Source organism: Tullyiplasma multilocale ATCC 49900 (genome assembly GCF_000483165.1).
GTDB lineage: Bacteria > Bacillota_I > Bacilli_A > Mycoplasmatales > Mycoplasmataceae > Tullyiplasma > Tullyiplasma multilocale.
Map to the genome: position 1 here is coordinate 230686 of NZ_AXXW01000005.1, position 53578 is coordinate 284263.

Sequence of the window (53578 nt, forward strand, 5' to 3'; positions counted from 1 at the left end):
GTTTTGTAGCGACAACTATTGTTCTGAAACCATCCTTTGTTCACTTAGCTATAATTTTTTTGATGTCTTCTATGTCAGCATTTGTGATTTTAATAACTTCATCATTTTTTCTAATAAATGAAATATTAGATAACATTTCTTCAACTGATCCTTTTGTAATTTGAAACATATCCTCTTTGTATTTAAGTAAAACGGATGTGGTTCTTGTTTCATGATCAAAGGGAATGTCTTTTATTATTGTGTAATCTTTTACTGAAAAATCATTTTCAAATTTTTTGTAAATTGCGCGATCAATATTATTTGAAAGGTTTTGCTGGTAAGCAGCATTTAGAAATAGTAACTTTGACAACCCAGTGTCTTGAGTGCTATCTAAATTACACCAGTGATTAAGTTCAATTTCATCCAATGTTAATGTTCCAGTTTTATCAGTTGCTAAAATATTTACGCTTCCCATATTTTGAACAACCGCTAAGTTCTTAATTACAACTTTACCTTTTGCCAATTGCTTGCTCCCTAATTTCAAGTTAGAAGAAATAATAGCTGGTAAAGCTTCAGGTGTAAGAGCCACTGCAATTGAAAGAGCAAATATTAAAGGGTTTGCTCAATCAGTTCAACCATTACGTCCAAAGGCTGCTAAAAAGATGATTGGAACCATTATAAGAATTGAAGATACCAAAATTTTAGTAATTTTAGCCAAACCTTTTTCGTAATCACTTTCCTCATCTTCTTCAACCATTTTAATTATTGAAGAAGCATAATTTTGTTCTGCTGTATTTATGATGACAGCAACGCATGTTCCAGCAACAACTGTGGTTTGTGCGAATATTATATTTTGAAGATCAATAAGTCTTGCTTCTGCATTGTCCACTGATTTAGTAACACTTTGACTTTCTCCGGTAAGGGTTGATTGATCTATCAATAAGTTTTGTTGTCACAAGATTCTAGCATCAGCCGGAATGATATCACCTTGATGTAGAACAATTACATCACCAATTAATAATTCCGATTGTTCTTTGAAAATAAGATCTTTTTTAAGTTCAACAAAATTGATATTATCAAGATCTTTCAATTCCCCATTATAAATTAAGAAATTATTCTCAATCATTTTGTTAAGTTCTAGATTGGTTTTATAGGCCTTAAATTCCTGTCTGTAATCAACTGTACCCGCTAGGAAAACCATGAATATAACCATTATTGAAGAAATCAAGTTTATGTAATCATACCCACCGTTTATGTCTTTAACAGTGAAGAAAATTACCATTTCGATAATCCCAATTACTCACAATAAAAGATTAAAGGGTTCTGTAATAGCCTCTAGAAATTTCTTGATGTGTGAAAATTTCGGCGGAATGATTTCATTTTTACCAAATTTATCTTCTTGTGCTTCTCTCTCCGATTTATCAATCCCAATATTTGAATTCATAACTTCAGATAGGTTATTAATATTAGAATTGGCTATATTGATAACCTTAGCTTCCTCATTGTATTTAAGCTCTTTGATTTCTTTTTGTTTCATGCTAATTACCTCTTAGTTTGATTTTAGCACCACGGGTTTTGTAATTGGCAATAAAAAAAGAATTCCGAAGAATTCTTTATTATTTATTCATGTTTTCTTTTAAGTTTTTAGCAATTTTGAATTTAGCTGTTTTGTGAGCAGGCACAACTACAACTTCACCGTTCATAGGGTTTTTGCTTTCTCTTTCGGGTTTATCAACAACTGAAAGTTTACCAAAACCATTAATAACGATTTCTTCACCCTTGTCTAATTGAGCTTCCATTGTAGCAAATAATTCATTAACAATTAATGAAACTGACTTTTTAGTCATTTCAGGGTTTTCTTCTTGAATTTTTGCTAAAATTTGTCCTTTTGAAACTTGAGGGTATTTAATTTTTGCTTTTTTAACTTTAGTTGCTTCAGTTGCTTCAACTAAAACTGTTTGTTCAACTTTAACAACCTCAACTTTTTTAGCTTTAACTTCTTCTTTAACTTCTTCAACTACAGGTGTTTCAGTTTTAACTTCTTCACATTCAGTAATTGCTGGAGTTGTAGCACAACAAGCATCTTCTTCTACAATTTCTTGACCTTCAATTAATTCTTCAGTAAAGATTACATCTGTTCCTGAGAAGTAAATTGATGCAATAACGAATACTGCTCAAATAAAGAATGTTACTGGTGCAATGATTAGTAAGTAAATGTTAGCAATAAAATCTGCTCTGAACATGATGTGTTCAGAAAATTTAGCAGTTGAAAAACTAATTACTCCTGTTGGTCCATAGATAAAGTCTTTTGTTAAACCTTCATCCATGTTTACAGCTGGGTTGATAATTTTGATTAACATTCCGATTAAGAATGATGCTAAAAACATTACTAAGAAAAATGCTGATGCATAGTTAATAAAATTCTTCCCTTTGTTTTGATCTACGATCTTGATATCCATATGATATTCCTCCACTTTTTACATTATTTTTATTATCATATCATTTTAAGACAAAAAATTTCATTTTCGGCCTTAAAATTACTTTCTTTTATGTAAAGAAAAAATGTTGCTATTATTTAGCAAACACTTTTTTGAAAATCTTGTCAGTTTGTCTCAAGAAGAATTCATTGTTAAAAATTTCATTAATTTCAGATTCACTGATGAAATTTGTCAATTCACTCTCTAGTACCAACTCTTTAAAATCACTTTTTGTAGATAGACATAACAAGGTTGTTGATTGAATCAAGTCGTATACTTCTTCTCTTGTTACATCTTTATTATTCATAATAATATAAGTTAATAATCTTTGAGAGAAATGTATATTATTAGCTTCTTTAATATGTTTAGAAATCATTTCATAGTTAATTACTAAGTCTGTCAAAGTATTATTCATACGTCTAATTACATAGATTAATGTATTATATAAATCCGGAAGGATAATACGTTCGTTAGATGAATGTGAAATATCTCTTTCATGTCATAAATTATTATTTTCTAAAGCTACAAATACTTGCCCTTTTATATATCTAGATAATCCAGCAATGTTTTCAGACGAAATTGGATTTTTCTTATGTGGCATTGAAGAACTTCCTTTTTGTTTAGAAGAGAAGCCTTCTGCCATTTCATTGACATCTGATCTTTGAAATAATCTAATTTCGGTAGTAATTTTTTCAAGAGTTGAAGCAATATTTGCAAACACTTCAACCAAGAAGGCGTGGCGATCGCGTTGTGTAACTTGTGTTGAGATATTATCAATATCTAAACCAAGTTGTTCAGCTACATATTCTTCAATTTCCAATTCAAGATTTGCATAGTTCCCCATTGAACCAGAAACTTTAGCTACTTCAATTTGTTTTCTAGCTAAGTCCAGTCTTTGAATTTGTCTTTGAATTTCGTCAAATCATAAGGCGAATTTCAATCCTAATGAAGTTGGTTCACCATACATTCCGTGAGTTCTACCCATTATTAAAACATTCTTGTTTTCAAATGATAGCTTTTCTAATGTTTTACTAATATTTACAAGTTCACTTGATAATACTTCATTTGAAGCTTTGATCATTACATTTTGTGCAGTATCAACAATATCAGTTGAAGTAATTCCCAAGTGTACTCAACGAGATTCTCTTCCTAGTTGTTCAGATAACATTCTTGTGAATGCCACCACATCGTGTTTAGTCATTTCTTCAATTTCCAACATTCTTGGTAAATCTACTTTTGTTTTAGTGTTAATTAAATCAATTTCAGTTTGTGAAATTAAACCAGTTTTAGCTCATGCTTCACAAATTAGTTGTTCAACTTTTAATCAAGTATCATATTTATTTTGATCAGATCAAATTTCTTGAATTTCTTTTACGCTATATCTTTCGATCATATTAAAATGCTTCTTTCAACATAATTGTTTGAGTTCTATCAGGTCCTACTGAGAATCCTAAGAATTCACATCCAGTAACTTCAGAAATTTTATTCATATATGCCTTAGCATTTTCAGGTAATTGATCAAATGACGTAACTTTAGTGATGTCTTCTTGTCATCCCGGCATTTCAATATAAACAGGTTTACATCTTAATAAGTCATTATCATTTGCTGGCATTGTTGTAATTTGTTTTCCATCTAATTCATAAGCTACACAAATTTTAATTGTAGCTTCTTCATCAAGAACATCGAATAGAGTTAAGAACAATTCATCAACTCCTCCAACTCTTGCTGCATATTTCATAGCAACAGCATCAAATCAACCAATTCTTCTTGGACGTCCTGAGTTTGATCCATATTCATTTCCACGTTCACGTAATCTGTGAGCTGTTTCATCCAATAATTCAGTAGGCATTCCTCCAGCCCCAACACGTGTGTTGTACGCTTTAGCAACCCCAACTACTTTTTCAATGTGTTTAGCATGAACACCAGCTCCAGTTGAAGCATTGTTTGCTGAACAACTTGATGATGTTACAAATGGGTATGTTCCGTGATCAATATCTAAAAGAACTCCTTGTGCCCCTTCAAATAAAACAAATTTATTTGCCTCAATAGCATTAGCAACTAGTTCACCTGAATCAACGATGTTATTTTTAATAACTTCGAAGTTTTCCATTAATTTTGTATAAACTTCTTCAAAAGTATATGGTTGTCCACCATAAATTTTTGTAATGATTTCATTGTGGTAATCTACATTTTCTTGTAATACAGCTTTAAAGTTTGGTTGTGTTACATCACAAACTCTAATTCCATAACGTGATGCTTTATCAGCATAAGTTGGACCAATCCCTCTTTTTGTAGTTCCGATTTTTTGTTCTTTACGAGCTTCTTCTTGAAGTTCGTCAATTTTACAATGTCAGTCAAAAATTAAGTGTGCACGATCTGACACAAATAAATTAGATGTATCGACACCTGATTCTTGAAGTCTTTTCATTTCTGAAACTAATTTTTCTAAGTTAACAACTGTCCCGTTACCAATAACATTTAAAACATCTTTGTTGAAAATTCCTGAAGGTACGATTGTTACTTTGTGTCTTTTACCACCAAATTCAATCATGTGTCCAGCATTGTCTCCACCAGCAAAACGTACAACCATTTCAGCTTTTTGTGCGAAGTAGTCAGTAATTTTACCTTTCCCTTCATCTCCTCATTGTGTTCCAACAACAACTAATGATTTAAAATTTCTTTTCATATTTCCCCCGTATTGAAAACTCAAAATAAAAAACTAGCTAAAAAATGGCGTCGACGAAAACTCACGGCTTTTTTTTAGCTAGTTAATAACTCATAATCTTACATCGGTGTAAGGTAGAGACTCCTGCCCAATATGCAGGATTATATAAGTTTTCTATATTCAATTTATATCCTTATTATATATGGAATTAACTATCTATTATTTAAAAACCGATAATTAATTTAATTTGGCTAAATATCAAAACTACTTCACTTACCCTCGATTGAAAATATTAAATTTAAAATATCTTTGTTTCAGGGAATGAATTCTCCACTTTCCATCATCTTTAGGATTTCGATTTTACTTGCTCATCTAACTTCAGAAACTTCTTCTTGTTGCAAAACCACTTTTTTAATATCCCTCATCGGTTTTCTAATAATGTAAAAATCTTCGAAGCCTTCAAAAAAATTAATTGTGGAGGCTGGCCTAGTATTTGTGAAATCATGTTCAAGACCTAATTCTTCTTTTAATTCTCTTTCCACAGCTTGCTGGCTAGTTTCACCAGAACTAACAGAACCAGCAGCACTGAAATCTCAATAGTTGTCTCAAGATTTTCTTCCTTTTGTATCTTGACGTTTTTGAATCAAGATTTGATTATTTTCATTTAGAACAATTACTCTTGCAACTATACGATAAAAACCCTCAGGAACCTTTTCACCCCTAACATGAGTCTTATCAGTTTTGATTCTATTCGAATCATATAAATCTAGAATTTCCATTTAAAATATCCCCACTCTTTCCTAATAGTATAATTCATAAATAAAAAAAATAAGCGATCACAGTCGCTTATTTATTTTGGTTTGCATATTTTGATTTTAGATAGAATAATAACATTTGAATGTCAGCTGGGTTTACCCCGGTAATTCTTGATGCTTGACCAATATTTAAAGGTCTTACTTTAATCAATTTTTGTCTTGCTTCAGTTGCTAGGTTTTCAACATTGTTGTAGTCGATATCTGATGGGATTTGTTTTTTCTCCAATTTGATTTGTTTTTCAACTTGTTGACGTTCTTTTTTAACATATCCTTCAAATCTAATATTAATTGTAATTGATTGGATTTGGTTAACCCTCATGTTTTGCATTGAAGGAATGAAAGGGATCATTTCATTAACATCCACTGTTGGAATTTTAATTATTTCATAAGCACTATACCCATGACTTAAATCAGCTTGTCCTTTTTCTTTTAAGATTTGAGATAGCTCTGATTTAGGAGTGAATCTAATTTCTTTTAATTCTTCTACTGCAATATCAATTTCTTTTAGATATTGTTGGTAGTCATTTCACTCAGCATCATTAATTAGTCCTATTTCTCTTCCATATTCTTTTAGACGTTGTTCAGCATTATCATTTCTCAATAATAATCTGTGTTCTGCACGTGATGTTAATAAACGGTATGGTTCTCATACCCCCTTATTAATTAAATCATCAATAAGTACTCCAAGATAAGCTTCGTCACGACGTAGAATTAATGGATCTTTACCATCAATTTTTCTAACAGCATTGATTCCCGCTAATAAACCTTGTCCGGCGGCTTCTTCATATCCACTAGTTCCATTGATTTGACCAGCTGTGAATAAGTTTTTAACGTCTTTAAGTTCTAGGCTTGGTGTTAATTGCATTGGATCTAAACAATCATATTCAATTGCATATGATCAAGCTTTAACTCTCATATTTTCAAAACCGGGTAAAGATTTCAACATTAGTTCTTGAACATCTAATGGCATTGATGTTGAGAAACCTTGAATGTAGTATGCGTCATCTGTCATTGATTCTGGTTCAATGAAAATTTGGTGCACTTCTTTGTCGGGGAATCTAACGATTTTATCTTCAAAAGAAGGACAATAACGTGGTCCAATTGAATCAACTGTTCCAGAATACATAGCACTTCTTTCTAAGTTATCTTCAATAATTTTTTTAGTTTCTGGTGTTGTATGAATTAAATAACACAACTCTTGTTCTTCAATCGGAGTATATTCTCTCGTTGAAAAACTAAATGCAAGTTGAGCATTTGTTCCAGGTTCTGGTGTTGCTTTTGAAACGTCAACAGAATCTTTGTAAACTCTTGCAGGAGTTCCTGTTTTAAAACGTAATAATGATAATCCTAAATCTTTTAATGATCCAGAAATACCTGTCGTAGTTTTCTCCTCGTTTGGTCCTGAAGCATGTCTTTCAACTCCACGTAAAATTTCAGCTTTCAAATAAGTTCCTGTTGTTAATACAACTACTTTAGAATGGATTTCACTTCCATCAGACATTTTAACTCCATAAACCTCTTTTTGATCATTGTATAATAATCCTTCAACTGTATCAGCAATCAAATCTAAGTTTTCTTGAGTCTTAACTTTGTTTTGCATGTATTTTGAATATTCATGTTTATCAGATTGAACTCTTAAGGCTCAAACTCCGGGCCCTCTTGATGAGTTTAATAGTTTAGTTTGTAAAGCAGTGGCATCAGCCGCTTTGGCCATTTCTCCACCTAAGGCATCGATCTCACGAACAACAATCCCTTTGGCAGGTCCTCCAACACTTGGGTTACATGGCATTGCAGCAATTCTATCTTCATATAAATTTATTAAAGCGGTACTTTTACCTAAACGAGCAGCAGCTAATGCAGCTTCTACTCCAGCATGTCCTCCACCAACAACTAAAACATCATAGTTTTTATTTTTCATAGTATATAAATCTCTTTCTATAGACTGTTATATCTTTGACATATAAACAATAAGTTTAGTTATTAATCCTTTGACAATTATTAACTATGTTTAATTATAATAGATAAAGTAAAAATATGTAATATCTATCCTTGTTTTAAAGATAGATATTACATATTTATTTCAATATTATTTTAAGATAAATTTGGTAAAAGTCAAATTATTTAATTTCATAAAGAATTGTGTAAATTTGAGCTATTAGATAATCTCAAATTAATTTTCGATAAATTATATTTGCTGACACTTCGTTAGAATCTGTACTAATAACATACTTTTCTTCTGCAAACTTATCCATATGAGAAATGGTTGTAGCAATAAATATATTGTTAGTGATAGGTTTTACCAACTCGTAAGTTAAATACAATGTCTCATTACCATGACCAGCCACCAGCATGATGACAATATCATCTTCTTGGATTGTGTTGTATAAGGGATAGCTAAAGACATTATTATTGTTCATATATACTTCAGCTTTAGCCATTAAAAGTAAATCATATACAAATTGCGCTTGCTGAGACAAAACTTGGCTATGCACTATGTAAATTCTCCCCTTAGAATCCATTACGATTTGGGAAATTTCCAAAAGCATCTTACGATATTTTTTATCAAATTCCGCAATAATATCTCTTAAATTAATTGCTAGTTGATCAAGTCTTTCAATACTTTCGTTGGGTTGAAATTGATTAAAATCTGTACTTATTAACTTCAGTCTTTTAGATAATTCCTTGAAACCCGAAAATCCAAATCTTTGGGCAAACTTTGTAATGGCACTCGTACTGACATTAGTTTTTTTAGAAGTCTCTTCAATTGAAAGGAACTCATCATTTAATAACTGGTTATGAAATTCACGGGCAAGAATTGAAGCCACAGTACCATCGTTTAAATTTTTATAACTTTCTAACTTCTCTTTGAAACTCATATCAATTCCCTCTTTTTGATAGTATAACACTTTGTATTTGTGTTTTATTGAATTGACAACTTGCTAAAACCGAAATTATAACTTTAATATTTTATTATTGTTTTCTTTTGTTATGTGAAAGTTTTTATGTGTTTTTATTAGTGTTTTTTATTATAAAATAATTAAAGTGAGGTATATATGAAACATGCATTATTAATAGTCGACTACCAATACGATTTTGTTAGTCCAAAAGGAAACCTATATGTTCCTGGAGCTGAAAAATTAGAAAACTACATTAAAGATTTAATTACACTTTTCAAAAATGAAGGAAATCTTGTAATTGCATCTAAAGATTGACATCCATCAGATCATTATTCTTTTGAACAATGAGGAAATCATTGTGAACAAAATAAAATTGGATCAACACTTTTCTTTGATGAATCTTTAGCAGATCACATTATCTTAAAAGGACAAAATAAAGATATTGAAAGTTATAGCGCTTTCTTTGATGAAAAAGGTAATTCAAATGGATTACACGAATTATTATCTAAGCTTGAAGTTAAGGAATTAACAATTGTTGGAGTAGCTACCGATATCTGCGTTGCAAACACAGTTTCTAGTGCTGTTAAATTAGATTACAAAGTTAATTTAGACTTAAACGGTTGTGCTGGATTTGAAAATATAATTAAATTATAAAAACGACCTCATTCTTAGAATGGGGTTTTAATATAGAGGAATGAAAATGAAAAAAGTATTAGTATTAAAAACAACAATTGCAAATTCCGAAAATTCTCGTTCTGAATTACTTCTAAAAAAGTTCTTAGAAGAATATGGAATATTGAACCCTAACGATGTCATTGAAACATTGGATTTAAACTACGAACCGATGGCCCAAATGAACTTGAACACAACAAACATAGAGGAATTTTACAGTTATGAAAATTCTGGCAAATATATTGATAAATTAAAATCAATTGACAAACTTGTTATTGTTTCGCCAAGTTACAACTATAAAATTCCGACAACTCTCGCTAACTTCATGGATCACATTATGGTTGCAGGAAAGGTCTTTTCTTATAAAATGGGTATCGATGATAGAGCAATTGGATTATTAAACAACTTAAGAGTGCAAGTAATCGCAACTCAAGGAGCCCCTATTGAACATTATCCATGAGCTGACCACAGTGGTTGGTTATTTAACTTCTGAAGTTTTTTAACAACAAATAATGTTAATGGAACTTTATTACTGGACGGCACAGATTCAAACAAGTTCAAAGGCATGAATGAACAAGAAATTGTTGAAACTAAAATTGAAGAAATTAAAAACATTGCAGGGAGATTTTAATTTCTTCAATTAGATATAATGGAAACCGAACTAATATTTAGATGAAAATGCTCGTGATTTACAAAATCACGAGCATTTTCATTACTTTTTTACAACGAGAATATATTTATTATTCTTCTTTTTGGTCCGCTAATGTTTTTTTCTTGACTTTTCCCGCGGTTCATATAATGCTCTTTTCACCATATTGTTGAATAACATTAGTTAACTTAGCCGTTGGATAACCCACAGCAAACGCGAATGTCAAAGTTATAATTCATGTAATTAATGCAACTAGAACACTTAATTCGTAGTATACATCATGGGTTTTAAATATAGGTATTGTTGATCATATATATTTATTCAACAACATCTCAAAATAAAAATGAAATAGGTATACTGGCATGAAGGTGTATTTTAATTGTTCCAAAAATTTATTTTCAGGTATCTTAATATTTCAAACCAAAATAAACAGAGCTAATCCGTAAATGACGGTTATTAAGGATGTAGTCTTATCGAGTTCAGCATCATTTATAAGTGTGCTATTCATCGAATATGAAATTATTTTCAAAATAAGAGGGATAATAATTCCTAAAATTAATATTGCGGTCGATAGTCTCAAAGAAATTTTTGAAGTCATTATTCTTTTACCATAAACGGCCAATCATCCGCCAAACATATATAGACTTAATAACATTATTGTATCTCCAGCACCAAATGGCATTGATGACTCATTCATATAAAAAGTAGACAAACTAAATATTATAACAATAACTATTAGTGACCCTCATTTATTAACTTTTCTTAAGCCAATATTAATGATGGGTGAAAGTGCCTTCACAATGAAAAAAGCTCAAACATATCATCAATATCTACCACCATACGAAACAACTTTTCAGTAAGCTCAGTCAACTTTAGCTCCAAAAATAATTATAGCTCCTAAAGCCAAAGCTAAAATTCAATATATAAAAAGACTAATTCCATAGTTATAAAAACTCCTATATGATGGATTTTCTTTTAGATTGGATAAAAAACCCGATGATAGAATAAAAAAGGCTACCGGAACCACAAGCGGCAAAACAAACGTTGAGTAAATCCAACTTGAGAAGACATTTAGACCAGGAGCGAAAGATAATATTTGCCAGTAGTATTGATGATAAATTATAACGAAAATAGCAAGGATAACTTTTGTTAAATCTATCGCTGCATTTCTTGCTATGACTTGTTTTTTAACTTCCATATGACCTCCTCATGCAAAATTTATTAATAGTTTATTATTTTTGACTAAACTTTAATTCCTACCTTAATGCGTTTTTATTATTTTATCTCGATTAATTTCAATCTTAGATTTTAAGTCCATCCCTCTAAGAGCATCTATCGTTGTGAGAGGCACTAGATCAACTAACTTTTCGAAATCATCCTCTAATAATCTGCGACATAAACTGGCACTTATTTCCGTTCCATTAAACTTGATTCTTTCAATCTCTATGACTTGGATATCATTGCTACACAGGACCTCTTTCATTGCGTCGTTGTACATTTTAGTTGTGGGACTGAATGGTTCAGTGCCAACAAAACGCTTTTTAATGTTAAGCCCTTCTTTGAAAAGCTCACAAAAAACTTCAGAATCAAATCTAGTCTGTTGTTTAATAAGTTCCTCTGGACATTGAATAAAGTAACTAGGGAAAATTGATTTTGAAATAATGTAATTACTCCCATCTAAAACTTTGACATTTTTTAAGTGTCGAGTCCCGCTTTTGATCATGGCCAATCTTTCTTCATAGCTGAAAAAACTTGCATCTTCTTTTACTGGTATGACATATAAGTTTTCAACTTCACTTGCTGCCGTTTCAACCAAATATAGATGTCCCTTTGTAAAAGGATTGGCATTAACGACAATTGCTCCATTCTCACCCTTTTTTGAATTCTCTATGATATGGTCTTTGTAACTTTGTATAGAGCTTTTGTTATTAGTCATAAACATAGTTTTGCCATTTGAATATATCAAATTAAAATTATATTTTTCAAAAAAAGTTTTGTTTTCGCTCTTAGTTATTACGAATACTTCCTCGAATTTCTCTTGTTGAATTTGTTTTGTAATAACTTCAATCAATATCTTGGCTAAATTTTGTCCGTGGTAATCAGGACTAACAACAAGACATTTTAAAACATTTAATCTTTTAGAACAAGTGGCTATTATTTTATCTTTCTCATTAACAAGGTAAATTGAATAATCAAAATCTTCGAGTTTAAAATTTTCCTTGTTAACAAATTCAGTAATCATTTTCACTTCAGTTTCATTATGCAAATTAACTATTTTTAATTTATATTTTCCCATTAAATATTCCTATCATTTATTGCTTTTTTATTATACATTTTAATTAGACTTAATTCAACAATTATAACCTTCTGCACATAATCATTTTCTAATAAAATATTAGTTTTTCACAAATTAAGCATTCCAACTTTTTTTAAATAAACACCACCATTAAGTTCTGTAAATAAAATAAGCCACGTAACATTTTTATGTCCCGTGGCTTATTTTCAGTCTATTTTAATCTTTGGAAGATAACGGCTTTATCTCCTAGTTTATTAAACTTAATGTTTTTGAAAGTTTTTAGATCATTAAATGATAATTCTATTCCTTCTAAACCGCATTGTTCAATCATAATATTTGAATTCATAACTAAGATTGGTTTCATTAGATAAGAGATGATTGAAATGTTTCTTTGTAATGTAGTCATGACAACTTTTAATTCATCTAATTTACCTTCCTTTTCTAAGTTTCAAGGAGCTGACTCTTCAATGTATTTATTACATGCTTGTCCTAAGTCCAAAACAACTCTGATAGCTTCGCTAATTTTGTATTGATCCATTAATTCTTGATATCTATCGATTGTTTGAACACCAAGTTTAGTTAGTTCCTCATTAACTTGAGTTAAATCTTCACCTAAATGTCCGTCAAAGTATTTAGTAATCATGTTGTTAACACGAGAAATTAAGTTACCCATGTTATTAGCTAAGTGTGCATTAAATGATTCTTTAAATAAGTCCATTGTAAAGTTACCATCTTTGTCAGTTGGTAAATCATTTGCAATATAGAATCTCAATGCATCAGCTCCATATTCTTCAATTAAAGCAATAGGTTCAACTACATTTCCTAATGATTTAGACATTTTAGTATCTTTATTTAAAATTCATCCGTGTCCTAATAAATGAGTTGGTTGACGTAAAGCTAACCCCTCTAAAATTATCGGTCAATAAATTGCATGGAAACGAATAATTTCTTTACCAGCTAATTGTAAAATTTCAGTTTCTGGATCTTGTCAGAATTTTTCAAAAAGAGACGAATCTTCTTGTAGGTAACCTAAACCAGTAATGTAGTTTGTTAGAGCATCTAGTCAAACATAAACCACGTGGTTTGGATCTTCGTTAATTGGAATACCTCATTTGAATGATGTTCTAGTTACAGATAAATCTCTAATACCTGGTTCAACGAAGTTTTTTAACATTTCTGTTCTTCTATATTCAGGAATTAAGAAATCACTAGATAAAACCCCTTCAATGAATTCTTGGAATTCTGAAGTTTTTAAGAAGTAAGTATCTTCTTTTACTAATTCTGGTTTGTTTCCAGAGATTTTACAATTCCCTTCTTCATCCATTTGATCCGCATTTAAGAATTCTTCACAACTTACACAATATAAACCTTCATAATCACCTTTAAAAATTAAATCTTTTTCAATAAATAGTGAAAAGATCTTTTTAACAGTTTCTTCATGATAGTCATCTGTGGTTCTGATGAATTTATCATAATCAATATTTAATTTTGTTCATAGTGTTTTGAAGTTTTCAATTTTGTCTTCTAAATAATCCATTGGTTCCAAACCAGCTTCTTTGGCTTTAGATTCAATCTTTTGACCGTGTTCATCACTTCCAGTTAAAAAGTAAGTTTCATAACCTTGCATTTCTTTATATCTTTTTAGGATGTCCGCTAGTGTTGTAGTATAGGCATGTCCTAAATGTAAGTTACCACTTGGGTAGTAAATTGGTGTTGTTACGTAAAATTTCTTTGGCATATATGATACCTCTTTCTTTCATTATTATAATTTTATCTTATTTATTTAAATAGTAATAAAAAATAAGTAGATAACCACTTAATTTGATAAATGGTTATCAAGAGTATAATTAAGTTAGGAGGTCTATTATGAGAAAAATCACTGATAGATATGAAACATTAAGTAATGGAGTAAAAATGCCTGTATTCGGATTAGGAACTTATAAGATGGATGACACTCAAGATTCTGTCAAAGCTATTAAATATGCCATAAGTGTTGGTTATAAACATATCGACACTGCCATATATTATAAAAATCAAAAAATAATCGGAAAGGCTTTGAAAGAAGCTAATCTAAACAGAGGTGATTTATTCATAACCTCGAAAGTTTGAGTAAATGCCAAAACAAAACAAGATGCAATGGTTCAAGTTGAACAAATGTTGAAAGAATTAGACACAAATTATATTGATCTAGTACTCATACACTGACCAAGTATTTACTCAAGCGAAGTTTACAAAGGGCTTGAAGAAGTCTATAAAGCCGGAAAGGTTAAAGCGATTGGTGTGTCGAATTTTACAATTAAAAATTTAGAAGATTTTATTGAAAAAGTCAACATAAAACCAATGGTTAATCAAGTTGAACTAAACCCTCAGTATCAGCAAAAGGATTTAATTAAATATTGTAAGACTAAGGGTATTAAAATTGTCTCTTACCAAACAATCATGCGTGGAAAAGTTAACGAATTTCAGCAATTGATTGACGTTGCAAACAAATATCACGCAACCCCTTCTCAAGTTTCACTACAATGAGCTTTACAACAGGGAATACTAGTAATTCCGAAATCTGTGACTCCCTCAAGAATTTATGAAAATCACAATATCGGTAATTTCGAATTGGACGCAGACGATTTTAAAAAAATTGATGAACTAGATGATAAAACTAAGTTAGATTGAGATCCAATTAAAACTGCTGAATCTTGAATATAAAAACCACAACCACATTTGTGGTTTTTATTATTTCTTGGTGATAATAGAAAAATTATAAGAAAAAAGTTGCCAAAAATCGTAGTCTATAATGTAGGTAGGAGGACTACCTATGACAAAAATAACAGAGAAGTTCTTAACATTGCACAATGGCCTTAAGATGCCTATACTAGGAATCGGCACCTACCGTTCACAAGATGAAAGAACCGAGATTGAAGCTTTAAAATTTGCCCTTAAAATAGGGTATAGATTAATTGATACAGCCTTATACTATCACAATCAAAAAATAATCGGGCAAGCATTGAAAGAAACCAAAGTACCTCGTGAAGAAATTTTTATAACATCAAAGATTTGGGTTTCTGCCAGAAGTGCAAATGAGGCAAAACAACAAATCGATTTAATGCTAGATGATTTGGGAACCAAGTATTTAGATTTGATTTTGATACATTGACCGTCAAATGATTCTGTTGAGGTATATAAAGGATTGGAAGAATACTATTCCCTAGGGAAAGTCAGAGCAATTGGTTTGACAAACTTCTTTATCCCTCAATTAGAAAATCTACTACCAAAAGTCAAAATAAAGCCAATGGTAAATCAATTTGAAATAAACCCATTATTTCAACAAAAGGAATTAATCAAGTATTGTCACTCAAAAAATATCCAAGTGACTTCATATCTCACATTGATGAGAGGTCAAATTAATAGTCTAGAATTGCTAACTGAAATTGGTAACAAATATAAAGCATCACCAGCTCAAGTGGCTCTTAAATGAGCAATAAAGCAAGATATTGCAGTTATACCCAAATCCACAAATAAAATTGTTATTCATGAATATCAAAATTTAAATTTCTTTGATTTATCTAAAGAGGATATATTTTTAATTAGTGAACTTGATGATAAATCAAAGTTGAATTGAAACCCTGAAGAATATGCAAAAGGTTTCCACAAACTTTAAAAAAAATGCACAATCAACATCGAATAACAAAAAAAGAGCCTAAAGCTCTCTTTTTGTTATCCCATGATCTTTTCTAAGTTTGAAAAGTAATGAATAATAATTCCACAAAGGTTTTATTCTTCGGGACATCAATGTCCAAATAACTAGTGAGTGATTTCAAATATGTTTAACCTTTTTATCAGCCTCTCTTCACTTTTGTCTATTTTCCTTAACATGGTTTATCAAAATATTTATTCTTACGACTTCATCCACATATGATTTCCTTCTCTTGTTAGGAAGGATTTTTTCTTTTTTAGGGAAGATAAGTGCGTAGGGGTCAATCCCGCTGAATAAACCAAATAAATACTTGATACTGAAATTGAAAATAAAAAATAGTGCAGAAAACATAACTACTGTAAACATCATATCACTTCATCAATGTCCTGAAGTTATTAACATAGAAAAAATTAGACCCAATAGATAAAATACTATACATGATACAAATGTTCACTGAGCCGTATTTTTATATTTATTTTTCTCATCGTGATTTATCAATAATACTGATGTAAACACCATTAATAAGCCGGCGTTCGTGTGACCAGATGGAAAGGCATCGTACGGTTTATCGAACAATATACCCATATTAGGGGGTGCAATACCCCAAGAACCTCCAGATATCTTTCATCACTGCCATTTTGAACCCACAGGAGCATTACTGAAGGGTGTATTTCCAGTTGTAGTAGTTGCCATTCAATGTCTTATAGGCTCACCATTATCATTATAAATTGTGAAACCATAGTGATAGTAATTTTGATTTATGTAGTATTCATATCCCTCCGGACTCCAGTCTTTAACTTTTTCCAGAACATACCCAAAGTTAACATTCATTCATCGTGGTCTTCAGAAACCTGGTTTAAGTACAAAATTTACCAAATGATTTGATAAAACGAAAGTACAAATTATTATCAATGCTTTAGTAGCAATATTATCAGAGATAAAATTTTCACGCTTAGATACTTTAAATCTTATAAAAGCCGAAACAGATACTATTATAATTGAATTGGCTGTAATACTTCAAATTCTGATAGGATTCATAATATTTCTCCCGATGAAGTGTTCATAATGAACACCACCCAATTCCATATCCTGAAAACCAAAGTTCCCATTAACAGGCCAATTCCAAAAGTACATATTCAGTGAAATGACTACATAGAAAAGGAAAGCGTAAAGAAATAGTGCAAAAATATTTTCACCAATTTTAAACGCCCTGTGATAGTGGGAATCTATCATCTCCTTATTAGATGCAAAATACTTGACAATTCGTTGGTAAATTATCACAAGTAAAATACCTAAGTATGTCGAGAAATTGGTTTGACCCTCGATAATGAAAACGGCCGTTATTATTCTAAAAAATTTATAATCCATAGCTTTGTAAGCCGTCGCAGATATTCAGTTATCTACAGAATATCATGAAGTGGCGATCAATGTCGCAAGCGCAAATAACAAAAACCCTAGAAATGTATACTTTATAATATTTTTCGTGTTCAAACTCTTTTTATATTTTTTTGAAATTAAATCATTCATGTGCAAGATATTTTCCCCCTCCCTCTTAACAATCAACAAAAAATATTTGCTAGGAACTAAAACAACACGGGGTTGTTTTAGTTATTTAGAATCATATTTAAAACTTAAATATGTTAGTGGTGCAAAACCACCTATTATTATCAGCGAAAATAACATCGGTTGTCATATTTCGTTGAATAAAAACATACTGTCTATTGACGGAATTATTAGTTCCACATTATCTGGTGATATATGAACATTAGCCGCGAACATGAACGAAGACCATATTATATATTTATGGGGCATAAGATATCCAAATGCCATATAAACCATATTATCTTGAAATTGCAATGGGTCAAAGAACATGTCAGATAAGAATATAACCAATAATATATAAATGGCTATCAGCGCTTCCGAATGCGCCCTTTTGTTTACAGCACCCGATATTAATAAACTTATTAATATCGATAAAGTAACAAACATTGAGTAAGATAGCAATCAACCTAGCAAAGTATAAAAATTACCCTCTTCAACTATTGATTTCACAAAATTAATTGTAGAATCATTCGGATCAATCGCATCAGTTATGAACAATGTACTAAATACAAATGGAAAGAACAATAAACTCACAATAACTATTGTTGCTCATAATTGAATGATAAACGTTTTCTTACTGATTCCAGACATTTTAATTCTTTTTAGGAAAATAGAACTTTTTCATTCTCCCATTAAAAAGTTAACAAGCAACATTGCCCCAAGACCTGGCGTAAATGGGATAATTGACATTATTGCGGGCCTTATACCATCTCTCCCCATGTTAGAGGCAAAGAAGTATAATATTAAAGATAAAATCACAGGTATAACAAACATAAAAATATATGTTTCCGGTGTTTTCAATGTTGACTTTAGCAATGAAGTCAACACCCTTAATTTATTTTCTTTTTTAACAAATGTATTCTGATAAGTTTTTTTTATAAGTGAATACATTTTTCAAGAAAGAACTACGATAACTACAATCGAAAGCATTACAGGAATCATTCATGCAGTATTATCAGATACTTTAAATTCATATGAACTGTATCCTATTAAACCACCAAATAATAAGATTAAAATCCCTACAAAACCAATGTGTAAAAAATCTTTTTTTATATTAAGTTTCATATCTCCTCCTAATCTAACTTCACATTAAAGCTGTACATATTATTGTTATTCCCTGATTTAAACACAGGTTTTACAACAAGTTTTATATTCGGGTTGTATTGAACTTTTTTCACAAAGTATATATCTTGTGTAGTTTCACCAAGACGATACAATTTACCGTTTTTTTGTTCATAAATTTCATAATAATCTATATCTTTTTTGTATTTTTGGTCGATCTTTCAACCGAAACGAATATTTAATTCATCTTCTCTTTTGACAATATACTCAATATTTAAATCTGTTATAGTTTTATTATTATTATCTGTATCTGAATTAGAAATAAAAGTTTCTAATTCACCAACGTTAAATACTGCATTCTCTATATCTTCTTTAGGACTAATTTGAAGACCTAATTTAGAAATAATACCCTCACTGGCGTCAGGAAGCTGAACCTCCACATTCTTTCATTCATTATCAATAGCATCTTCGGTAATTTTTGCATCTAACAACATTGTTTTTGATACTGGATTTTCCAAAGTGCCTGTGTTCAAAATGACAGAAGCTTTTAAGTCCATTAACTCTTCCATTGTTTTTTCACTATCACTATTTAGTTTTACTTTATATCTTAATTTAAGATTTTTGTCATTCTTTAAATTGGCTCCCATTATGTTTCAAAGAACGGGTTTAGACTTTTTAAGTGTTGAACCAACTAGTGAACCATCAATGTCTATTGATTTAGCCAACGCTATAGAATTACCCTTTTGATACATATTGTAGTAATCAAAAAATCCACTCAACTCACTTTGTGAGAAGTTCAATAATTCTTCCTCAGATTTACCATTTTGGTATTCTCGTACATCTCATCTATATGTGGGTTGTACATCTTGCAACCTTTTGTTTGTTCATGGATATGCATCATCAAATTCATTACCACCAACTTGATTACCATTTTTATCTTTGAAGAATATTCCTGAACCAGTAGAAAAGTTCGTCTTAAACTCAGGATTTTTATCTATGATTACTGTTTTTTCTTGTTTAACAGTTCCTGAACCAAACGTTGTTATGAAGTTTCCTCTCTCATCTTTTGGCTCAAGTATGTTCTTTTGAGACTCACTCATTTCTGGTCATTCAGCACCATTTGCAGGTGTTAACTTTGGAAAGATGTCCAGTGATTGGAGAATACTTTCGTGTCTGATCCCCCTATTACCGTCGGTTCCATTACCCATTCATGTTCCTGATCAACCATTTTGTGTAACCCCTTTATCCACTCCTTGTCCAACGTCTTTTGTCCCACGTAAAAATCTGTTTCTTCCAGAATACATTAAGTCTTCATAAATGTTGGCAAATTGTTGAGAGAAAATAAATTTCTTGGCTTCAGTTGGGTCATTCTCTTTAAATTCTTTTGACATTGCTAATAATCATTTAGCTGTTGCCCCACCAAATGCTGAAGCATCATCAGAATAATTTGAAAATGACATAGTAGGTTCATCTTCATAAGTTCATGCATAAGCCGCTTTGTCAGCTGATTCTCTTTGTTTATCATTTGGCCCATATCTATTCCCATCTGGGTCCAAATGAAAGTTGGTCATAGCTCTAGTATCAAATAATCCAGTTAGTCCCGGTCTAGATATTTCTACCATATTATAAATGTTGTATTTTCCTTCTTTCGCTACATATTCCTGACCCCTTTGGCTCTTGAAGAAAGATTCCATATGATTTGGAGTATAGTTAAAGTTATTTTGGAAAATTCCAGATATTTCACCCATAGTCATAGACTCAATATCCTCGGGATTACCATTAACATCCAAAACCATTCTTCCGTTGTTTTTATAGTATTCCATCTCAAGTTTGTTGACCCTTGGATCTTTGGAAGCCTTCACTTTGTTTTTAAACTGAACTATCATTTCATAAACTTCTCTATAGTCTAGTATTGTCCCATTCGGTAATTCACCATTAGGTTCATTGTTTCAGAAGTATCCATCAAAACCAGATTCTGAGGCAAGTTCAATCAACTTATCCACGATTAGATAATTACCCTTAAGATCTTTTTTTGTAAAATCTTCAAGTAATGGTTTAGTCAAACCATGATAACCATCTAAGAATACGTTTCCATACATCTTAACACCATTTTTGTGTGCCGCTTCAATAGAGTCGGCAGATGGTAATTGAATCAACCCTTCAAAGAATGATCCACCTCAGTTTACAAATGTATCTAAATATTGTCATTGCGTGAAAGGTAAATCAAAGGGGTTCTTTGAACCAACGACGGCACTTACCGCAGATCTGTGTCCAACACTAGTAAATTGTAATGTGCTATGTTTGATTTTATCGCTTTGAGAAGACACTCACTTTAGTCCTGTTACGTCTCTTTCTACCAATTCTTGTGTAGAGCTATTATATTTTGCATCCATATCAGTCTCAGGACTTCAATTAATAAAAGAATTAATTCTATCATATTTTGTGCTTTACTTGTAACTCCAAAATCGGCCACAGAGTTTCCACGTGGCATAAAAATTTTACTTGTTGGAACTCCAGTTACAGCTTGTTTTAAAATTGATTTTTCTCACTGGTAACTAGTACTAAACTTTGAGTAGTCAATGAAATTACCAAAGTTATCGGGTTCAATGTTTTTTCCTGTATCATGAATAATATCGTTTGTTTTGAATTCTTGGTTTCTATAGTCCATTCTATCACCGAACTCATTTTTAGCCCAATCATAGTCATCTAGGCTTTCCAAGAAACCAGCCCCATCAACACTTCCAATGGCGTATGGAATTAGCGGAATGGTTGCAGAAGCACCCAAAATTATTGTAGTTAATATAATAAGTAATTTTTTCATAAACTAATCCTTTCCGTTTCATTTAAATGTTAGGTTGAAAATAAATAATAGTAGTGCAGTTCAAGCAATTGTACCAGCCAATGGTATTCAAATATTTGAGAACGGCATTGTTCCTTTATTGATATCAATTAATTGTGAAATACCTTTTGGATCCAAATATGTGTAAGATGAAATAAACATATTAAATCAAATTGGGTATTTTGTTGGTATTAAGTAAGTGACATATCTAAATGCATCACTTTGTGATGTAATTTGAGTATTTATAACAACATCAGATAATAAAATAAAAGCAATAACGATTGATATTAATATTACTCTTGAGAAAATTTTGTGTTTCACAGCATTGCAAATAATAAAAACTATTGAACATGCCATAATTGATAAAAATAATAGGCCAAGCAAAGAGTTAAAGTAAACAAATCATTCTAAATTTGTTAATAGATCTATTATTGTTGATGTCATCATCTCTGGGTTTCTCAAACTCAAATACCTAATACCTAATTCGCCATATGCATATATGACAAAAATTAGTAAATTTATAACTACGCTCATCATCATTATCAAGACAAAAGTAGTCATTAAACTAAATAGAAACTGTGCCTTAGAAATTTTAGATGTTTTAATTCTCTGTAACAATATTGTATTTTTCATTTCCAAAAATGTTCCACCTATAAAAATCATGTTGATAAATATTGGAAGAGAAATAATCGATAAGAACATAGGTGGATATAATTTAGCTTCAGTAAAGTTACTTCAAAAAAGAAAAACAATAACTGAAATTAAAGATGGAAAAATGAAGTTAATGATGTATGTTTTAACCCTCTTAAACATGAACCCCATTAATAGACTTGTAGTTCTTTTTACATTCAGATTAGAAATTTTGAATTCATCGTTATTAAAATCATTGATCATTGATTTAATTTTCGACATTCAATTCACCCCCGAAATATTTAGTCATCATTTCTCTCAAGCTTCCATGTTCCTTTAACAACTTTTTAAGTGGTTTATCTAAAAAAATCGAACCATTTTCTAAAAGCACAATCCTATCACATAACATTTCTATTTCCTCAGGCATATGAGAAATAACAATCAAAGTACATTTATTTTTCTTCTTATAAGCTTTGAAATAATCAACTAATCTAATTTGCATTTTTAAGTCCAGCCCTGTGATAAGTTCATCAAGAATTATTATTTTAGGATTATTTATTATAGACAACAGTGCATTGAATCGCTGCTTTTGTCCTCCTGATAACTGATTTAAATCTGTATTTAAAATTGGTTCAACTTCAAAAATATCAAGCAAGTCAACTTGATCACTCTTAAAAAATGAATTCCCTTTGTAGAATTTAATTACAGATTTAGGAGTTGTCCCTTTGGGTCAATTACCCTCTTGGAATTGGATACCAATTTCATCATAGTTTTTGGCATCGATACCATCAATAACCACAGATCCGCTAGTTTCATTTAGAACTCCAGCAATTATTTCAATCAAAGTCGTCTTACCAGAACCATTAGCTCCCAAAAAGGCTATAGCTTCTCCATCTTTTATATCGATAGAGATATTATTAATAGCTATTTTTTTACCATATTTTTTTACAAGGTTATCTATTTTAATTGTCATTTTCTTCTTTTTCTCCTATTGTATATCTAACTGTATATAGTTCTTTGGCACCAGAAACTCTAATTTGAGCTGTTTTTATAGGTATTTCAGTATTAAAACCATCAAAGGTATTTGCAAAATATCTTTGATTTGTATATTTAGGTGGGTTTTTATCTTTATTAACTAGTTCAACATACTTTTTACCAAGATGTCTATTCAAGTTTAAAAAATCATCAATAATATAGTCTTCTCGGTCATATTTAATTGGGTTTAATTGTGTGAAAACTTCTTTGACTGTGTATGATAGTTCAAATTTTTTAAACCCTTTAATTTCTAAAATCGCTTTTGTTTCTTCAATTTCAGAAATAGTAATTTTTGTATTGTCAACATTTCTGTTTTGACCCATAAATCTAAATAAAATTTCTTCTTCTGTCAACATATCTATAGAACCCAGATCAACAATTATGCCCTCGTCACCAACAGGTGTAAAGCGAACTCCTTCCACCAAAATTGGATACATTTCTAGAGTTTTTTCATAAACCTTATCGGCTAAATTTCATAATTCGCTATCTAATTTAATGTTTGAAAGTGAAATCTGTTGGTCGTTTTTATGATCTCACATAACATTAGAACCAGAGATTGTAGAAGACCTATTTTCATGATAATAAACAATACTATCCACATCAAATTGGGTTAGCTCATATTCTACTGAGTGCTTATCCATATTTGGGTTTTCTATGATATCCAAATTCATCTTGCTTCAAAATTCTCTCATTTTATACCCAAAATAAAGTTGCATACTATAATCATTTGCAATATCCATTTCTAAATCATGAGATAGTCTTTTTCACTGTTCATCAAAATAATCTCCATTTAGTAAAGCTGTTGAAGCTGGATCTATTGCGAATGATGAATTGTTTTCCCTTTCTTGCATTTTTGCAAATTGATCGTTTGCCTGTTTTTTTGAGTTATTCAGTAATGATATTCACCCATCTTTAGTTTTGGGATCCGTAAAATTGGCCACCCTGTCCAAACTCATAGGCTTTGATGCCGTATTAAGTATCAATGGGGAAGCTAAAATTGGCACAGCACAAATTGCCATAACCGGGATTGTTATCATAATTATCTTTTTCCATTTAAAATTTTTCATAATATTATTTTACATAATAATTTATCTAGATATTCCAATTTGGCAAAACAAATAAAAAAAACTTAAGAGTGTTATTAAAATAATTAAAAAACTATCGAAATTCATCCAATCCCAACCGCTTTTATCCTTACATTATGATTAAAATAAATATGAAGAACAAATAATCATTTGTGGTAATTATGTAGTTATCAGTAGTCATATTATCCCTAATTTTTAATGTAAAAAACACCGAGATATCGGTGCCAACATTTTCTTATGTTTAAAGTTTTAAATATTTCTATTTATACAGTATGTTGTATTTACTCATTATCTTGTTAAAACCTTCTTCACGTGTTCAATCATTGACGAAGTCTAATGAAAGAGCAATAGAATGCTTCATATCAGCTAATTCATCATCTTTTATCTTAGATAAAACTCAATCAATTATTTTTCAACCCGGTTCAGGTGCTCCAATACCGATTCTTAAACGTTTGAATTCTTCTCCATTCAAATATTGGATTATAGATTTAATACCATTGTGACCAGCCGCTGATCCTTTAAATTTAAATTGGTTCTTTGCGATTGGGAAATCTTTTTCATCATGAATAATGATTACATCATTCTTATCAATTTTGTAATACTCCATTATTGCTCTAACAGCATCTCCAGAGTTATTCATAAAAGTTTGAGGTTTTGCAAATAGAACTTTCTCACCATTAATAGTAGAAAAATATATTACAGATTGGTGTTCTTCTTTTTGGTTCACAAAACCATATTTATCTAAAAGTAAATCAATAGCAATTCAACCAGCATTATGACGAGTTCTTTCGTATTCCCTTCCGGGGTTTCCTAATCCAACTATTAGTTTCATACTAGTTATTTTTTACGAATTCTTCTACTTTTGATAAAATTGCATTTTTCTTATTGAAGTAAACTTCTGTTAATGATTCATGTAAAACTGAAGCTTTAATCATGTCTCCAATTAAATGTTTAACAGAAATAACTTTTAAACCTTTAAATTGTTTTTCGGCAGGAATTTCAATTGTATCAGTTACAACAACCCCTTCAACAATTCCTTCAGCAATAGCTTCATCCATTCTTTGTTTTGCAGGACCATTAAATAATCCGTGACAAGCGAAGATATAAACACCTTTAGCCCCATTTTCTTTTAATGCTTTAGCTGCATTAATAATAGTTCCACCAGTATCAATCATGTCATCAACGATGAAACATGTTTTACCTTCAATATCACCTAAAACAAATTCAACTTCTGCCTTGTTTGGTTCAGGACGACGTTTAGCAATTACAGCAATTCCGTTTGTCATTTGACTTGTGTATTCAGCTACCTTGTGAACACGAGTTAATCCCCCGTGGTCTGGTGATACTAAAATACAATTCTTACGATCTAATTTATTTTCAATAATTGTATCTACGATTTCGTCAGCTAAAGTTTGTGAAGTTTGGAAGTTATCCATTGGAATATCAAAGAATCCCATTGATTGTGCAGAGTGAATATCTACTGTAATAACTCTATCAGCTCCGGCTTTTTCAATTAAATCGGCTACCAATCTCGCAGTAATTGGTTGACGACCTTTTGCTTTACGGTCTTGACGTGCATATCCAAAGTATGGAATAACTACATTAATTTTTTCAGCACTTCCTCGTTTGAAAGCATCAATTGCAATTAATAATTCCATCAAGTTTTCATTTACTGGTGAACATGTTGATTGCACGATGTAAATTTCCTTACCACGTACTGAATCAAGTGCTTCTACTAAGATTTCTCCGTCAGCAAATCTTACTGTTTTAATATTTTTTTGCTCAATGTTTAAGTAATCACAAACCGCTGTTGTTAATTCCTTACTGGCACTAAGACCAAAAATATTTATATCATTTGTTGTTTTATTTCCCATTTTAAACCTACCTTATGTAAATAATAACAAATAAGATTTAAAGTTTATAGTTGATTTACTTAATATAACAAAGAAAAAAAGCCTGTTTAGGGCTTTTTTATTAATCTACACAATTATCTTACAATTCTTTTGAAGAACATTGCAAAACTAACTCCTGTAAGACCTAGTCCCAAAATTGAGGCTACCATATTAGAGATGGCTGCATTCTTAGTTTTACCAACGTATCTTATTGATTCATAGTTTCTAGTAGCATACTCATCAAAAACAGTCTTTTGGATTTCTGCATACATTGAATAATCTGATTGGATTTCATAAAGAGCCGAATCAACTATTCTACGTAGTTCATCAATTGAAATTGTTTCTTCTTCATTGTTTTCATTTAATATTGTGATATTCGCACCACTAATAGCAATTTGCACGCTGTCGTTATCATTTCATTTAACGTAGTTCAACAAATCACCTTTTGGTGTAAGAGAAATCATTACTGAGTTGCCATTACTTCCGCTTTCATAAAATCTAATATTGTTAAATAAATTATCTATAAATAAATCGCGATATTCAGAATCACCGATACTCAAAGCATTCTTAATACGATTGGCATATAATCCATACATTCCAAAGAAATCATCAAGTAACAGGTCTTCAATTTGACTTGTAACGTTGTCTCTGTCAACTGTAAAAACAGGTGAAATTGAACCCCCGACTATAATATCTTTAAAATTAGGGTTTTGATGACTACCAATAACTTCGTAAACATCATTAACATTTCCTGAGCTTGGGTAATGTTTGAATCCGAAATCTTGATCATTTGAGTTATTGAACATCATGTTTGGTAAAACATATAATGGATTTCATGAGTTCTTGTTTTTTACATGATCTAAGTATTCGTCCGCACTGACGATAGCTTCCTCACCATTCTTTTCAATTCTATAAACTGAATTTTCAACAACTAAAGCGTTAGACAACATTGTTGTTAGAACTTTATTAAAAGTTCTTTCCCTAACAGATAATGTTGTTTCTCTAGTTCAATCATTAAGACTTAAACCATAATAACTATTTGAATTTATAAAAATTCTATCTCTTCCTTTATATTGATCAATTGAGATTGTATCTCAATCATTAATTGTAGCATCAGTAAAATAAGTCTTATTTAAAGTATCAACTTCATCTACAATAGTTGAAAATGTATCAGCCTTTAATACTTTAAAAGTATCATCTAAATTTTTAAATGAATTTTGTTTTGAAAACATTTTAACTTTTGATGTTTCACTGTTGTAATCATTAACTGTAAAATAAGAATCAATTCAGTCTGTAGCTCTACTTGCTTTTTCATTAGCGTGAACAGATTTAAATAACTCAGCTAATTTATTATCATGATTTGAGAATGCTTGACTAAAGTCTAAGTATCCCTTAATACGTTCACGTTCATCAGTTAATAATCTTACTGATAAATTACTTGCATCAAGATATAAACCTTCATTAATCAAGTCGAATAAATACTGGTTTAGTCCCTCATTATCATTTGTATAAGATTCGAACTGAGGATATGAAGAGTCATAAGAATATTGTTGAACTTCAATCTCATCAATAATCACTGAGTTAGAAATGACATTTTTATATTCGTCTAAGATTCTAACTTTAGAACCATCAATACTCATTTTAGAATAGGCTTCAATCAGTTCTTCAATTTCTGTATTCTTTTCAGCTAAATCATTTGTTCTTTTAGCTACACGATATTTCGCATTCATAACAGAAACATCCTTATTTGAACCTAGACTGATGATCATCCCAACCAAAGGAGTAATCAACATTAAAACAGCCATCAGTGTTCCAAAAACACCCATTAGAATAGAACTATTTCCTGATGAAAATAGTAATAATACTCCGACCAATAATAAGTCGAAAACAAATAGGAATAACAAGTTAACAGTATAGTGTCCTAAGTTGAATACAATCAACTTATTAGGACTAATGCTTAATATAACAACATATAAAAGTATGAAGGCTAAAATGGCTACTGTTGACATAAGTTTATTAACCAAAATTCTTTCTCAAAATATTCTAGCTTTAGAAATACCACTTCGGATTTCTAAATTCATAATTCCTGCTTTCATTTCACTTGTAAATAAAGCACTACAACAGTGAATTTCAAAGTAAGTAATATAGACCCCAATAATTGCAATTGAAGTAAACACCATTTTCATGAATGTCGGTTCACCTTGATTAAAAATAAATGAGTAAGAAATATTTATAGCAATAAAGGCAAAGAAGAATATTGATGTCATAACAATAAATGTTTTAGATTTTGAAATCTTCTTTATCGCATGGTTAAATATTGGCATACCAATTCTAGCCTTGTGAACTTTTTTATTTTCTATTAAATTAGTTTTAGTAGTCATTCTATTTAACCTCTCTTTCCGCTTCTTTTAATTCAGTAATTTTTTTAATCTTTTCAAAGTTGATACCAGAATCATTTTTACCAATTGCATTTATGTAAACGTCTCTTAGATTTTCAGTATTCTTATCGAAGTATTTATCATAAATAACTTGCCCTCTATTATTGATTTTTTTAACTAGAATCGCACGATTCACAAGATTATTTAATTCATCAATATTATGAGAAGTAATCATAATAGTTTTGCCGTGTTCTTTTGAAAGATAGTCTAGAATTTCCATAAATTCTAGACGTGATTTAACATCAAGATTGGCAGTTGGTTCATCTAGAACAATGATTTCGGGATCAGTTACTAATGTTGACAACAGTAATGCTCTCTTTTGCATCCGGGCTGATAACTCATCGAATTTATTTTTCTTAAATTTTAATAAATCTAAACCTTCTAAATACATATCTATATATTTACCAACTTCTTTTCTTGAAAGACCCTTAAGACTTGCACAATAATATGCGTATTCAACAATATTGAACTTCTTAGGGAAGTTGTTTTGATCAGGGAAAAAGGCAATGCGATTAAGCGTTGTTTTATCAGTTGATGGAATACCTTCCAATGAAACACTCCCTGCGTCTTTTTTATGTTCACCAAAAATTAATTTAATTGTTGTAGTCTTACCAGCACCATTATCACCGATAAAACCAACTATCTCACCTTTAGTGATACTGAAAGTTATATCTTTAACACCAGCACCGTTCTTGAAAGTCTTGCTTATTCCGTTAACTACAAAATAAGGATTTTTTAACTTTTCAATTTGGATTTTATTATCGTTAGAAATAGTTGGTTCTATTTCATTTTCAAACATTATTTTTTTAGCCATATTTTTTACTCCTATTCTTAAATAGTACACCCATATGTGTATCATTTTGATATTAAAAAACAGAAAAGTTTCCTTTTCTGTTTGCTATTATTTGTTTTTATTCTCAACTTTTTTTCTATCAACATATTCCTTGAAGTGTATAGCACTTGTGGGATCACTTGTTTCTAAAAACATTGTTCGGTATCAGCTGATCTTAATTTTTACATAAATTCTTGATTTTAATCAAATGTCTTGGCTTAAAGTTATCTCTTGGATTTTGTCAAACTGGATAACTTTGTTTTTTAAACGACGTGATTCAGATGTGACAGCAACATGAACTTCATCTCTTGTTGCTACAAATAAATATGTCTTAGGCATTATTGAACTTGCAAAAGATTTCGCCATCATAGCTGTTCTACTTCTTTGTTCTTCAGGTACTAAGTTATCAGCCAATTTCCAGAATGGAGCAATTGTTAAAGGCGATAAAGTATCATTTACCCATTTATTTGATCGTAGTTCATATTGAACCATTTTTTTAGATTTATAACTCATGACAATTCCTCCTATTTCTATAATTTTAAATTAAAAAAAACCTTATGAAAGGTTTTTTTGTTATTTAATAATTTTGTTCTTGAAAATATAGTAGCTTCCTAAATTACTACAGAGAAGAACAAAAATCAAAAGGATGTTTTTTGAATAGACAAAATTAGTTTTTCCAATATAGTTAATTTTTGAATAGTTTCGTTTGCTGTATTCGAAAAAAACAGTTTCCGTTTTGCTTTCCTCGGTCTCTGTGTTATCTGTAAGTTCTAGTGCTTTTCGTATTAAAAATAAAGTCATTGTTTTATCATATTCACTCATTCCATCATCAAAAGTCATAATGGGGTTCTTCAAGCCAAAACTGAAAATTTTAGTATTTATAAAATCTCTTGCGATGTTTTTTGGAACTATGTCAATGTACATTCAATAATTTCCTTCATGCTCCATCCCTGAGTTTGATGACAATATAAAGTTGTTTTTAGATTCTTCGTGAAATATTTTTTGGATTAACATACTATCCATTCCTTTTTTGGTCAAAGTATCAAAAATATTCATTCGATTTATCGGACTAGATAGTATTACTTTGAGGACAGCCATTAATATAGAATCAATTCCATCACGATCACTTTCAAAATTGAAATTAAAGTTACTTTCCTTTTCTATAAGTAGCTCCTCAATATCCACTTTTCCCTTGTAGTCGATTATTTCATAGATGTCATTAATGTAATTGGGGGCCGGGGTATTAATATATCCAAAGTCAATATTTGATGAATTATTAAACATTAAGTTAGAAAAAAATCTTAGCGGATTTCAACTCCTAGAGCTTAAATATTGCAAGTATACTTTTGCCGATACAATTTCCCCTTTAATCCTATATTCGCTGCTTTCGATTTTCAATAAATTTTTTATAACTGCATTTAATCCGACACAAAACAACCTTTCTCTAAGCGATAAATTGATATGTTGCATCCACTCCCCTTTATTTAGGTGTTCACCATAAAATGTATAAGCATTGAAGTAAATGGCTTTTGAATAGTTTATTTTATTCAAATTTGTATTATTTTTGACATTTGCTATATTAGGTAGATACAATTCACTATTCTCCTGAATAAGCTTTACTATTTCGTCAAAATCGTTGTCTCCAAAAACTTCATTAGTGTCTATTAGATTGGAAAATCTGTACTGCTTAGCAAAAAATGTGTCTCCTACATCTTCTTGCCCATATGCAGAGTTTATTGTGAAGTAACCTCTCTCTCATTCACTTTTATCAGCAGGTGCTTCAGATTGATGTATAGAATCAAGAAGTTTGTAAATTAGATTGTTTTTAATTCCCGTCTCGTTCAAGTTTATTTTGCCAGTTATTTCTTTCTCCTCTTTGGTTATGAAACCAATAGGCATTTCCTCAATGCCAATAATCATCCCCGCACTTAGAACATCAAAAATAAATTCATTAACTCCCAATTTAGTGTTTTCGTAGTACTTCATATTCTTTTTATTATATTCTTGTGTACCTGCTTCAACTCCAAAAAAAGCTATATTATCAGCAGATATTCTTTGACCATTTATGCCGTTGAAAATTATATTATTATTGTCTATCTCAAATTTATGATATTTTTGAACTAGCGATGAAAAACCGCTATTTTTATTTGCTAGTAAGTTGGCTTTATAGGCAATATGCATGCTTGAATTTTTTCCTAAATTTCTATCGGAATCTTCATCTACCAAAGCCATATAACCAATTATTGGCAAGAGCAAGAATGTTGCAGATAGCAGAAGCGCGCCCACAACAACTGTCAGTTTCTTACGACTGGTTGCAAATAGTATAGAAACACTGGACAGGATAAGGTCAAATAAAAATATGTATAGTAAATTTATCATAATATCACCGAGTCAAAAGTTAATTTCTTTCTTGTCCATTATCAATAAAAGGATGCATAAATACAACATATAAAAAAAGATAAATATGGTAGAAATGATTTTATTAATGGCAACCCTTGATATGAAAATCATCTTTTTTGAGTATCCGCTTCTGATTTCTAAATTAATTATTTTATTATCGATTTCATCCATTCACAAAACCTTAGCAGAATAAATTTCGAAGAAAGTTAGAAACACCCCCATCACAATTGTTGAAGTCATTATTATCATAAATATAATATTAATATTAGTTTTAACAATATATAGGAATAGTGAAATCATGATTGTCAAAAAAATCATGAAGCAACAAAATAATACAATTGTTAATTTATTCACGTTTCTTCTAAACGACCTGTAAAATATAGGACCATTAGAAATACTAAATTGATTTTTGGATGTATTAAATATTTTATTCATTTAGATCACTACCTTTTGTTCTTTTTTGCCATCTTGAAATATTGATAATTTTTTTTAAATCAATATTGTCTCTGGAGCTTGATACGCTCTCATGATATATATTTCTTAAGTTATCTTTAGTTTTGTCATAATTGGTATCGCAAACAACATGTCCTTTGTTGTTTTTTTTTATCCAATATGATAACCCTTGTTATAATCGTTGAAAGTTCATCAATATTATGTGATGTTATTACGATAGTTTTTTTATATTCTGATGACAAAAATAGAATTAAATTGAGAAATTCCATACGCGACTTCACGTCCATATTAGAAGTCGGCTCATCAAAAAAAATTATGTCAGGTTGGGTTATCAATACTGCGTATAACATAGCTCTCTTTTGCATTCCAGCAGAAAGTTCAGAATACGAGTTATTTATATTTGCACTTAGATTTAATGAATCCAAAAGCTCGAGTGATAATTCATCAATCAAATCATTTTCAACACCCTTCAATTTAGCAGCATACTTGGCATATTCAATAATATTCATATTTTGGGGAAATTCATTGTGATCAGGGAAGAATGCAATATTTGCCAAGGATTTTCTGCCACATAAAATTTCTCCGTCTATTCGAATCTCGCCCTCGTCTTTTAAAAATTCATCGAAAATCAACTTGATTACAGTTGTCTTTCCTACCCCATTATCGCCCAGCAAACCAACTATTTCACCGGGGCATATTATAAAGTTGACATCTTCAATGCCGGTACCATTGTGGAACTCCTTAGAAAGATTTTTAACAGATAAAAATTCATTCATACCTAGACCCGCTTTCACAAGTTATTATATAGTCGCAACAACACAAATACTTTTGACATAAAACAAAATGCGCAATATAAATGGCATTATAAGTGTCTACTTATTTTTTTATAGATAACTTTGTAAATGGGAGAAAAAAATTAGAGTTAAAGGCCGAATATTTGGTAAGGTGTAATTGAGGAGGGCTATCTATATGAGAAAATTAATAGGTGTATTATCAAGTTTATCGTTAGCTTTTGGTGGTGGATCAGCATTGATTTCTGCAGCTAAAAATAAGCAGTATATTAACATAGTTTCGGAAGATTTCTATTCGAAAACACATGAAAGAGTAAAGCGCTTGTATGTTGATTCGACAAAAGATGATAAGATACCAGATATATCAAACAGTATTAACAGAATTTATAAAAAAGTAAAACGTAATTCTACACACAATTTCAAAAACAATCTATTGACATTGAATACCAAAAATACCTTCGGGGGAAAGGAAAGATTCTTATCAACTTTTAAGAGTGCACAAATAAATTTTTCTTTGGGTTTCAACTTTTGAAATAGCTTCGCCCGTTGAACCATCCCAACAAAGAAGGATGTCGACTTCACTAAATTTGCGTTTGATTTTGATACTTTAAAGAATGAGAAAACACTTTTTAAATTTTTCGGATAAAAACCATGGTGATAATGAAATATTGAAAATGGCATTAGAAAGCTCATGGGTAAATGACACATTAGAGATTGACCTAGTTATGTCTATACAAGTTAAATGAGCTTGAGGAAGTTTGGTAGAACACGCCGGACTATTGGGATATAAAAATGAAAGAATTCAATTCAAATCAGAAAAATATAATACGATTGAAGACACTCAAATAAAGCCATCATTTAGAAATATCACATTCACTCAAAATTCCAGAGACGAATTCCATACGGAGAATGATATGGAATTTTGTAAAAACCATCTACGAACATTTTTAAATAAAATACATTTTGACATGAAAAAACTAGGTTATAGAAAACTAAGTATTCTTTGAATTTCAGGTATATTCATTGGCAAATATCGTGGCGTTCATAACGGACCCATAGTGGTACCAAATAGGAAATTTTTGAATTATAGTCAATTAGATGATTTAAACTGGTCTATTAGAAATGAATCAATTGAAGATACTTCACTTGTTTTGCGACCACACAGAAAGATGAACTATGGCGATTACACCGTGATAGCATATTCAAGCGTAGGAAGTAATTATAACTATTTGTGACATCCTGAAAAGAGTCACCAATATGATGGAGGGCTAATTACTTTTACTATGGAAAATACATGAACATTCAATTATATGTTTCATTAAATAGAAAAAAAGACACATCCGCAAAGTGCACTTGTGTCTTTTTTCTATGAAAGGTTTTTTTGTTATTTATTCAATTCTCAAATTAAATTATCTAAGTGTTCCTGATTTTCCACACTAGGATCTTTTTGAACTAAGTATTTAGCATAACTAATTTTAAGTGTTATTGGCTCTTCAGCTTTAGTAAACTTATTAGCATCTTTTGTACGTTTATAATACGCGTATATTAAAGGTATTATGAGCATTGCAACTATTAAGTCTGTTAACCCAATCATTAGGAAGTATCATAATGGATTTTGAGTTTTAATCGCTAATAGATATCCTATTCCCACCAAAGGTAAGAAAACAGTTAATGATCTAAGTGAAGAAGTTCAAGTAGCAATAAGTGTTTTCTTTGTTCCTTGGAATAATGATAAAGAAATATAAGTAAATCCAGCAAGTGGATAAGTTATAAAGTAAATTATTAAGTATCAGTAGAATGTTGATCCATAAGCAATTCCAGCATCTGGGAATTCAAATAACTGCAACATACTTGGACCCGCACTAATAATTAAGGCTAATATGAATAACATTCATACAAACATTAATAGGAATGATTTCTTAACAATATCAGTAATTCTAATGTTGTTTTTAGCTCCATAGTTAAAGGCTACAATTGTTCTTGTACCTTGGTTAAGTCCAATACATGCAGATAAAATGAATTCATTTCACGGAGTTAATGAAGACAAGAATCTTTGTGTAATTGAAATTCCACCCTCTTTTGCTAATTCTCCCGGAATTGATTCTGGGACAGGTAAATGAATAACCACAGCAGTTGATACATAAACGTTAATAAAAATTGCAAAATACATAATGAAATTTGGTAAACCAGCTTTCAATGAATATGTATAGTTGTGAATATGTAATTTATACAAGTGTTCGAATCTAAATTTAGAGTAAGAAACCTTACTTTTAAACATAACGATTAATGAATATATTAATTGGTATAGATAAGCAGCAACCGTTCCCATTTGAGCACCAGTTAGTTCCATTCCTAAATAATGCATTAACACAATTGAAACAACTAACTTAACACCAAGTGATGAAATTGTCATGATCATGATGTGGATCATTTTCCCTTCACTTCGTAACATATTCATACAGAAGTTTGCAACAAATAAAATTGATAAACCATAAATTAATGGTTCAACATCTTTTCATGCCAATTCCTCAACAATTAAGTTTCTGTCAGAACCCATTTGAGAAGAAATTAAAGCTTGTCCTCAAGGTCTAAAAGAAACTGTGAAAAGTAACATCGCAATAATAATTGACATTAATAATGAGAATGTTAATCCATTACCTGAAATTTCAGCTAATTTTTTACGATTCCCCTTACCAAATTCCATCGCATAGTGCATTCCAGCCCCAATCGCCATAATTTGGTTGAATGAATAAACAAGGTTATATGATTGAGTCGTATATTGAGTCGTGATGTTAATATAACCCTTCATCATGTGTTCATTAATTTGAATATTTAACCCTAGATTCTCTACTCAACTTAATAATTGACCGGTGTTGTTGGGATTTGAAATGATTTGAGAAATAAAATCATCTCAGTGAGTACCAAATGAATTCTTCTCAAACAACCCAGCTACCATTTCTTCTATTTGGATTGGAGTTACACTGCCACCATTCAGGTCATATAGATTTTGTAATGAACCCAATAAGACACTATTTTGACCATTACCACTTCCATCAATCATCATAGTGATATATTTTCAATTGGCCATCGCATGTTCAGTTGCAAATTCAAGTGATAATGATTTATCTAAAATGTTGTATAGACCCTGAACTAACATTAAAACAACTGTTGGCAAACAAAAGAAGAAGATTGCTTTTCAAGCATTAGAGTAACGTAACATAACTTCTCTATTGGTCATAATCGCAATATCTTCAGCTGTTACTTTATTCGTTGCTGAATCATTATTATTGTTAACGACTTTATTACCTTTATCTTGAAATAATCATCTTCAGAATTTATTATTAGTATTCATATTTTCTCCCTTCTTTTTTATTAATATTTAATATAATCATTTACTTATTATATATCTTTTGAAAACAAGTTTTATTGATATATAATTATTCTTATGAAAACATCATATATTTGATGTTTGTTTACTTTAAGTATTAGGAGGGAACTAAGATGAGTGTTATCGCAATCGAAGGATTATCACATCAAAATGGTGGTAAAAAATTATATGTAGATTCAAATTTAAGAATCAATAAGGGTGAGCACGTAGCTCTATTAGGAGCAAACGGAACTGGTAAAACTACTTTACTAAATATTATTGCTGGGAAAATTACTCCAGATAATGGAGTTGTTGAATTACACCCAAGATCAAAAATGGGTTATTTAGATCAACACCAGGAAGTTGATATGTCAGTAACAGTTGATGCATATCTAAAAGATACTTTTAGAGAACTATACGACATGGAAGCTCAAATTGGGAAAATCTATGAAGATATGGCTATTGAATATAAAGAAGATGACTTAGTTAAAGCCTTAGCTATGCAAGAAGAATTATCAATTAAAGGGTTTGACACAATTGAAAAACAAATCGGGAACTTAGTTTCTGGTTTAGGGATCAGTTTAGAAAATATGCCTAAAAAATTAGGAGAATTATCTGGTGGTCAAAGAGGAAAAGTTTTATTAGCTAAACTTCTACTAAAAAATGATGATTTCATCTTACTTGATGAGCCAACAAACTTCTTAGACGTTGAACAAGTTGAATGATTAGCAAAATTCTTACAACAATATGAAAACGCTTTCTTAGTCGTTTCTCACGATAGTGACTTTATTAATAAAACAGTTAATGTAATTTATGCAATTGAAAACCTAACAGTTAATCGTTATGTTGGTAACTATGATAAATATTTAGAGTTATCAGAACTACGTGCCGAACAATATGATAAAGCTCGTGAATCTCAACAACAAACAATTGCCAAATTAAAAGATTACGTTGCTAGAAACGCCGCACGTGCTTCAACTGCTAAATCTGCTCAATCACGTCAAAAACAATTAGATAAAATGGATGTTATGGGTGAACGTCACTCATTGGCAAAACCAAAAATGCAATTCAAATATAAAAGACCTAATTCAGCTGTTATTGTTAAAGCTGAAAAGTTAAGTATTGGTTATGATTTTGCATTAGTTGATCCATTAACATTTGAATTACGTGAAGGACAAAAATGTATCGTTAAAGGATACAACGGAATTGGTAAAACAACTTTCTTAAAAACAGTTGCAAGTGAAATCAAACCAGTTGATGGTGACGTTTTAGTTGGAAATGGAGTTGAAACAAACTTCTTCCACCAAGTTGAAGATTTCTCAGATACTGAAACACCAATTTCATACTTAATGGGAAGATTCCCAAAAATGCTTGAAGGTGAAGTTAGAGCTACAATTGGTAAATTTGGAGTTAAATCTGAATTAATGATGAACCCTATGAAATTACTTTCAGGGGGAGAACAAACTAAAGTTAGATTAGCCGCTTTAAGTTTAGAACCCGCAAGTTTACTAATTCTAGATGAACCTACAAACCACATCGATGTTTTAGCGAAAGACGCTTTATTAGAAGCTATCCAAGCTTTCGAGGGTACTGTATTGATTACAACTCACGATATCAACTTTGAAACAAACTGAGCTGATAAAGTATTAGACTTTGAAGACTTAGTCGACTAATTAAAAATCCGAATGAGTAATCATTCGGATTTTCTTTTTTAATTACTTACAATTGTGAATCTCTTATTCATGAAATTATTATTTTCAACTTCATTAATTATAGCGATAGCTGCATCAGAATAAGTTGCATAGCTTTCCCCATTATCATTTACAAATAAGTTATCTTGTCCTAAAACAAAGTTTCCTGTACCTTGTGTTTCTGCATCAAAAACAGCAGCTGGACTAAAGTATGATCATTTTACATTATCAACTTTGATAATTTCCTCATATGCTTCCCCTTCGATGAATGCTAAATCATAGTATTCAGCTGGGAAATTAGGTTGGTCTACTAATCTCATAGTTTTCGCTTCATCAACAAATAGTGTTCCAGCCCCTCCAACAACTAATAATCTTACATTAGTATCAGCTAATATATTAGTTAGGTGTTTTAAACTAGTTTTGTGTTGTTCTAATTTAGTTGGATCAAACATCCCAAAAGCATCAATAACTACATCTGCCTGAATTAAATCTTCTGTTGTTAAATCAAATAAGTCTTTTCTAAATTCAAGAACTTTCCCACCTTGTGTATCTTTAAGTTCTTTTCTAACTACACCAGTAACTTGGTGTCCGCGTTTCACAGCTTCTTTTGCCAAAAGGCTTCCTGAGCGACCGTTCGCTCCAATAATAAATATTTTCATAATGTATCTCCTCTGATAGTTTTTTAACTATACACATATCATAAGATTTAAGGTATACTTTGTAAAGTAAGCACTTAAAAGTGCTATACTTACCAAAAAGATACTATGGAGGTTTTATGCCAATAAATTATGAAAATATTTGTCCTGTGGACTTAACATTAAGCGTTGTAGGGAATAAATGAGCCTTCCTAATCATAAGAAATCTACTAAATGGCACTCAAAGGTTCGGGGAATTAAAAAAAGGTTTGGACGGAATTTCTCAAAAAGTTCTGACAGCAAATCTTAAGAAACTTGAAGAAAATGGCTTAGTTTCAAGAAAGGTTTATCCAGTTGTACCCCCCAAAGTTGAGTATTCTTTAACAACTCTAGGTTATACACTAAAACCAGTCATGGACTCATTGCGTATTTGGGGAGAAACATTTCAAACAATCGCTAATTAATAAAACAACTTATGTTGTTTTTTTTATGGTTTTTATTTTGATACAATTAAAATTGACTTGAAAGGAGTAAGTATGAATAAATTTTGGATTATTTTCGGTTCCCTTGGACTGGTAACCGGGGTCGCTGGTGGTGTTACAGCAACAGTCATAGCTATTGATTCTAAGAATAAGAACCCTCAGGAAACTCTTCCTGAGATACCGACCGTTCCAAATTTTGTACAACACTTACCAAAACAACTTTCTATTCCTTTTAATGATAATTTTTATATTAACAAAGAGTTGGAATCTATATTAGATAGTTTCCAAATTCCGTATCTGATAACTTCTACAAATTTAATTAGTCAAGCCAAAGCACTTGATGTTGATCAATACCTTTTTGAAGTTGAAGAAATCACAAATGATACTCCATCTGTTGTTGAAAGAAAGTTAGTTGTTACTCAACATAGTTCTCAGGAAAGAAACGGCGAAATTGTTTTTATCGATAATGGATATAAAGCAAACCTGACCGTTACAATTTCTACCGGGGATCCCTTAGATGTCCTTTTAGAAGATTTAAATTGAGATGATAAGGTGTTTGAGGATGGCACTACAGCTGAACAAATTACCACAATCGTAAATTCAGAACTTACTGACTTTCTTTCAAAAGAATTACTATCTAATATAACAATAGTTGTTCATATGCCTCAAGATACAGAAAGTGGTTTTGCTCTAATAGCTCCCATCAACAATTCAGAAATTGTCTCAGGGTTAAAAATCCTTTCTTTCCGAATCTTAAGAAATTAAAAAAAACACCCGAGGGTGTTTTTTATTATTAAATTATTCAGCTTCTTCAGCAATTACTTCCATAATCACTTCTTCGATAACATCTATAATTGGAGTTTCGTTTACTTCAATAATTTCAACTACTGGAGTTTCTCCTTTAATTAATAATGTTAATGCTGCAACTTGTTTTTCTAGAGCTTCAATTCTATCTCCAAAACTTGGTCCATCACGACGAGGTGCACGATCTCCACCGAATGATTTACCACCACCACGGTTTTGTCCGAATCCACCACGTGATCCACCACGGTCTCCACCGAAGCTTCTTCCGCCACGGTCTCCACCACGATTATCTCTATCTCCAAATGATCTACCTCCGCGGTCTCCACCACGGTCACGGTCTCCACCACCACGGTTATCTCTGTCTCCAAAGCTTCTTCCGCCACGGTCTCCACCACGGTTATCTCTGTCTCCAAAGCTTCTTCCGCCACGGTCTCCACCACGGTTATCTCTGTCTCCGAATGATCTACCACCACGGTCTCCACCACGGTTGTCTCTATCTCCAAAACTTCTTGATCCTCTATCTGATCCTCTGTTGTCTCTGTCTCCGAAGCTTCTTTCGCTACGGTTATCTCTGTCTCCACGGTTGTTATCGCGTGATTCATATCCTCTATCTGAGTTACGTTTTTCCATATTTCTCCTAATGGATTACTCTTCATCGTCCTTATAATTAATTTTCACTTTAATTAATTAGCTAATTACTTAATCCTATATTTCTTTCAAGACTTATAAACTTCATAATGCTAATTTATATACGTTTTCTAATATCTCTTATGTAATTGTATATGGTATTTACGTTAAAAGGGGATTTATTTATAAATAAAAAATCAAGCTATCTAATCATCACGTTTTTCTTGAATATATAGCTACCCAAAAAGCAACTTAAATAGTCCATCATTACGAAGAATGACCATCCCGCAAGTAAAGCCGCAAAACCAAAGCCAAGTGATCCGGCTCAACCGATTGTATCGGGAGATAAAAACGGATATGGAAAACTTTCATTTATAAGTTTTTCACTATTTTCCGAACCATATGTGTGAGCCACATATCTATATAAGATAAAAGTTATGTAAAACATTACAAATAAAACTATCTTTCAAGACTTATAATATAAATTCATATACCCGAATTTTCTGGGTGTATTTTGAAAGAATAGAAAATACACAATTACCATAATAGGAACAACATAATGTCCAATTATTGTTTTAATTATTGCAGCAAATGAACTAGCTCCCAAACTGTGACCAGTTATCAGAGAAATGGAATAAGTTAGCATAAGCGCAATGGAAAGCGCAGAAGCCATTATCTCAAGACTTTGATCATTGGTTGTTAAATATTTTCTTATTGTAATTAATTTGTAAAGGCTATAAAAAATCAAATAATATGAAGCTCAATTTGTAAAATAGCCTATATCTTCGAGAATTATATAATCAAAATTGCCTTGCTTATTAATAATGCCTTCAATTATTCTGGCATTTAGTCCAATCATTAAAAGCACAAACAATGACAATGAATAAATGTATTCAAATCCTTTATCCTTAATTCCTGGTCGTACCTTAAAATAGCTTCATTTCCTCATTTTTCCTCCATCGGTTATTTAGGTGATAATAACACTTAAAATTACCTTTTCAAAAGAAAAAAGAGACAAAAAAATCTTACTATTTTAGTAAAAAATAATAAGAAATTTGTTTATATTTAGTTGTTTATAAAGAATAAGTTTTTAGCATTTTCTCTTGTTGCTGAAATAACTTCATTTTGAGAAGTCCCTCTTATTTCAGTAATTTTTTGAACTATTAATGGCATAAATTTAGGATGGTTAACTTTTCTTTCAAATGGTCTTGGTGTTGCGTAAGGTGCGTCTGATTCAATCATTAAACTATTTAATGATATGTTTTTGGCAATTTCTTGAGCATCCTTATCAAAAGTCACTCTCCCACTTAATGAAATAGATAAACCTTGTTCGATAAACTTCTTAGCCATTTTTCATGTCCCTTCAAATGAGTGGATAACTCCTTTGGTAACTTTTTGTTCTTTAATTATTTCTAATAAATCATCATAGGCTTCAACAGAACCAGCAATATCCTTAACATGAAACATGATCGGTAAATTATGTTTCTTAGCTATTTCTATTTGATAAATTAAAGACTCCTTTTGATGTTCTTTGTATTTGTAAGTTCTAGAGTAATCTAAACCGATTTCACCGATAGCTACAACTTTAGTTCCATTAGCCATAGCATCTAAAACATCGTGTGCCTCATTTGTGAATAAGTGTGCCTCGTTAGGATGAATACCAATAACTGCAAATACATTTAAATTTTTTTCAGCTTGGATTAAAGCAACTTTTGAAGATTTAATATCAAACCCCACATTATTAATAATATCAACACCCGCTAGTGCTGCCTCTTGAACAATTTCCATTGAACTCATATCGTTTTCGATATATACACTATCGTTCAAATGACAATGTATGTCGTAAATTCCTGCTCCCATAAATTTTCCTCTAATCTTCTATATTTAAATTATATTCTTTCATAAAAAAAATAAAACCAAATTGGTTTTATTTATTAATATCTTAATTAGTTATTCATTTTAGATTTTAATTTAGATATTTTTCTTTTGATTTTTATTTTCTTTTTGCGTTTATCGTCGCGTATTTGTTTCTTTCTAAAGTTAAATTTAGAAATCATAATCTCATTTGAATGTAAGTATTGATATATTTTTCTAAAGCTTCAATTCTCTAATCATTTCAGTAAGAAAGTTAATAACACCAATCCAAATGCTGCTCCATACATTCAAGATTTAGTTTGGTCATTTTCACCCTTAAATAGCGTTGATAAACCAGGAATGAATAAAGTTCCTAAATTAATTAGAGTTGCTCCAATCATTGCTATTAGCATTCACTCATTGATTCGAATTTTCTCAGCTTTGTCCTTACTAAATTTTACTGTGTAATTTCTTGTTTGAGAAATTCAAGAGTATAAAATTGGTGCGAAAATAATTACAATATAAGCCATTGTTGAAGCTGTATCTAATTTTTGAGCTTCGCTAGCTTGACTACCCAAACCATAGTAACCTATGAAATAAGCCCCAATCGCTGTAACTGCATTAAAGAAGGCCATTGATAAAATCTCGATAGTTATTCATTTAAAGACAGATTCATGCGGATTACGTGGTCTAAAGGCCATCAGAGTCTCTTTAGAGTGAGCTAATCCAATTGGGATTGCCAATACTGTCTCAACAGCCAGAATATGCCATAAAACATTGATATCATTCAGGGCTTTACCGTGAGAAATGGCAAGCACCACTAATATCGTTAACATTTGCGCTAAGTTAGCACCAAGTAGGAAAGCTATCGAACGTTTAATCTTTTCATAAACGTTTCTTCCTTCTCTAACACCAGAAATAATTGTGGCAAAATTGTCATCTGCTAAAATTACTTTTGCAGCTTCCTTGGCTACATCAGTTCCAGTAATACCCATAGCAATCCCGACATCAGCTTTGGCTAGTGATGGTGAATCATTTACACCATCACCAGTCATGGCAACAATTTTACCTTGACGTTGTAATGCTTCAACAATTCTTGTTTTATGATCTGGATTAACTCTAGCAAAAACATTTGTTGTTAATAAGTGCTCATCAAATTGTTCATCATCTAATTTGTCGATTTCTTCACCAGTTAGACCGTTTGGGAATTCATTTGAAGAAATCCCAATTCTTTTAGCAATTTCAAGAGCTGTTAATTTGTGGTCTCCAGTAATCATAATTACTCTGATTCCAGAATCATGAGCTCTTTTAATTGCGGTTGCCGCTTCTGGTCTTGGAGGATCCATCATCGCAACACATCCTAAAAAGATTAAATCGTTGTCAAATTCTTTTGCAGTTTTATTTTGCTCATTATATGCAAATCCTAAAACTCTCAATGCATCTCCTAATAATGGATATGATGATTCCAAAATTTCTTGTTTCATCTTTTCTGTTAATACAACTAATTTCCCATCAACGTAAGTTTTAGTACATCTAGCTAGTAATCTATCTAAGGCACCTTTTGTATAAACTATGCGTTTGTTATCAACTTGATTAACTGTTGTCATAAGTTTTTTATCTGAGTTGAATGGAATTTCATCTAACCTCGGGTATTTCTCCCTAAATTTTAACTCATTAACTTTCAACAATTGTGTTCAATCAGTTAATGCTAACTCCGTAGGATCACCAATATGAACACCATCTTGAGAAATTGAATCACTACATAGCACAAGTGAATTTATGAAGTGGAATGATTGTTGATTTTTCGGATCATAACGATATTCTCGTTGTTCGATAATTTCACCATTCATTAATAATTTCATAATAGTCATTTTATTCTGTGTAAGTGTCCCAGTTTTATCGGAACAAATTACATTAACAGCCCCCAATGTTTCAACAGCCGCAAATGATTTAACAACAACATTTCTGTTAGCCATTTTACGTGCACTTAATGATAGAGTGATTGTTACAATAATCATTATTGATTCAGGGATTAACGCAACCCCTGCTGATATTGAAAATATTAATGAATCAATTAGTTTTTCATTAGAACTAATATCTCCACCAAAGTTTCCGATTGTGTACATTAATGTGAATATTAAAGCACCAGATATAGCAGCCAAAATTGAGACTCATAAAGTTAATTGTCCCAACTTCTTCTGTAATGGTGTTTTCTTTTGTTCGGTATTTGCAATACTTGATGCAATTTGCCCAACTGCTGAATAAGTTCCTGTTGCAAATACTACCCCAACAGCTCGTCCATCTGTAATAAATGTAGACATAAATCCTAAGTTGATTTGGTCACCCAGAACCATATCTTTATCTAGTAATTGATTTGTAGTTTTTTCTACAGGTAAAGATTCTCCAGTAAGAGCAGATTCATCTACTCTTAATTTTGGCGATTCAATTATTCTAATATCTGCTGGAATAAATTTTCCAGTTTCAATATAAACGATATCTCCCCTAACAATGTCTTCGACACAAACTTCCATTTGTTTTCCATCTCTAAGAACGATTGTTTTTGGTTCAGCCATAGACTGCAAAGCATTTAAAGATTTACTTGCTTTAATTTCTTGGATAGTAGATATTATTGAGTTGGCGAGTACTACTCCAAAAATAACACAAATTCCAGCTATATTTGTTGGTTCTGCTAATCTCTTAACCTCTCCAAGAATGATTGGTAAAAATAATGATAATAGACCAGCGAACATCATAATTATTGCTAATGGGTCTAGGAAGGTTTTGAAGAATATAACAACATGAGAAGTTTGTTTCGCTTCTTCAAGTTTGTTTTTTCCTTCTTTTTCTAACCTTCTGGCAGCTTCTTGACTAGTTAATCCAACTTTAGGATCGACCTTAAGTTCTGCGTAAATTTCGTCGTTAGACATAGCATGTCAACGTTTAGTATCCTTTTTCGATTCTAAGTCATTCTTGTTTTCAATCATGAAAACACTTCCTTTCTTATTACTCTATAAGCATGTTTTGCAAAACATTACTCAATTGTAGTACTTTAAATCTCAAAGTGGTAATTTAGCATAAAAAAAGTAAAAAAAATAGCCCCATAGGACTATAAATTGAATAAATCTGTAGCATTTTGAGTTGTTGTTTTTATAACTTCTTCCACAGTAATACCCTTTAATTCAGCAATTTTGATCGCTGTAAGCATAATATTTTTTGGATGATTTAACTGACCCCTAAAAGGATGAGGAGTTAGGTAAGGACCATCAGTTTCAAGGAGCATTCTTTCAAGAGGAATCATTGTTACTGCTTCTTGCAAGTCTCTAGCGTTCTTGAAAGTTACAGCTCCCCCGATGTTTATATAACAACCTAAATCTAAAAATTTCTGAGCATATTCAGCATTGGCTGAAAAACAGTGAACAGCACTTCTATTGGGTTTAAATTCTTTCAAAATTTGGATCACATCATCATATGCTTCATAAACGTCTTTAGCATCTCTAATGTGCATTTGTAAAACTAAATCATTATCCATAGCAATTTTGATATGCTCTTTGAAGAATTTTTTTTGAAGATCAATATCTTCTTTTGTATAAAAGTAATCTAATCCAGTTTCACCAATTGCCACCACTCGTTCTTCCTTAGCGAGTTTATCTATTAACTCCAAGTCTTGTTGAGTGTGTTTTGAAACATCGTTGGGATGAATGGCTATCGCAGCTCAGATTCTTTCATCGTTATTGGCTATTTCAACAGCTTTTAAAGATGATTCTGAGTCATATGAGGCACATATTCAATTTCCTACTCCATCAATCTCAGATTCGCTTAATAAAGTGTTGATATCTTTACCATCAACAACTCCATTTTGATATTGTCGATCATTAAAGTGAATGTGTGTATCAAATATCATGTCTTTTCTTACCATTATTATTTCTCCTATAAATATATATTCTCTCTATTAGTTAATCTCTCTTTATTTTACAATTTATTGAAGTAAAATAAAGGTATATATAATCAAAGGAGAAAATATATTATGGCAAAAAAAGTTTTAGCAATATCTGGAACAGTTAGTCCATTAGAATCATCATATTCTTTAGAACTAGCAAACAGATTTATCGAAGAGTACAAAGCATTAAATCCAAACGATGATATTCAATATTTAGATTTAAATGATGTACCAATGGCAAAAATTACTTTAACAAGAGAAAATATGGCAACATACTTCAATGAAGAAGATTCAATGAAATACATCAATCAATTAAAAGAAGTTGATAAAGTAATTGTAGTTAGCCCCATGAATAACTTTGGTGTTAGTGGTTTAATGAAAAACTACCTAGATCACATTTTATTAGCTAACCAAACATTCTCATATAAATATTCTAAAAAAGGAGATGCAGTTGGTTTACTAGATCATTTAACAGTTCAAGTTTTAACTACACAAGGTGCCCCTTATGGATGATACTTGTGAGGAGATCACACAGCTTTCTTAAAAGGAACTTTTGAGTTTGTTGGTGCAAAAGTTATGGACCCAATTTTATTAGCAGGGACTAAAACAGATCCTATGAATAAAATGACACCAGTTGAAGCAGTTTCTACAATTGAAGCTCAAATCACAGCAGCCGTTGAAAAATTTTAACAAAAAGCCCATTTCATGAATGGGCTTTTCTTTATTCAATTGTTAGTGCTTCAATCCCAAATACCTTCTTATTTAGTTTTATGACTGCTTTTTCAAGTATGTCAAACCTCTCATTCATTTCTCTCCTCAAATCAGCAATGTCTTGTTTTAATTCGGATTTTAAATTGGTGATCATCCCTACCAATGTTTCAAATTGTTTTGTACTCATTTCTTCCTCCTGCATTTTTAAGTGCTGATTAATAATTTCGTTATACACTTTTCTAATCTTTTTGGCTACTTTGTCTTTTTCAATTCTTGATAGTTTGTGTCAAGTTTCTTCAATTCCTAATTCTAATTCATATATGAAATTTTTGTTTTCTGTTTCATACACTGCGATGATGAGTTTATTTTTCTTCATACTTAATTTTAATGTATCTCAATGATACCCCTCCATTAAGTATTAGGAAAAAAATCTGAAAGTTGTCCTTTTTAAAATATCAATCCTCATTTTCATATTAGCATCTACAGACATGAAAATATAGATAAAAAAAATCTTCATTGTAACACTGTTTTTTATGGACAATAAAAAAATGACTTTGCAGTCATTTTTTTAATATTAAGCTCTAGGTCTTGGTTTATCTGAAGCTTTTTCGGCTTTTTTAGCTTGTTTGATTTTAGCTTTTTCAGCTTTATCTAAACTTGTTTGTTTTTTATCTTCTGCTTTTAAGGCAGCTTTTTCGGCTTTTTCTTTTTGAATAATAATTTTTCATTCACCTTTAGGAATTGCGTTTAATTGGTCAACGTCATCTCCGTATTCGCTATTAATAATAGCTTTTGAACGATCAGCAAAGAATTTTAATTTACCTAAGAAATAAGTTGCTCCGAATGCTACTCCCGCAGCAGTTAAAACAGATATTGTTCCCCATAAGAATCCTCCACCAGCTCATGTAGTAACTCCAGTAGCGTCTGGCGCTGCTTGTAAGAACATTAGGATTCCGAAGATTGATGATGCCCCTTGTAATGCATATGTATTAGATGCTGTCATAATTAATGTTCCAGCAAATACTCCAATTGATGCTCCGATTAATGGGAATAAGTGTTTTAAGTTAATTGTATATAGTGAAGGTTCTGTAATTCCCCCAACGATAGCTGACACCCCATTTGAAACACCTAAGTCTTTCATTTTTCTTACTCTTCTGTATAAAACAACGAATGCGATTGATGCAACCCCTTGTGAGATATTTGAAATAGTAATAAATCCTTGTAATGATGTTGCTCCATATTGAGCTTGTCCTTGAAGGATAATTGGTGTAATTGAGTGGTGCATACCAGTAATTACTAATGGTCCATATAAAGCTCCAATTACTGGAATAGCAATATATTTAGCAATATAGTTTGTACTTAAGAAATCAATTCCGATTGATAAGTAGTTTGTGAATAATAATCCAACTGGTGCCATAATAAATACACCAAAGATAAATGCTCCACCAATTACTAATATTGGTGCAACAATCATTTTTAATGTTGTTGCTTGAATTCTTTCAGTTGCACGTTCGATGTATGCCCCAACCACAACTACTAAAATCATCGGGATAATTAATCCGTTGTAGTTAATTTTTCATGGGTAAGTCATTCCGTCCCCAAATAGTGTTCAACCAGGATATACCCCTAAGATTGATTCTCCATCTGGAACTGTTACGTCCCCCATTTGAACTAATCCCGGTGCAGTTAATACTACAGCAATAATAATTCCATAAATTACGTTACCCTTCATTGCTTTAAATACTGTATAACCGATTGAAATAGTAATAAATAGTGAGAATGCCCCAACTAAAATATCTAAGATACTTACAACTTGTGCAAAGAAGTGACTAGCATCTTTTAAACTAGATCCAGCTCCATTTCACTCAACCGTCATAAGTGATCAAATTGTCATAATCAATCCGTATCCAACTAGTGGGATAACGATTGGAGTGAATACTGCCGAGATGAAGGCTAATCCTTTACTGAATCAACCTTTTCCTCTAACTTTGCTTTTAACTCCGTCAATTTCAGCTTGTTGTTTTAGTTTGAAATCCACATCATTTGGATTTACTTTAACAGCTACGTTTTTGTTTTTGATAGTTTTACCATCATCTTCATAGCCATTAACTTCACAAAATGCTTGATAGAATTTTGGTACATCAGCTCCAATAATAATTTGGAATTGTTCATTACTGACAGATCTATTAATTCCAGTAGCATATCCACCGGCTCTAATCACATTGTCATCAACTATGTCTCAGTTACGAATTTTAAATCTCATTCGAGAGTGTTACCCCTTTTTGGAGCATTTAAAATAAAATTTGACTACAATGTAGTAATTAATTTAATTTTATCTAAAAACTAAAAAAAGTGTATACAAAATTAAACTTTTTATTTCAAAAGTTTTTTCATTATGTAATTTAAATAATTAAAACTTATATTTTTTTATACCAACTTATATAAAATGGTATAAGTTTAAAATGTTTTTTGTCAATATAGTTTTATGTTACTTTTCTTATTTTTGTTATATCAAATCATTCAACCAATAACATCATTTATATAATCCTTCAAAGATTTATATTTTTTCTTATTAGAATGAATTGTAGCTTTTTTCATTAGCGCATGAAAACTTTCTATTACAACATTATCTGCAGTTTCATAATTTTCACCCATGCTTATTAACAGTCCATTATCTAAACACATTTTTCTATAATCTTTAGATTCGTATACTAAAGCATGATCTGAATGGATAATTACGCCTTCAGTATTACTTATTTGGTTTTTAATTCTATTTATAGCATTTTTCAAATTTCTTAGAATTAATCCTTTGTTATTTCGGTATGAAATTCTAAAATCCACAATTTCTTTAGTATGAGCATCAATAATTGTTGAAACATAAGCTTTAAAAGAACCTCAAACTAAGTAACTAACATCTGTATATAAAACTGTAAGTCTTGTTTTTATACTTGAAAAATTACGTTTTACTAAATCAGGAACATTAAACCTATTCTTCCCAGTTTTATGCTTTGCCCTTCGTTTATTTTTTAAATATTCAACTTGTAGTCCAATTTTTTTCATAAGATAAATAATAACTTTATGATTTATAATTTTATTATATTCCTCTGCTATTTTATTTTTAATTCTTCTTCAACCAAATTGTTTTCTGCTTCAGTTAAAAATTTTTCTTATAATTTTGATATTTTCATTATCTCTTCTTTGTTTTTCTAAGCCTTTATCTTTTTTCAATCTTCGTCAATATGTACTTGCACTCATTTGCAAAATATCTAAAATAGGTTTGAGTTTAATATTTTCCCTTTTCCTAATTTTGTTTATCTTTTGAAACGTTTTTCGTTTGTCTGGGTTTTTATCATATAATGCTTTAATTTTCATTAAAGCTTCAACTTGTTTATCTCTTTCAATATCTATAATCTTATTTTTATTAAAAGCAGTATTAATTTCTTTGAATTTATAAAATCAACTTCAAACACTATTTTCATTAATATTATATTTATTAGAAACAGTTTTGACAGAGCTTTTTAAAACTTCGGCGATAATCTCAGCTTTAAAAGCCACTTCATATCTAACATATTCTCTAGTCATATTTTATTTAACCTTTCGTTTTTATTCTATAATTATTATTTGTTTAAAATTAAAATTTCTTTAAAACTTATACCATTTTATATAAGTTGATATAAGTTTTAAAGAAATTTTGAAATACATCATAATAAACATGTTATAATTTAATTAACAAAACAAACACATTATAATATTAGATAGAATTTCATTTATAGATATTCTATTTTGTGTTATATGTGTCAAAACAATCACTTAGGTGGTTGTTTTTTTATTCTCCTGAGTGATTTATTGGTTTTGTGATAATAAGAAAGGAGAATAAAAATGGGATTAAAAACTAGACTAACTTGTTACTCATGTGAAAATGAAAAAATTATAACAAAAGCAAAGAAATGAGTATATGAAAATGAAACATATGTATTTTGCACACGTTCATGTGCAATTGGATGATTTGAGAAAAATCTAATTGATACAAAAGAAGGCATCGATGATTATTTAAAGGAAGGATATATTAAAAATGAAAAATTATAAAAAAATCTTAATTCATAATAACAAAGGTGGAGTTGGTAAAACCCGTATAACTGCAAATTTAGCAGTATTGCTTGCTAGAAAAAGCAAAAAAGTATTATTAATTGACTTCGATCGTCAGTTATCTTTAACAAATATATTTGTTGAAACTAATAAAAAAGAAAGCTTTAAAATTTTTAATGATCAAATACCTGAAGTATTAAAAACAAATATTGAAAATTTATTTATCATCCCCGGAGACGATGCTAAAGAACCTAACATTGATTTTATGGAAATGGAAGATAAAATGATTAAATTAGAAAAGACTATATTTCATGATTATGACTATGTATTTTTTGATTTGCATTCTGCAATGACTAATTTAAATACAATAACTTATAAAACCTCAGATTCTATAGTTTTAATAAGTGATTCAAGCTTAAACTCATCTTCACTATTAATTGATATGTATGAAAAATGAGATAGCACAATGAATAACAGAAATTTAAGCAACAATATCAAGGGTGCTATCTTTAATCGTGATAAAGGTGATAAAGAGTCTAAATTGGCAAAAAATAATTTAGACGAGATGCTTAATGGGTTAAATTTTAAAACAGTTATTCCAGATCAGTCCAATATCGGAAAATCTGTTAATAAAGATGAAAAATGAATGATTGATTTAAATTCAGCTAAAGATATTATTGAAAATTTAGCAAAAGAAATGAGAGAGCGAGGAATACTATAATGGCAAAAGATAATAATGAGTTTGATTTCTTTTCAGAAGAAAATGTACACTATGATAAAAAGAAATCTAGACAAAGCTACAAACGTGTAGGCTTATCAATTTCTAGAGAAACACAAGATTTAGAACAAGAATATACAAAATTATTTAAAGTAGATCCACCAAGAGCTAATATTTATAGAAATGCTCTAAAAGATCTTATCAATAAAGTCAAATAAACTTATATCACTTTATATCAACTTATATAAAAAGTTATAAATTGATATAAGTTTTTTAACATATTATTAATTATTTCAAAAAGAAAGGAAAATATGAAAAATCCAATAATTACAAAATCCTTTTCAGATAAAAAATATAAGGTTTTTGGTTTTACAATAATAGATTTAATTTATGCAGGGTTATCCCTTTCCATAGGTGTAGTTACTGCAATAATTTCTTTTGATAACATTTTACTAAAAGGAATCTTATCTATTGTGTTTTCAGGAATATTACTTTTAGGATTAATACCTACATCTACCGGTAAACCCTTTTACTTAAGTTTAAAAACCATATTCTGAAAAGCATCTGTTAAAAATAAATATAATTCAATTGAAGCTGTTTCAACTTTAATTCCTTTTTACACATATGAAAAAGATTATTTAATTTCACAAGATAATTTTAAATCTATAGCTTTTTTAGTGAATGGAATAGATTTATCTATTATGAGTGAGTCAGAAGTTCGAATTAAAATCCAATTATTTGAACAATGAATAAAAAACGTTGATGTTGATATGTGTCAGATAAAAGTTGATGTTAAAGTTAAATTAGAAAAGTACAAAGATTGATTAGATCAACAAAAAAAGAAAACTCGAAATAACTTATCAGCAGCACAATTAATCGACTATAAAAATCAAATTAAAGAGAAAGAGAAAGAATACGATTCTCAATTTTACTTAGTTTTTTCTAGCGATAGTGAGGAAAAACTTATAAATCAAGAAATGAACATTAAAAATTTCTTTTCAAAAATGGAGTTAACTTATCAAAAATTAAATTCATTAGAATTTACAAATTTGATTAAAGATATGTATTTTGATTTAGATAAAGATGATTTAACTGAAAAAGAATTAAAAAGCAACAAAAATTCTTTAGATAAATTGCTTTCATATTCTAAATTAAAATTTAAAAACTCTTATGTAATAGCTAGTGATAAAAAAGATATTAAATATTTGAGTTTAAATACAATCGAAGATTACCCAACCATTCCTAATTTAGAATGATTCTTTGCTATTTCTGTTCAAAAAGGAACAGTTATATCAAAAATAAAGCAAATTAAGCAATCTGAAGTAATTAAAAAAATCAATAGAGCTAATACAAAAGCTAAAGTTAATAGAAAGACTAATAATAACTTTAAACTTACTTCAATTATCGAAGAAGAAGCAGATTTAGATTCAATTGAAGAATTAGCTATGAACATTAAATTAGGTAA

48 protein-coding genes and 1 riboswitch (1 of these 49 cut by a window edge) are annotated in these 53578 nt (G+C 30.5%); of the genes, 14 read left to right on the forward strand and 34 right to left on the reverse strand.

Features of this window, described 5'->3' with window-relative positions; all coding sequences use genetic code 4:
• The 7 genes from G319_RS0101115 to G319_RS0101145 form a co-directional block, all read right to left on the reverse strand.
• Positions 1 to 1516, reverse strand: partial view of an HAD-IC family P-type ATPase gene (locus G319_RS0101115; protein WP_035358726.1) — the 5' portion only. It extends 1163 nt beyond the left edge of the window; 1516 of the gene's 2679 nt are visible here — the first part of the coding sequence; it begins with the start codon at positions 1514 to 1516; its stop codon lies beyond the left edge, outside the window.
• 79 nt (positions 1517 to 1595) lie between these two features.
• A complete protein-coding gene (locus G319_RS08955; protein ID WP_051350840.1) occupies positions 1596 to 2438 on the reverse strand; it encodes an HU family DNA-binding protein in 843 nt (280 codons plus the stop codon).
• A 112-nt stretch (positions 2439 to 2550) separates the two neighbouring features.
• Positions 2551 to 3849 carry an adenylosuccinate lyase gene (purB, locus tag G319_RS0101125; protein ID WP_026389304.1) on the reverse strand — a complete coding sequence of 433 codons (1299 nt, stop codon included), beginning with the start codon at positions 3847 to 3849 and terminating at the stop codon, positions 2551 to 2553.
• A 1-nt stretch (position 3850) separates the two neighbouring features.
• On the reverse strand, positions 3851 to 5143 hold the full coding sequence (locus G319_RS0101130) for an adenylosuccinate synthase (protein ID WP_026389305.1): 1293 nt from the start codon (positions 5141 to 5143) through the stop codon (positions 3851 to 3853).
• A gap of 73 nt (positions 5144 to 5216) precedes the next feature.
• A riboswitch (purine riboswitch) is annotated at positions 5217 to 5311 on the reverse strand.
• Positions 5312 to 5373: 62 nt separating this feature from the next.
• A complete protein-coding gene (locus G319_RS0101135; RefSeq protein ID WP_026389306.1) occupies positions 5374 to 5901 on the reverse strand; it encodes an NUDIX hydrolase in 528 nt (175 codons plus the stop codon).
• 67 nt (positions 5902 to 5968) lie between these two features.
• Entirely contained in the window at positions 5969 to 7855 is a 1887-nt protein-coding gene (gene mnmG, locus G319_RS0101140; protein WP_026389307.1) for a tRNA uridine-5-carboxymethylaminomethyl(34) synthesis enzyme MnmG, read from the reverse strand.
• 199 nt (positions 7856 to 8054) lie between these two features.
• Entirely contained in the window at positions 8055 to 8813 is a 759-nt protein-coding gene (locus G319_RS0101145) for a MurR/RpiR family transcriptional regulator (protein ID WP_026389308.1), read from the reverse strand.
• A gap of 177 nt (positions 8814 to 8990) precedes the next feature.
• Here G319_RS0101145 and G319_RS0101150 point away from each other — a divergent pair, with 177 nt between their 5' ends.
• Together G319_RS0101150 and G319_RS0101155 are read left to right on the forward strand one after the other, a co-directional pair.
• Entirely contained in the window at positions 8991 to 9488 is a 498-nt protein-coding gene (locus G319_RS0101150) for an isochorismatase family protein (protein WP_026389309.1), read from the forward strand.
• A 46-nt stretch (positions 9489 to 9534) separates the two neighbouring features.
• Positions 9535 to 10137, forward strand: coding sequence for an FMN-dependent NADH-azoreductase (locus G319_RS0101155; protein WP_026389310.1), 603 nt, complete (start codon positions 9535 to 9537; stop codon positions 10135 to 10137).
• Positions 10138 to 10246: 109 nt separating this feature from the next.
• On the opposite strand, the gene G319_RS08960 is transcribed toward G319_RS0101155, so the two are convergent.
• From G319_RS08960 to metG, 3 genes are all read right to left on the reverse strand, one after another.
• Complete coding sequence (locus tag G319_RS08960) at positions 10247 to 11353, reverse strand: acyltransferase family protein (protein WP_026389311.1); 1107 nt, start codon at positions 11351 to 11353, stop codon at positions 10247 to 10249.
• Between the two features lie 63 nt (positions 11354 to 11416).
• The gene (locus G319_RS0101165; protein WP_026389312.1) at positions 11417 to 12451 is read right to left on the reverse strand and encodes a GNAT family N-acetyltransferase; all 1035 of its coding nucleotides are present in this window, start codon (positions 12449 to 12451) and stop codon (positions 11417 to 11419) included.
• 211 nt (positions 12452 to 12662) lie between these two features.
• On the reverse strand, positions 12663 to 14189 hold the full coding sequence (gene metG, locus G319_RS0101170) for a methionine--tRNA ligase (RefSeq protein ID WP_026389313.1): 1527 nt from the start codon (positions 14187 to 14189) through the stop codon (positions 12663 to 12665).
• Between the two features lie 128 nt (positions 14190 to 14317).
• Between metG and G319_RS08965 the strand changes: the two genes are divergently transcribed.
• Both G319_RS08965 and G319_RS08970 read left to right on the forward strand, forming a co-directional pair.
• On the forward strand, positions 14318 to 15154 hold the full coding sequence (locus tag G319_RS08965) for an aldo/keto reductase (RefSeq protein WP_026389314.1): 837 nt from the start codon (positions 14318 to 14320) through the stop codon (positions 15152 to 15154).
• Positions 15155 to 15263: 109 nt separating this feature from the next.
• Positions 15264 to 16106, forward strand: a complete 843-nt coding sequence (locus tag G319_RS08970; protein WP_026389315.1) for an aldo/keto reductase — start codon at positions 15264 to 15266, stop codon at positions 16104 to 16106.
• 39 nt (positions 16107 to 16145) lie between these two features.
• On the opposite strand, the gene G319_RS08975 is transcribed toward G319_RS08970, so the two are convergent.
• From G319_RS08975 to G319_RS0101250, 14 genes are all read right to left on the reverse strand, one after another.
• Complete coding sequence (locus G319_RS08975) at positions 16146 to 17669, reverse strand: phosphatase PAP2 family protein (RefSeq protein ID WP_026389316.1); 1524 nt, start codon at positions 17667 to 17669, stop codon at positions 16146 to 16148.
• 81 nt (positions 17670 to 17750) lie between these two features.
• Positions 17751 to 18809: a hypothetical protein gene (locus G319_RS08980; RefSeq protein ID WP_026389317.1), complete on the reverse strand. Its 1059-nt coding sequence runs from the start codon at positions 18807 to 18809 to the stop codon at positions 17751 to 17753.
• A gap of 8 nt (positions 18810 to 18817) precedes the next feature.
• Positions 18818 to 21199, reverse strand: coding sequence for an endo-beta-N-acetylglucosaminidase (locus G319_RS08985; RefSeq protein WP_026389318.1), 2382 nt, complete (start codon positions 21197 to 21199; stop codon positions 18818 to 18820).
• A complete protein-coding gene (locus tag G319_RS08990; RefSeq protein ID WP_026389319.1) occupies positions 21160 to 21627 on the reverse strand; it encodes a hypothetical protein in 468 nt (155 codons plus the stop codon). The genes G319_RS08985 and G319_RS08990 overlap by 40 nt, the downstream gene beginning before the upstream one ends.
• Positions 21628 to 21630: 3 nt before the next feature.
• Positions 21631 to 22557, reverse strand: coding sequence for a hypothetical protein (locus G319_RS08995; protein ID WP_026389320.1), 927 nt, complete (start codon positions 22555 to 22557; stop codon positions 21631 to 21633).
• Positions 22544 to 23248, reverse strand: a complete 705-nt coding sequence (locus G319_RS0101210) for an ABC transporter ATP-binding protein (RefSeq protein ID WP_035358727.1) — start codon at positions 23246 to 23248, stop codon at positions 22544 to 22546. Before G319_RS0101210 ends, G319_RS08995 begins: the two co-directional genes overlap by 14 nt.
• Positions 23238 to 24347, reverse strand: a complete 1110-nt coding sequence (locus G319_RS09000) for a hypothetical protein (RefSeq protein WP_026389322.1) — start codon at positions 24345 to 24347, stop codon at positions 23238 to 23240. Before G319_RS09000 ends, G319_RS0101210 begins: the two co-directional genes overlap by 11 nt.
• A 307-nt stretch (positions 24348 to 24654) precedes the next feature.
• Positions 24655 to 25227, reverse strand: a complete 573-nt coding sequence (gene pth / locus G319_RS0101220; RefSeq protein ID WP_026389323.1) for an aminoacyl-tRNA hydrolase — start codon at positions 25225 to 25227, stop codon at positions 24655 to 24657.
• Position 25228: 1 nt separating this feature from the next.
• On the reverse strand, positions 25229 to 26269 hold the full coding sequence (locus tag G319_RS0101225) for a ribose-phosphate diphosphokinase (RefSeq protein WP_026389324.1): 1041 nt from the start codon (positions 26267 to 26269) through the stop codon (positions 25229 to 25231).
• A 113-nt stretch (positions 26270 to 26382) separates the two neighbouring features.
• Positions 26383 to 28668: an ABC transporter permease gene (locus G319_RS09005; protein ID WP_026389325.1), complete on the reverse strand. Its 2286-nt coding sequence runs from the start codon at positions 28666 to 28668 to the stop codon at positions 26383 to 26385.
• A 1-nt stretch (position 28669) separates the two neighbouring features.
• Entirely contained in the window at positions 28670 to 29539 is an 870-nt protein-coding gene (locus G319_RS04530; RefSeq protein ID WP_051350841.1) for an ABC transporter ATP-binding protein, read from the reverse strand.
• A gap of 87 nt (positions 29540 to 29626) precedes the next feature.
• The gene (locus tag G319_RS0101240) at positions 29627 to 30070 is read right to left on the reverse strand and encodes a hypothetical protein (RefSeq protein WP_026389326.1); all 444 of its coding nucleotides are present in this window, start codon (positions 30068 to 30070) and stop codon (positions 29627 to 29629) included.
• 60 nt (positions 30071 to 30130) lie between these two features.
• Positions 30131 to 32128 (reverse strand): hypothetical protein, encoded by a 1998-nt coding sequence (locus G319_RS09010; protein ID WP_156902647.1) that lies wholly within the window; start codon positions 32126 to 32128, stop codon positions 30131 to 30133.
• Positions 32129 to 32508: 380 nt separating this feature from the next.
• A complete protein-coding gene (locus G319_RS0101250; protein ID WP_026389328.1) occupies positions 32509 to 33186 on the reverse strand; it encodes an ATP-binding cassette domain-containing protein in 678 nt (225 codons plus the stop codon).
• A gap of 193 nt (positions 33187 to 33379) precedes the next feature.
• Here G319_RS0101250 and G319_RS0101255 point away from each other — a divergent pair, with 193 nt between their 5' ends.
• Together G319_RS0101255 and G319_RS09015 are read left to right on the forward strand one after the other, a co-directional pair.
• On the forward strand, positions 33380 to 33847 hold the full coding sequence (locus G319_RS0101255; protein WP_026389329.1) for a hypothetical protein: 468 nt from the start codon (positions 33380 to 33382) through the stop codon (positions 33845 to 33847).
• Positions 33848 to 33875: 28 nt separating this feature from the next.
• The gene (locus tag G319_RS09015; RefSeq protein ID WP_156902649.1) at positions 33876 to 34523 is read left to right on the forward strand and encodes a hypothetical protein; all 648 of its coding nucleotides are present in this window, start codon (positions 33876 to 33878) and stop codon (positions 34521 to 34523) included.
• A 62-nt stretch (positions 34524 to 34585) separates the two neighbouring features.
• On the opposite strand, the gene G319_RS09020 is transcribed toward G319_RS09015, so the two are convergent.
• A complete protein-coding gene (locus G319_RS09020) occupies positions 34586 to 36553 on the reverse strand; it encodes an MATE family efflux transporter (RefSeq protein ID WP_026389331.1) in 1968 nt (655 codons plus the stop codon).
• Between the two features lie 149 nt (positions 36554 to 36702).
• On the opposite strand from G319_RS09020, the gene G319_RS0101270 reads away from it, so the two are divergent.
• Positions 36703 to 38241 (forward strand): ABC-F family ATP-binding cassette domain-containing protein, encoded by a 1539-nt coding sequence (locus G319_RS0101270; RefSeq protein WP_026389332.1) that lies wholly within the window; start codon positions 36703 to 36705, stop codon positions 38239 to 38241.
• Positions 38242 to 38279: 38 nt separating this feature from the next.
• Here G319_RS0101270 and G319_RS0101275 read toward each other — a convergent pair whose 3' ends face one another.
• Complete coding sequence (locus G319_RS0101275; RefSeq protein ID WP_026389333.1) at positions 38280 to 38918, reverse strand: NAD(P)-dependent oxidoreductase; 639 nt, start codon at positions 38916 to 38918, stop codon at positions 38280 to 38282.
• Positions 38919 to 39034: 116 nt separating this feature from the next.
• On the opposite strand from G319_RS0101275, the gene G319_RS0101280 reads away from it, so the two are divergent.
• On the forward strand, positions 39035 to 39358 hold the full coding sequence (locus G319_RS0101280) for a winged helix-turn-helix transcriptional regulator (RefSeq protein ID WP_035358729.1): 324 nt from the start codon (positions 39035 to 39037) through the stop codon (positions 39356 to 39358).
• A 72-nt stretch (positions 39359 to 39430) separates the two neighbouring features.
• Positions 39431 to 40141 (forward strand): hypothetical protein, encoded by a 711-nt coding sequence (locus G319_RS0101285; protein ID WP_026389335.1) that lies wholly within the window; start codon positions 39431 to 39433, stop codon positions 40139 to 40141.
• 33 nt (positions 40142 to 40174) lie between these two features.
• On the opposite strand, the gene G319_RS09025 is transcribed toward G319_RS0101285, so the two are convergent.
• From G319_RS09025 to G319_RS0101310, 5 genes are all read right to left on the reverse strand, one after another.
• Positions 40175 to 40810 (reverse strand): hypothetical protein, encoded by a 636-nt coding sequence (locus G319_RS09025; protein WP_026389336.1) that lies wholly within the window; start codon positions 40808 to 40810, stop codon positions 40175 to 40177.
• Between the two features lie 199 nt (positions 40811 to 41009).
• Entirely contained in the window at positions 41010 to 41756 is a 747-nt protein-coding gene (locus tag G319_RS09030) for a hypothetical protein (RefSeq protein ID WP_026389337.1), read from the reverse strand.
• Positions 41757 to 41872: 116 nt separating this feature from the next.
• A complete protein-coding gene (locus G319_RS0101300) occupies positions 41873 to 42667 on the reverse strand; it encodes a TatD family hydrolase (RefSeq protein WP_035358731.1) in 795 nt (264 codons plus the stop codon).
• A gap of 86 nt (positions 42668 to 42753) precedes the next feature.
• Positions 42754 to 45645 (reverse strand): cation-translocating P-type ATPase, encoded by a 2892-nt coding sequence (locus G319_RS09035; RefSeq protein WP_051350842.1) that lies wholly within the window; start codon positions 45643 to 45645, stop codon positions 42754 to 42756.
• A gap of 122 nt (positions 45646 to 45767) precedes the next feature.
• Positions 45768 to 46577: a TatD family hydrolase gene (locus G319_RS0101310; protein WP_026389339.1), complete on the reverse strand. Its 810-nt coding sequence runs from the start codon at positions 46575 to 46577 to the stop codon at positions 45768 to 45770.
• 108 nt (positions 46578 to 46685) lie between these two features.
• Here G319_RS0101310 and G319_RS0101315 point away from each other — a divergent pair, with 108 nt between their 5' ends.
• The gene (locus tag G319_RS0101315; protein WP_026389340.1) at positions 46686 to 47288 is read left to right on the forward strand and encodes an FMN-dependent NADH-azoreductase; all 603 of its coding nucleotides are present in this window, start codon (positions 46686 to 46688) and stop codon (positions 47286 to 47288) included.
• Positions 47289 to 47319: 31 nt separating this feature from the next.
• Here the strand turns inward: G319_RS0101315 and G319_RS09040 are convergent, their stop codons facing one another.
• From G319_RS09040 to G319_RS09050, 3 genes are all read right to left on the reverse strand, one after another.
• Positions 47320 to 47685, reverse strand: a complete 366-nt coding sequence (locus tag G319_RS09040) for a hypothetical protein (RefSeq protein ID WP_026389341.1) — start codon at positions 47683 to 47685, stop codon at positions 47320 to 47322.
• Positions 47686 to 47883: 198 nt separating this feature from the next.
• Entirely contained in the window at positions 47884 to 49572 is a 1689-nt protein-coding gene (locus G319_RS09045; RefSeq protein WP_026389342.1) for a hypothetical protein, read from the reverse strand.
• Positions 49573 to 49766: 194 nt separating this feature from the next.
• Positions 49767 to 50891, reverse strand: a complete 1125-nt coding sequence (locus tag G319_RS09050) for an IS3 family transposase (protein ID WP_026389343.1) — start codon at positions 50889 to 50891, stop codon at positions 49767 to 49769.
• 297 nt (positions 50892 to 51188) lie between these two features.
• Between G319_RS09050 and G319_RS09055 the strand changes: the two genes are divergently transcribed.
• The 4 genes from G319_RS09055 to G319_RS09060 all read left to right on the forward strand — a co-directional run.
• Positions 51189 to 51395, forward strand: a complete 207-nt coding sequence (locus G319_RS09055) for a hypothetical protein (protein ID WP_026389344.1) — start codon at positions 51189 to 51191, stop codon at positions 51393 to 51395.
• Positions 51382 to 52116, forward strand: coding sequence for a ParA family protein (locus G319_RS0101340; protein WP_026389345.1), 735 nt, complete (start codon positions 51382 to 51384; stop codon positions 52114 to 52116). Before G319_RS09055 ends, G319_RS0101340 begins: the two co-directional genes overlap by 14 nt.
• Positions 52116 to 52331, forward strand: coding sequence for a hypothetical protein (locus tag G319_RS0101345; protein WP_035358732.1), 216 nt, complete (start codon positions 52116 to 52118; stop codon positions 52329 to 52331). The genes G319_RS0101340 and G319_RS0101345 overlap by 1 nt, the downstream gene beginning before the upstream one ends.
• Before the next feature lie 93 nt (positions 52332 to 52424).
• Positions 52425 to 53578, forward strand: a 1154-nt coding sequence (locus G319_RS09060) for a hypothetical protein (RefSeq protein WP_026389347.1), incomplete at its 3' end; no start/stop codon positions are given.